Here is a 57,671-nt window from a genome sequence, read left to right on the forward strand (position 1 = left end):
TAACGACGGCGGGCCCCCACCCGGAGGTGAGGGCCCAACAGTAGGACTTCTGATCTAGTGGGCGTGGTCCCCACGGCTGTACTCGAAGACCCAGCCAACCAGTGCGATGACTACCATGCCAAGGCTGATGTAAAGAATCCAAAATCCCGCGGCCAAGCCGAGGAAACCAGTCGCCGCCGACAGGCCGAGCACGAGGGGCCACCAGCTCCAGGGACTGAAATGACCTTGTTCACCCGACCCTTCATGGATCTCGGCGTCAAGCCTGTCCTCGGGCCGCATCCCGATCCGGCGCCCGGTGAACCCCAGGTAGAACCCGATCATGCCCGCCAGGCCGCCGACCAGCAGGATGCCGAGGAACCCGACATATTCGGTCCACCCGGTGAGGTAGCCGTAGACCACTCCGACGAGTACGAAGAAAGGTGCTCCCCAGAAGAAGAGTCCGGTCTCAACCTTCATGTGCTAGGCGTCCTTCCGGTCGGCCGCGCCAAGTGCCTGTCCTACGGCAGAGCTTGGCGTGTGCTGCTGCTGCAGCTCGGGATGGTGGAGATCCAGCGCGGGACGCTCTGACCGGATCCGGGGCAGTGAGGTGAAGTTGTGGCGCGGTGGTGGGCAGGAAGTCGCCCATTCCAGCGAGGCACCGAAGCCCCAGGGGTCGTCGACCTCAACTTTTTTCCCGCTCCGCCACGTGATGTACACGTTCCAGAAGAACGGAATCAGTGAGGCGCCGAGCACGAAGGACGCAATGGTCGAGAACTGGTTCATCGCTGTGAACCCGTCCTCGGGCAGGTAATCCGCGTAACGGCGAGGCATACCGATCACACCCAGCCAGTGCTGGATCAGGAAAGTGCCGTGGAAGCCGACGAACAGCATCCAGAAGTGGATCTTGCCGAGACGTTCGTTGAGCATCTTGCCCGTGAACTTGGGCCACCAGAAATAGAATCCTGCGAACATCGCAAAGACGACGGTGCCGAAGACCACGTAGTGGAAGTGGGCCACCACGAAGTACGTGTCCGAAACGTGGAAGTCGAGCGGAGGTGACGCCAGGATGATGCCGGTGAGTCCACCGAACAGGAAGGTCACCAGGAATCCGAGGCTCCACAGCATGGGCGTCTCGAACGTGATCGAGCCACGCCACATGGTCCCTATCCAGTTGAAGAACTTCACACCCGTCGGCACCGCGATGAGCATGGTCATGAAGGCGAAGAACGGCAGCAGTACTGCCCCGGTGACGTACATGTGGTGGGCCCAGACGGTCACCGAAAGAGCAGCGATCGCGATCGTCGCGTACACAAGGCCCTTGTAGCCAAAGACCGGTTTCCGGCTGAACACGGGGAAAATCTCGGAAACGATGCCGAAGAAAGGCAACGCAATAATGTAGACCTCGGGGTGGCCGAAGAACCAGAACAGGTGCTGCCAGAGGATCGCTCCGCCGTTGTCCGGGTCGAAGATGTGCGCACCGAACCGCCGGTCCGCGCCGAGGGCGAAGAGGGCTGCAGCCAGTGGCGGGAAGGCCATCAGGACGAGGATTGCCGTGACGAGGGTGTTCCAGGTGAAGATCGGCATCCGCCACATGGTCATGCCGGGGGCACGCATGCAGATGATGGTGGTAATGAAGTTGACCGCACCCAGGATGGTACCGAAGCCCGACAACGCCAGGCCGAAGACCCACAGGTCACCACCGAGCCCCGGGGAGAAGGTGGTATTTGATAGCGGAGCATAGGCAAACCAGCCGAAGGATGCAGCACCCTGGGGGGTGATGAAGCCGGAAACGGCGATGGTGCTGCCGAAAAGGAAGAACCAGAAGGCCAGGGCGTTCAATCGTGGGAACGCGACGTCGGGGGCACCGATCTGAAGCGGCATGATGACGTTGGCGAAACCGGCGAACAGCGGGGTCGCGAACATCAGCAGCATGACGGTGCCGTGCATGGTGAAGAGCTGGTTGTACTGTTCCTTGGTCTGCAGGATCTGCATCCCCGGCTCAAAGAGCTCCGCACGGATAACCAGCGCCATGACGCCGGCAAAGCAGAAGAAGACGAAGGACGCGATCAGGTACATGTACCCGATGGTCTTGTGGTCGGTGGAGGTGATCCAACTGACCACTACCCGGCCCTTGGACCGCGGGACAACCCGGGGTGCGACAGTGGTACCGGAATCGTCAGCTGTGTATTCGTAAGTGGACATCAGCCGTTACTCCCTGCTGGTTCAAGTTCGTTGTCGGAGTACGAGTTGCGATCGTATTCTTCACCGAGCTGGCCATCCTCAAGGGTGGCCATGTGCGCATCAAACTCTTGCTGCGAAACGACTGCAACATTGAAGAGCATCTCCGAGTGGTACTCACCGCACAGTTCGGCGCACTTCCCATCGAAGGTGCCTTCCCGTGTGGGAGTGAGGGTGATGTAGTTGGTGCGACCGGGAATCATGTCACGCTTCTGCAGGAACGCTGGCACCCAGAAGGAGTGCAGCACATCGCGGGCATTGAGCTGGAGCTCGACCGTCTGGTTTACCGGCAGATAGAGGGTGGGAAGCGTCTCGGGGATACCTTCCTCACCGGTCAGGTTCGCCTGGACTCCGCTGAAGTACTTGTCTTCGTTCACGTAGTTGAAGTCCCAGGACCACTGCTTGCCACGAACGTCGACTACCAGGTCCGGGTTGTCCACGCGGGCATCGATCGCCTGCTGGTCCCGGTCCGTGAAGTAGAAGAAGACGAGGACCATGAAGAGGGGAATGGTCAGGTAGAAGACCTCGAGGGGAAGGTTGTAGCTTACCTGGCGGGGAAATCCTGTCTCATTCCGGCGCCGGCGGTACGCAACGATGCACCAGATGATGAGACCCCAGGTGATGACGCCGACTATCAGTGCCGCAATCCAGGAGTTCACCCACAGATCAATGATCCGACCGGTGTGGTTGGTGTTGTCGCGCTCGGCGGGCAACCAACCCCTTTGGACTTCAGCTGAACAGCCCGACAGAAACAACGCGCCTACCAGCATGAGGCTGGAGATCTTGGTGACCCTTGCGCGCCGGGTGCCGGTTCGGTGCTGCGAACTCACAGACGGCCCTTCCTTTTCTTACGTGTTTGCCACCCGTGGCGGCGTTACCCCGTGTGCGCGAAAGGCACACATTTAGTTTTACTACTTACTGTAGAGCTTACCCGTAACCGCCGCCATCGGATGACACCAAGACGGCCTGCCGCGGAACTTTTGGCAGGTCATCAATGGTGCTTGTTTGGGCAGCAAACACGTGCTAGTGGAACGAATCGCCGCAGGCGCACGAGCCGCCGGCGTTGGGGTTGTCGATGGTGAACCCCTGCTTGGAGATCGTGTCCTCGAAGTCGATCGAGGCGCCCGCCAGGTAAGGGACGCTCATCCGGTCGACAATGACTTCTACGCCGTCGAACTCCCGGACGGCGTCGCCGTCGAGGGTGCGCTCGTCGAAGTACAGCTGGTAGATCAGGCCTGAACAACCGCCGGGCTGCACGGCAACGCGGAGCCGCAGGTCGGTGCGGCCTTCCTGCTCCAGGAGGCTGCGTACCTTGTCGGCTGCAACATCGGAGAGCATCACCTCATGGGCGGCCAACTCGGCCTCGGTGGTTCCGGTGGTGGTTTCGCTGGTGGAAGTACTCATAACTGGTTTCTCCTCGCTGTGGACACGCGTAGCGGTTTTGTGTCCTAACCCATGGTACGTCGGCAGTCCCGTCCGCGACCAACCCCGGGACCGGCTGGTCGCGGGCGGCGTCCCCGGCCGGGTTGGTCAGAGACCCTCGGCGTTGATGCGGGAGAGCATCAACGCCTCGGCGAGCACCGCCTTCTGGAACTCCGCGAGGTGCAGCGACTCGTTGGCGCTGTGCGCGCGTGAATCGGGATCCTCCACCCCGGTGATCAGGATCTGTGCGGTTGGGTACACCTCGGTCAGGTCGGCGATAAACGGAATCGAACCTCCCATTCCTGCTTCAACGGCCGGGACGCCCCACGCTTCCTGGAGCGCCCACAGTGCGGTCTGCGCGGCTGGCGCCGCGGTATCGGAGGCGAAGGCGCTACCGGTTTCCCCCTCGGTGAACGTGACCGTTGCACCGAAAGGCGCGTGACGCACCACATGGTCCTTGACCGCCGCCATTGCCGACGCCGGATCCTGGCCAGGCGCCAGGCGCAGACTGAACTTGGCGCGGGCCCGCGGGAGGAGGGTGTTGGAGGACAGGGCGACGCTCGGAGCATCAAGGCCAATGATGGACAGTGCCGGCTTGGTCCAGAGTCGTGAGGCGATGGACCCGGTACCAGCGAGGCGGACGCCGTCGAGCACCGAGGCGTCCGCGCGGTAGTCGACCTCCGGGTAGTCGACGGTAGCGTGGTCGCCGCCGGCGAGCCCGGCAATGACGACGTCGCCGGCGTCGTCATGGAATGTGGCGATCAGCCGGGCGAGCAGTGTCGGTGCGTCCAGCACCGGTCCCCCGAACATGCCCGAGTGAACGGCATGTTCAAGGACCTGCACCTCGACGGTGCCGTCGACCAGACCGCGCAGACTCGTGGTCAGGGCGGGAACGCCGACCTTCCAGTTGCTGGAATCGGCAACCACGATCACGTCAGCCTGCAGCAGGTCCCGGTGGGTGTCGAGGAACGTCCTGAAAGTCGGCGATCCGGCCTCCTCCTCACCCTCGATGAAGAGGGTCACGCCGACGCCGAAGTCCTCCCCGAGCACCTCATCCAGCGCGCGGAGGGCGCCCAGGTGAGCCATGATGCCCGCTTTGTCGTCGGCCGCTCCCCTGCCGTATAGCCGGCCGCCGCGTTCGACGGCGGTGAACGGTTCGCTCTCCCACAGCGCGCGGTCGCCCGGCGGCTGCACATCGTGGTGGGCGTAGAGAAGCACAGTCGGCTTTCCGGGTGCGGCCGGCCGGCGGGCGACGACGGCGGGACCGCCCTGGACCCCGTCGGTGGTGACCCGGAGAATCTGGACGTCGCTCACGCCAGCGGCTCGAATCAGGCCAGCGACAGCCTCGGCGCTGCGGTCCAGCTCGGCCGGGTCGAAAGCTTCCCAGGCGATCCCGGGGATGGCGACGAGGTCAATGAGATCGGTGACCACCTCCTCGAAGCCGGTGGCGACGGCGGCGCGAAGGGCCTGAGCCGAAAAGTCGTGGGGGGACGCGTGTTGTTCGTCAGTCATGTAAGTCGACCTTACACAGTGACCGTCGAGTAGTGACGGCTGCATAGTGACCGGGCGCACGCGAGCGTTGCGGCGGGTATCCTAGGAGGGTGTTTGGACGTAAAAAAGAGGCCCCCGAGGCCCCCGTAGACCAGTTGCCCGAAGAGCGCCCTGTTGGCAAGGGAGTGCCGACGCCGCGCCGTAGCTCTCAGGAAGCCGCACGGAAGCGCCCGCTCGTCCCCGACGACCGGAAGGCTGCGAAGGCGGCCGGCAGGGATGCGCAGCGAGCCGAAAGGCTCCGGATGCGCCAGGCCCTCGATACCGGTGAAGAGCGTTACCTGCCCTTGCGTGACAAGGGCCCGGCGCGCCGCTACATCAGGGATTTTGTGGACGCCCGCTGGAATCTCGGCGAGTTCCTCATGGTCGCGGCGCTGGTGTTCGTGATCCTGAGTTTTGTTCCCAGCATGCAGGTCCAGGGAATGGTGTTGTACGCCTTCTGGATCATCATCATCGCCGTCGTGCTTGACTGCTTCCTGCTGCGCCGTAGCCTGAGGGGACGCCTGACCGCAAAGTTTGGTGAGCCCGCCCGCGGCGACCTTTGGTACGGGGTCACCCGTGGGCTGCAGCTCCGCCGCCTGCGGCTTCCGAAGCCGCTGGTGAAGCGCGGCGAATACCCGGCGTAGGACCGGTTCCCTCAGGGACACCGGGCTGCTGCCAGCAGCTAGTGACGCGCTGTGAGCAACTCTTCCAGCCGACGGTTAATCTGCCGGGCCCAGAAGGGCCCCTCGTACAGGAACCCCGTGTAACCCTGCACCAGGGTGGCGCCAGCGTCGAGGCGTTCCAGGACGTCCTCGGCAGTCTCCACCCCGCCGACCGACACGATGGCAAGCTCATCGCCTGCCGCGGCGCGGAGCCGACGCAGCACCTCGAGGGAACGCTGCTTCAGGGGGGCACCGCTCAGTCCACCCACGCCGCACTTCATCACCAGCGCGTTGTCGCTGGCCAGCCCTGAGCGCGTGATGGTGGTGTTCGTAGCGATGACCCCGTCCAGACCGAGATCGACGGCGAGGGCGGCGACGTCGTCGATGTCCTGGTCCTCCAAGTCGGGGGCTATCTTGACGAGCAGCGGCACCGGACGCCCCGCACTGTCGTTGGCTGCCTGCCGGACCGCTGTCAGGAGCGGTCGCAAGGATTCGACGTTCTGCAGGAGGCGGAGACCCGGAGTGTTCGGGGAGCTGACGTTCACCACCAGGTAGTCGGCCGTGGGCGCCAGTTCCCTCGCGCTGACCAGATAGTCCGCGACGGCGTCCCCAAGGTTGACCGCCTTGGTTTTACCGATGTTGACTCCGATGATCGGCCGGTTGGCTACGTACCGTCGTTCCAGCCTTGCGCGGGCCACCTTCAGCCGGGGGGCGACGGCCGCTGCTCCGTCGTTGTTGAATCCCATCCGGTTGATCACGGCTCGGTCTGCGACCAGGCGGAACAGACGTGGTGTCGGGTTGCCGGGCTGTGCCTGGCCGGTGATCGTGCCTACCTCCACATGACCGAATCCCAGGCTGGTCAGGGCGGTAATCCCGTGGCCCTCCTTGTCGAATCCGGCTGCCAGCCCGAACGGGGACGGGAACGTGATGCCGAACGCCGAGGTCTGCAGTCCCGGGTGTGGTTTTGTCAGCTGACGCAGCACCAAGCCGGCGGGTGTGCGTTCCGCGGCACGAATCAGCCGGAACCCGATCTGGTGGGCCCGTTCGGCGTCCATGCGGGAGAAGACCAGTCGGAAAAAGGCAGGGTAGATTCGCATGCTCTAAAACTCCCACGCACAAGCTGCCAACAACAACTCCTGCCCGCCGGCGGTGGAGCTGCTCCTGGAGACGGAGCCAGCGGTTACAGTTTTCGGATGGGGCTGATCTGGAAACCGGACTATCTGGGCGACGGGTTCACCTGCGCCGACCTGCCGCTCGGCACCGACGACGAGGGTCCGTGCGTCGCGACGCTGGTGTCCTACACTCCCCCGACACCCGAGAACCCAATGGCGACGCATCCCCCCGCAGGCAACCGGTTCCATCCCCGTGTCTGGTGGTCGCACCTCCTGGATCGCCTGCCCCAGCGACCCGAGCGAGGGAGCACCAACGAACCGGCATCCGAGGAGCCGCCAGTCACTGCAGTCCTCTACCTGCACGGCTGGAGCGACTACTTCCTCCACCGTGGCCTCGCCGAGTTCTACGCGGCGCGCGGGGTCGCCTTCTACGCGCTGGATCTTCACAAGTACGGGCGCAGCCTACGCGACGGGCAGACCCCCGGATATGTCGGGGACCTCGCCGATTATGACGACGACCTCGATGCGGCGTTGCGGGCGATGGCATCCCACATCCGTGAACGGCAGGGCGCTGAGGTGCCGGTTCACGTGCACCTGATGGCGCACTCCACGGGAGCGCTCATCGCCTCGCTATGGGTCCACCGCAATCCCGGCCGGATTGCCAGCCTGATCCTGAACAGTCCCTGGCTTGATGTGCAGGGTAGTGCGATTTTCCGGGGCGCCACCCAGGGACTGCTGGATCCCATCACCCGGTTCAAACCGAAGGCACGGCTGAAGCTCCCGGAGATCGGTTTTTACTGGCGCAGCATCAGCAATACCGGCGACGGCGACTGGGACATCAATCCCCTGTGGCGTCCCGAGTTCGGCTTCTCCATCAGGGCGGGCTGGGTGGCGGCGGTCCTGGCCGGGCACGCCCAGGTGCGCCGGGGACTGGACATCAACGTACCGGTCCTGGTCCTGGCCTCGACCCGCTCATCGGTGAGCCCGGTCTGGAGCGAGGCGATGCTCACCTCGGACAGTGTGCTGGATGTGACCCTGATGACCCAGCGGGCCCTCCAGCTCGGACCGAACGTGACCGTCTGCCGGTATGAGGGCGCGCTGCACGACGTCCTACTCTCCAAGGAACCGGTCCGCCGCGAGGTGTACCTGACCCTAGACGGGTGGCTCCGCTGTCAGGAGCTTGTCGGCCGGAGCTAGCCCGGTGCCGCAGCCGACTGGTCCACCGCGCCACCGAAGCGTCGGTCCCTGCCCGCGTACTCGCCGATCGCCCGCCACAACACCCGGCGGTCGACGTCGGGCCAGAGCACGTCCATGAACACCATCTCCGCATAGGCGGACTGCCACAGCATGAAGTTGGAGAACCTCTGCTCACCGGAGGTCCGCAGGAACAGGTCGACGTCGGGGAGATCGGGTTCGTCGAGGTACTTCTGGATGGTCTTCTCCGACACGGCCGACGCGCGCAGCTTGCCGGCCTGGACCTGCTCGGCGATGGCGCGGGCAGCGTCGGCGATCTCCGCACGGCCCCCATAGTTGACACACATGGTGAGGGTGCAGGTGGTGTTGCCGAGGGTCTGCTGTTCAGCCACCTCCAGTTCCTTCACCACCGACTGCCACAGTCGGGGACGCCGTCCGGACCAGCGGATCCGCACGCCCCAAGCGTCCAGCTGATCGCGCTGTCGACGCAGGACGTCCCGGCTGAACCCCATCAGGAACCGCACCTCGTCCGGCGAGCGTTTCCAGTTCTCGGTGGAGAACGCGTAGACCGACACGTGCTTCACCCCGATCTCGATGGCGCCGGCCATCACATCGAGCAGTGCCGCTTCCCCGGCACGGTGGCCTTCCGTCCGGGGCAGACCGCGCTGGTTGGCCCACCGGCCGTTCCCGTCCATCACGATCGCCACGTGCTTGGGCACGAACTGCGCCGGGATGGCGGGAGCCGTTTCGCCCGAGGGGTGTGGCCACGGGCGGGTAGGGCTGGTGGTTCGCCAGTCCTGATTGGCTGTCGGTCCTGACTTCACTGACGCTCCACTAGTTTGAGGGATTTGACGACGCGTTCGAGGTGCCACTGCAGATAACTAGCGACCAGCCCGGCGGCCTCCCGGCGGGACTGTGGGCCGGAGGCGTCGGCTGTGTCCCAGTTCCCGGAGAGCAGAGCGGCGAGCAGCTCCATTGACTCGGCCGACGGCGACGCGGCTCCTGGTGGACGGCAGTCGGGGCACACTCCCCCACCCAGGGGCGCCGAGAAGGCGGAGTGCGGCCCGGGCGTCCCACAGCGGGCGCAATCGGTGAAGCTCGGTGCCCAGCCGGCGGTGGCGAGGGCACGCAGCAGGTAAGAGTCGAGGATCAGCTCCGGTGCGTGCAAGCCCCTGCTCAGGGCTGACAGCGCCCCGACGATGAGGTTGTACTGGGCTCCGGAGGATTCGCCGTCGGCGTCGGTAAGCCGCTCCGCCGTTTCGGCGATCGCCGCGGCAGCCGTGTACCGGCCGTAGTCGGCGGCGATCCCGTGGCCGTAGGCGCCCTTCGTTTGCGCCTGGGTGACGACGTCGAGGCTGCGTCCGGCCACCAGCTGCAGATCCACCGTCATGTAGGGTTCCAGCCGCGAACCGAACTTGCTGCTGGTGCGGCGCACACCTTTGGCCACGGCCCTGACCTGCCCGTGATCCCTGGTGAGGAAGACGATGATCCGGTCGGCTTCACCGAGTTTGTAGGTGCGCAGCACAACGCCTTCGGCGCGGTAGGTGCGGGAGGCGAAGGACGAGGACACCGTTCCATTTTCGCACCACTTCCGCCGCACGGGGGCATCGGTGGGGGCGCGCCCCCTGACCGTTGCCCCCGTGTGGCTTGATGCCCCGCCGGTGACGCTAGCTGGCCTGCTGGTCCCTGATCGCACGGTTCACAGCTGAGATGACTGCCTTCAGCGCGGCCATCGTGGTGTTGGAGTCGATGCCGATCCCCCAGAGGACGCGTTCCCCGATAGTGCACTCGACGTAGGCTGCCGCGCGGGCGTTGCCCCCGGCGGACAGGGCATGCTCGGTGTAGTCCAGGACCCGCACGTCCACCCCGTCCTCGCCCAGGATGGAGAGCAGAGCCGCAATCGGGCCGTTGGCCTCGGCGGAACGCCGCTGTTGGACGCCGTCCACCAGCAGGGACGCGGTAAGCTTGAAGGAGTCGTCCTCCCCGGTAGCGGTGTTGACGCTGGTGAGGGCATAGTGTCCCCAGGTGCCCGCGCCACCAGCCCGGCTGGGCAGGTACTCGTCCTGGAAGACCTTCCACAACTCGGCCCCGGTAATTTCCCCGCCAGCCGTGTCGGTGCGACGCTGGATGACCCCCGAGAACTCGATCTGCGCCCGTCGCGGCAGGTCCAGGCTGTGCTCGTTCTTCAGCAGGTAGGCGACACCGCCCTTGCCGGACTGGGAGTTGACCCGGATCACTGCCTCATAGCTGCGCCCAATATCCTTCGGGTCAATCGGCAGGTAGGGCACCGCCCAGGGGATGTCCTCGACGGTCGTGCCGGCATCGGCGGCGTCGGCCTCCATCCGTTCGAAGCCCTTCTTGATGGCGTCCTGATGGGAGCCGGAGAAGGCGGTGAACACCAGGTCGCCACCGTACGGTGAACGCTCGGGGACGGGGAGTTGGTTGCAGTACTCCGCGGTCCGCCGGATGTGGTCAATGTCGGAGAAGTCGATCTCCGGGTCGATACCCTGACCGTAGAGGTTCATGCCCAGCGTCACCAGGTCAACGTTGCCGGTGCGCTCGCCGTTGCCAAAGAGGCAGCCCTCGATCCGGTCAGCGCCCGCCAGGTAACCGAGCTCGGCTGCTGCGACGCCGGTCCCGCGGTCGTTGTGCGGGTGCAGGGACAGGATGATGTTTTCCCTGTTGTCCAGATTCCGGCACATCCACTCGATCGAGTCGGCGTACACATTGGGGGTGGCCATCTCGACGGTTGCCGGCAGGTTCAGGATCATCTGGCGGTCTGCGCTGGCTTCCAGGACCACCGCGACCTCGTTGCTGATCCGCGCCGCGAATTCCAGTTCGGTGCCGGTGAAGGACTCGGGAGAGTACTCGTAGGTGACCTCGGTGTTCCGGAGGGTTTCCTCGAACTTCTTGCAGAGCCGCGCCCCGGTCAGCGCGATGTCGATGATGCCGTCCTTGTCCTGGTTGAACACCACCCGGCGCTGCAGGACCGAGGTCGAGTTGTACAGGTGGACGATGGCACGATCGGCGCCCTCAATCGACTGGTAGGTCCGCTCGATCAGGTGCTCCCGGGCCTGGGTGAGGACCTGGATGGTGACGTCGTCGGGAATCCGGTCCGTCTCGATCAGCTGACGGACGAAGTCGAAGTCGGTCTGCGACGCCGAAGGGAACCCCACCTCGATCTCCTTGTAGCCCATCTGGACGAGAAGGTCGAACATCTTGTGCTTGCGTTCGGGGCTCATCGGATCGATCAGCGCCTGGTTCCCGTCCCTCAGGTCGACCGCACACCAGCGCGGTGCCTTGGTGATGACCTTGTCGGGCCAGGTCCGGTCCGGCAGTTCAACGGTGATCTGGTCCTGGAACGGCGTGTACTTGTGGAACGGCATTCCGGACGTCTTTTGTGCGTTGCGCATGATGATTGGCCTGTTCTCTGGAGGTTCTGGGGGAAGACTCCGGGGCAGCTTCGGTACGACTCTGAGCCGGGTTCTTCAGGACTGGGCCGGGCATCACTGACTCCGCAGCGGGGAGTCGGCCTTGACTGTGTCTTGAGTGACTACCTAGTCGTTCTGGCCCCGCCGCGGCAGCTAAGGAGAAGCAGTTCTGCGCGCACAAGCCCACCCTAGCATGGAGCATAGGATGGAATCCGGATCGATTTCACTTCATCGCACCCCCGAATTCACCCCACCAGTGAGGACAACCATGACAACGGCAGGGACCACCCACACGGCAACCGGTACTGAGGAACGGGTTCAGGATGACCTGTTCCGGCACGTCAACGGTGGCTGGTTGAGCACCACCGATATTCCGGCAGACCGGCCGCTGGAAGGCGCCTTCACGCAGCTCCGGGATGCTGCCGAACTGGCCGTGCGCCAGATCATCGAGGACGCGGCGTCGACGCCTTCTCCGTCCGGCGACAATTTCAGGATCAAGGCGCTCTACGGCTCTTTCATGGACGAGGACCACATTGAGCGGGTCGGCGCGGACCCGGTAGCTCCCCTGCTGGAGAGGATTGACGCGGTCGAGTCAACGGCGGCCCTGGTCGCGCTGGACGCCGAACTCTCCCGGACCGGTATCGCCGGGCTGGCGCTGCCCTACGTGAGCAACGACGCCGGCAACCCCGAAAGGTACCTGCTGCACCTCTACCAGTCGGGGCTGGGCATGCCCGACGAGTCCTACTACCGGGAGGACAAGTTCGAAACCTCCCGGACCGAGTACCGGTCCCTCCTGGTCGCCCTGTTCAAGGAAGCGGGAGTGGACGACGCGGAGGGACGGGCCACGGCCGTCTTCGACCTGGAAACCCAACTCGCGGCTGCCCATATGGATGCGGTCACCCGGCGGGACCCGCAGGCCACCTACAACCTGCTGGGCCTGGACGCCGTCGTCGAGCTGGCACCGTTCAGCGGCCCATGGCTTCGGACCCTGACCCGCGACGCCGACGGCATCGACGAGCTGATCGTCAGCCAGCCCCAGTATCTGGCCGCAGTGGACCGGCTCCTGGCCTCGGGAGACCTCTCGGTGTGGAAAAGCTGGCTCACCGCCCGGGTGCTGCTGCACGCGGCCGGGTACCTCAGCCGCGCGTTCGTTGACGCTGCGTTCGCCTTCTACGGCACTCACCTCAGCGGCATACCGCAGATCAAAGACCGCTGGAAGCGCGGGGTTGCCCTGGTGGAGGGGGCCGTCGGAGAGGCTGTCGGACGGGAGTACGTGAACCGGCACTTCCCACCCACCCACAAGGCCATCATGCTGGGGCTGGTCGAAAACCTGCTGTCCGCTTACCGGGACAGCATCACCTCGCTCGACTGGATGACCTCAGAGACGAAAGAGCGCGCCCTCGCCAAGCTGGAACGGTTCCACACCAAGATCGGCTTCCCCGACCAGTGGATCGATTATGCGGAACTGGAAATCGTCGACGGCGACACCTACGGGAACGTCCGCCGAGCGACAGCCTTCGAACTGGATCGCCAGCTCGCCCGGCTCGGTGGACCGATCGACCGCGGCAACTGGCTGATGACACCGCAAACCGTCAATGCCTACTACATGCCCACCATGAACGAAATCGTCTTCCCGGCAGCCATTCTGCAGCCGCCGTTCTTCGACGTCGACGCCGATCCGGCGGTCAACTACGGAGCAATCGGCGCGGTGATCGGCCACGAGATCGGCCACGGATTTGACGATAAGGGTTCACAGTTCGATGGAAGTGGCCGCCTGGACAACTGGTGGACCGACCAGGACCGGGCCGCCTTCGACGCACTCACCGCGCGTCTGGTGGAGCAGTACGATGCCCTCAGCCCGGCCGAGGCTCCCGGACACACCGTCAACGGCAAGCTCACCCTCGGCGAGAACATCGGCGACCTGGGCGGGCTGTCCATCGGCTACCGCGCCTACCTGCTGAGCCTGGACGGCGCGGAACCGCCGGTCATTGATGGCTTGACCGGCGCTCAGCGGTTCTTCATCTCGTGGGCCCAGTGCTGGCGGCAGAAGATCCGCGGCGAGGAGGCCGTCCGCCGGCTGACCGTCGATCCGCACTCCCCCAACGAGTTCAGGTGCAATCAGGTGGTGCGCAACCTGGACCCGTTCCATGACGCGTTTGGCGTGACCGAGGCAGATCAGCTGTGGCTGGACCCCGACCAGCGGGTCCGGATCTGGTAGCTGCTACGAGCCGAACGACGACTGGCAGGTCACCTGGTCAGCAGTCTGGCCTGACAGCTCGGGCGGCAGGCCCTCCGTCGTGACGGTGCTGCCGCTCGTGAAGTCGGCGCCGACGCTCAGGGCGAGCCCCACGGTAGCGGGGCTGGACAACACCTGAACATCGGCGAGCCCAAACAGCTCGGCCACCGCTGTTGCGATCGCCTCGTAGCCCGGACCGACGAACAGCTGGGTTGCCGGTGTTTCGGAGTCCTCACTAACCACCGCCTGGGTGTAGCCCTCGCCCTGCAGCAGTTCCAGGATTTCCTCACCCCGGTCGGTTTCTCCGGAGGAGTCAATGACGGTGAACGGGACTGCGGCGGGATCGAAGTCGGGTTCCTCCTCAGCGGAGGGCTCTGCGCTCGGCTCCTGGGACGCCTCACCTGAGGCGGATGGGTCGGAAGAGGCCGAGGGGCCGGGAGAGTTGGAGGGGTCAGGAGCAGCTGACGGCTCGGGTTCCGCGGCGTCGATGATGCTGCGATCGTCCACGAGGGTCTCGAACAGTTCGGCGGCGCGTTCCTCGTCAGGGACCAGCCGGTTCAGGTCCGGTTCGTAGGGCAGCACGGGCATCGTCACGAAGGCCACCTTCGCCAGATCGACGTCCTTCAGGCGATCGGCCAGGCGCAGGAGGTCGGGAATCTGGCTCAGCCCGTCATCGACGGTGAGATTCCTGGTGATGGTTTCGGCGATCGCGTACATCCGGGGAAGGTTGTTGAGGGTTCCTTCCTCGGTGATCTTGCGGGCCATTGACGCCATGAACGACTGTTGGGCGCGAATCCTGCCCTCGTCGCCACCGTCAGCGAAACCGTGGCGGGTCCGCAGGAAGGCCAGCGCCTGCTCACCCTCCACCTCGGAGGTGCCAGCGGGCAGGCTGAGCCCGGAGTAGGTGTCCTCGATGGCCTGGTTCACGCAGACCTCGACGCCGCCGAGGGTCGAGGAGAGTTCCTTGACAGCCTTGAAATCGGCCATCATGAAGTGGTCGATCTTCAGGCCGGTCAGTTCGTTGATCGCGGCGACGGTGCAGCCAGGCCCACCGTTGCCGAGCGCACCGTTGAGCATCGCGAGATCCTGCGCCGGGCTGAGCGTCCCGGATTCAGGGTCGAGGCAGGCCGGCAGCGGCACCAGGAGGTCGCGGGGGAAGCTGACCATCGTGACGTTCTCCCGGTCAGCGGACAGGTGCATCATCATCATGACATCGGAGTTGCCGGTCTCAGTGGTGAACTCCTCGCCACCGTACGCGGCGTTTTCCGACCCTTCCCGGGTATCGGTCCCGAGGATCAGGATCTGCACGGGGTCCCGGTCGATATTGGCGGTGTCGTCGCCGTCCTGATCGGTGCCAAGGTTCAGGGGCTGGGTCAGCACGTTGCCCTGCAACCGCAGCAGCTGGACGGAGGCGAACCCTGCACCGGCGATGAGCACCGTGGCCAGGACACCGGCAATGATCTTCAGGGCGGTCTGAGGCGCCGACCGGCCGAGGTGGCGCCCACCCGGAGACGCCGCAGCGCCCTCGGCGGGGTGGCCGGCATCGGCGGATCGGGGACTCATTCGGTGCGGCCCTTTCGGAGAATTTCGGTCGGGTGTAGCTGGTGGACGGTGGCAAAGCGAACCAGTCCCAGCCTCTCAGTCAACGACTGCTGGAGCCGGGTAGTGCCCGGCCTAGAACCCCAGGCGCACCAGCTGCTTGGGGTCGCGCTGCCAGTCCTTGGCAATTTTCACGTGCAGGTCGAGGTAGATCCGCGTGCCCAGCAGGGCTTCGATGCTCTTGCGCGCGTTGGTGCCTACCTCCCGGAGGCGGGCACCACCCTTACCAATGATGATTGCTTTCTGGGAGGAACGCTCGACGAAAAGGTTCACCCGGACGTCGAGCAGCTGGTTGTCCGCGCTCCGGCCCTCCCGGGGAACAATCTCATCGACCACCACAGCAAGCGAGTGCGGCATTTCATCGCGGACGCCTTCGAGGGCCGCTTCCCTGACCAGTTCCGCGACCATCACGGCCTCCGGCTCATCGGTCAGCGCACCACCCGGGTACAGGGGCGGGGATTCGGGCATGTGCGACACGAACACGTCCCCCACCGTCTCCACCTGGAAGCCGTCGGCGGCAGACACCGGGACGACGTCGGCCCATCCGTCCTCACCGAGCACCTCCTCACCCAGGGCCACGACAGCCATCAGCTGCCGCGTCAGGGCGGCACGGTCCACCAGATCGGTTTTGGTCACGACGGCGATCAGCGGTTTGCGCTGCAGGCGGGACAACTGCTGGGAAATGAACTTGTCGCCCGGCCCGATCGGCTCGTTGGCGGGGATACAGAATCCGATCGCGTCCACTTCGGCGAGCGTGTCTGCCACGAGGTCGTTCAACCGCTGCCCCAGGAGAGTGCGGGGACGGTGCAGTCCCGGCGTGTCAACAAGGATCAGCTGGGAGTCCTCCCGGTGCACAATCCCCCTGATGGTGTGCCGCGTGGTCTGCGGTTTGGACGAGGTGATGGCCACCTTCTGTCCCACCAGCGCGTTGGTCAATGTCGATTTGCCGGCATTCGGGCGACCGACCAGGGATACGAACCCGGCCCGGTGCTGTTTTTCGCTCATGATATTCCGCCGTGTCCTTGAAGTTGTGCGGGATGTCGGTCCCGGCCGTCGTCGTCGTTCGCGGGTTCCCGCTTCCGCACAATGATGTGCGATACCCGGTTTCTGCGGCCTTCGACCCGTTCGGCGCGCAATCCGATGCTGCCAACGGTGACCTCGCTTCCGACGATGGGCACCCGGCCGAGTGTCTTCGCGAGCAGACCGCCCACCGTGTCCACCTCGTCGTCCTCCAGATCGACGTGGAAGATCTCCCCCAGGTCGTCGATGCCCATCCGTGAGCTGATCCGGTATTCGCCGTTGCCGAGTTGTTCCAGCTCGGGTACTTCGGAGTCGTACTCGTCCACGATCTCGCCGACAATTTCCTCGATCAGGTCCTCGAGGGTCACCAGGCCCGCGGTGCCGCCATACTCGTCGATGACGATGGCGACGTGGGTGGATTCGCGTTGCAGTTCCTGCAGGAAATCGCTCACCGGCTTTGACTCCGGGACGTAGCGCACCGCCCGGCACACGCCGTCCACCGGATCCGAGTCCCGATCATCGGGACCGTGCAGCTGGGCGACGACGTCCTTGAGGTAGAGGATGCCGATGATGTCGTCGGCGCTGTCGCCGATGACGGGAATGCGGGAATAGCCCGAGCGCAGGAACAGCGACATCGCCTGTTTCAGCGTGGACCCGGTCTCGATGGACACCATGTCGGTGCGCGGCACCATGACGGAGCGCACCTTGGTGTCGCCCAGTTCAAACACGGAGTGGATCAGTTCCGCCTCGCTGTCCTCGATCATCTCCGCGTCGTTGGCGCGCGAGAGCAGTTCGCGGAACTCCTCTTCAGTGAAGAAGGCCGCCTCGGCGCGGGCCGCTCCCGGGGTGATGGAGCTGCCCAGGGAGACGAGCCAGCGTGGCACCGGCCCGAGGACCCCGCACAGGAAACGAACCAGTCCGGCCGTGGCAGGAACCACTGTGCTGGCGTGGGTGCGACCCAGTTGACGGGGCGACACACCCACGAGGACAAACCCGACCGCGGCCATGGTGGCAGTGGCCAGCAGGCCAGCAATCCACACGTTGTCGAGGATGTCGTGGAAGAGGATGGCGACTGCCACGGCGGCGGCCATCTCGAACCAGACCCGCCAGAACCGGAGCGCGTGCATGTGGGCGATGGGCGAGGCGAGAATCCGCTCCAGCGCGCGGCCGGATTTGCCCTGCAGCAGTTCCTCGCCCTCCTGGCGGGGCAGATAGCTGAAGGCGGCCTCGGCGGCCGTGACCAGCGCTGCAACGAGGACAAACACCAACGCCATGAGTGCGAGGACCCAAATGATCAACTGACAGTCTCCTCGGGCGCTTTTCCGCCCAGATAGTCGGCCAGCAGGCGACGCTGGAGGCCGAACATTTCAGCCTCCTCGTCGGGTTCCGCATGGTCGTACCCCAGCAGATGCAGCACCCCGTGGGTGGTCAGAAGGAGCAGTTCCTCGCCGGTGGAGTGACCAGCCTTCGCGGCCTGCTCCTGCGCCACCTCGGGGCAGAGGACCACGTCGCCGAGAACACCTGCCGCGGTGAGCCGGCCGGCGGTGCCGGGACGGAGCTCGTCCATGGGGAACGACAGGACATCGGTGGGTCCCGGCTCGTCCATCCATTCGAGATGAAGTTTTTCCATCGCCACCGTGTCGACGAGGATGATCGACAGCTCTGCCTCGGGGTGGACGTACAGGCTATCCAGAAGGAACCGTCCCAGCCGGACCAGGTTCTCCTCATCGGCGTCGATCCCTGATTCGTTGTTGACCTCGATGCTCATGCCTTGCCTCCCGCGTGTGACCGCGGGCCCCGGTGGTCGCGGGCGGCCGAGGCACGCTGGTTTTCATCCCAAACGCTGTAGGCGGTCACGATGTCGCCGACCAGCCGGTGCCGGACGACGTCGGAGGCGTCCAGGGTTCGGAAGCTGACGTCGTCGACCCCCTGGAGGATTTCGCTGACCACCCGCAGGCCCGAGTTGGTGCCGCCGGGGAGGTCCACCTGGGTGATGTCGCCGGTGACCACCATCTTGGAGCCGAAGCCGAGCCGGGTGAGGAACATTTTCATCTGCTCGGGCGTGGTGTTCTGCGCCTCGTCCAGGATGATGAACGCGTCGTTGAGGGTGCGTCCGCGCATGTAGGCCAGCGGGGCCACCTCAATGGTGCCCGCAGCCATCAATCGGGGAATCGTGTCAGGGTCCATCATGTCGTGGAGGGCATCGTAGAGGGGCCTCAGGTACGGGTCGATCTTGTCGCTGAGGGTGCCGGGCAGGAACCCCAGCCGCTCGCCCGCCTCCACCGCCGGGCGGGTGAGGATGATCCGGTTGACTTCCTTGTGCTGCAGCGCCTGCACAGCCTTGGCCATTGCCAGATAGGTCTTCCCGGTACCGGCCGGGCCGATCCCGAACACCACCGTGTGCCGGTCGATCGCCTCGACATAGTCGCGCTGGTTCAGCGTCTTGGGCCTGATGGTCCTGCCGCGGGAGGACAGGATGTTCATGGTCAGCACGTCCGAGGGGCTGCTGATCGACTGATCCTTCAGCATCGAAAGGAGCTGCCGGAGAACCTGTGGATTGACTGTGGTGTTGTTCGCGGCGAGGGTGCGGATTTCGGAGATGAGCCGCTCCGTGCGTGACACGTCGACGGCGGGTCCGGTGATGGACAGCTCGTTGCCCCGCACATGCAGGTTGACCCCCACGAAGGTGCTTTCGATCAGCCGCAAGGCTTCATCGTTCGTCCCCAGCGCCTGAACCATCTGTTCCGTCGAATCGAAGTGGATCACGACCGTGTCGAGCCCCACTGCGCTAATGCCAACTGAAGAATCGGTCATATAATCGGCCTTCGCGGCCTTCCATCTCTCCTTGAATCGGTAACTGACGGCACGACCGTCCGCAGCCAATCTTACGTCACCCGACCCCCTTCCGAGGAGTTTCCACTCCTGGCGGATCCGTCGGATCGGGGGGCTGCTGCCGCACTCAGGAAGCAGTTGGTCACTACCGGGCAACGGCACGGTTTCAATACTGTCTCAGTCCAGTGACGACTTGGCTACACCCCGTCTGAGCCCGGTAGCCGTATGTAAAGCTGGAAGACGTTGCTTCAGCGAATAACGCAAGTGACGTCTTTTAAACATTGATGAGCGGGACAGGGAAAGGACAGGACGCAGATGGAGTGGTCCTTTCAGCCTGGCGATCGCGGGCGCCGACACGGTAAAACCCTGACCGCGACAGCCTTGATCTCGCTGGCTGGCCTCGGCCTGAGCGGCTGCACCCCGGTGGACGGCACCGACGCCGCGACCTCCCTTCCCGCACAGGTGAGCACCGTGACGGATCCGACATCGGTCCCCCACTCGGCAGTCCCACCGGCCACCGCCGCGGGCTCCAACCTGCTGCCCGTCTATTGGATGGGCGACAACAACGGCAGCATCCTGCTGTACCGCGAGTTCCTCAAAGGTGAGCAGGGCGGGGATCCGATCGCCGCCGCCGTGCAGGCCATGACCACCAGCGCACCACTGGACCCCGACTATTTCGGTTCGTGGTCACCGGCTGGCACCGTCAGCGCCTCAATCTCACCCGGAAACATCATTACCGTTGATATTTCCCGCGACGCGTTCGGCACGCGGATCGATGAGGGCTCCGCCTACCGGGCGGTCCAGCAGCTCGTCTATACCGCCAGCGCTGCAGCCGCCAGCTCGGGCCTCGTCTCCGGCGGCGATCCCAGCAGCGTCGTCATCCTGGTCGACGGGGAAACCGGGTTCAACGCCTTCGGTCACATCGAGCTGGGCGGGCAAATGCAGCGGGACACGGCACTGCTGGCGCCGATCTGGGTGATCGAGCCACAGCACGGCGAGGTTCGCGACCAGCCGGAGATCACCGTATCCGGCAGCGGCGTGTCCGACGATGCCGTGCTGTACTGGCGGATCGACGAAGTGGTCGGCGTCGACCTCAAACCGTACCGGAGTGGGACGGTGGGGCTGGACGAGGGCCCCGGTTCCCCGGGCCTGTTCGAATTCACCGTTGCCCTGGAGCCCGGCGACTATGAGGTCACAGTTTTTGACCGCCCCGCGGCCGACCAGGACGACCCCGAACAGAACATTAAGGAACTCAACGCCGACACCAAGCGCTTCGACCTCGGCTAGGGGGCGTCGCTACCAACGGCCGAGAAGCTGGTTCAGAACGGCCAGCGCGGCCGGGCCGGCCGTCGAGGAACGCAGCACATGATCGCCCATTCGCGCCGCATGAGCGCCCTTCGACAGGAACAGCTCCAGTTCCGCAGTGCTGATTCCGCCCTCCGGACCCACGACGACCGCGACGATGTCTGGCACCTGTTGGTCAGCTGACCCGACGAACGTTCCCAGCCCGTCGACGGCCTCCTCATGCAGAACCAACGCCAGGTCAACGCCGGCCAACCAGCCGGCGAGGGACCGGCTGTCATGGAGGCTGTGCACTTCCGGGAGCCGCGCCCGCCGCGACTGTTTGGCCGCGCCCCAGACGGTCGACTCCCACTTCTGCCGGCCCTTGACGGCCTTCTCCGCGCGCCAGCGGACAATGCTGCGGTCCGCCTGCCAAGGCACCACCGCATCCACCCCCAGCTCGGTGGCGGCCTCGACCGCCTGGAGATCACGGTCCCCCTTGGCCAGCGCCTGAACGAGGACGAGCGCTGTGGCCGGGGCTGGTTCGTCGTCGACGGTGCTGACCTCGAGCGTGACGTTCTGGCCGCTGCTCTCGGCAACGGTACCCGTCAGCCTGCGCCCACGCCCGTCGGCGACGTCGATGGCCTCGCCCACGGTGACCCGTTTCACCGTGGCAGCGTGGCGGGCCTCCGCACCGGTCAGGACGAAGCGGGATCCGGGAGCGGCGGCGGAGACGGCATCGGGGTCGCCAAAGTACAGTGCGTTGCTCACGCCTAGAGGTTACCCAGCCGCTCCCGCAGCTTCGCGAATACCCCTGAGCCGTTGCTGGCAAGTTGTCCCTCGACGAACTCCTCGCCGCGGAGTTCGGCCAGTTTACGGAGCAGTTCCTCCTGCGCCTGGTCGACGTTGCGGGGGGTTTCGACGTTCAGGTGGACCTTGAGATCACCGCGCCCGTAGCCGCGCAGGTGGGTCACTCCCAGTCCGCGCAGTGTCACGATCTCGCCCGACTGGGTGCCCGCCTTGATGCCCAGCTCCTGGTCGCCGTCGAACGAGGCGAAGTTCAGGGAGGTGCCGAGTGCGGCAGCGGTCATTGGGACGCTGAGGGTGACGTGCAGGTCGTCTCCCTCGCGCAGGAAGGTGGCGTCCGGGTTGACCCGGATTTCCACGTACAGGTCACCCTGCGGTCCGCCGGCCATGCCGGCTTCACCCTGGCCGCCGAGCTGGATCCGGGTTCCGGTGGAGACACCCGCTGGTACCTTGATGGTGAGGCTGCGGCGGCTGCGGACCCGGCCGTCGCCGTTGCACTCATGGCAGGGGTTGGGGATCACTGTGCCAAACCCTTGGCAGGTGCCACAGGTGGCGCTGGTCATGACCTGGCCCAGAATGGAGCGGACGGCCCGCTGCACCTGACCGGAGCCACCACAGATGTCGCAGGTCCGCGGCGAGGTCCCTGGCTGGCAGCAGGAGCCATCACACGTGGGGCAGACCGCGGCGGTCTCGACGTCGATCTTCTTGTTGATCCCGAACACCGCGTCGACCAGGTCGATGCGGACCGCGATGAGCGCGTCCTGACCCCGGCGCGTGCGCGACGGCGGTCCGCTGGGTCCGCCCCCACCGAAGAAGGTCTCGAAAATATCCTGGAAGGCAAAGCCCTGGCCGGCGTGCCCGCCACCGAAACCGTTGTCGGTTCCGTTCTCGTTGCCGGTGGTGTCATACACCCGGCGCTTCTGCGGGTCGGACAGCACCTCGTACGCGCGGGTGACCAACTTGAACTCCTCCGAGGCGTCGGGTCCCGTATTGACGTCCGGGTGAAGCTTCCGTGCCAGCTTGCGGTAGGCCTTCTTGATCTCCTCGCCGCTCGCATCGCGGTTCACACCGAGGACTTCATAGTGATTACTCACTCCTGCACTTCACTTCCTGTGTCACTGGTCGAGATGGGGCAATAGCGCCCCATCTTCGAAAGGTTCGATTGTTGCCGTCAAAGTTCTTACGTGCCGGGCGTCCGGTTAGTCCGTGAGGATCCGGGACAGGTAACGGGCCACCGCGCGTACCGCCGACATCGACGTGGGATAGTCCATCCGGGTTGGTCCGAGGACTCCCACCTTCGCCAACGAGTCGGGGCCGTACCCGGTGGCAATCACCGACGCTTCGGCGAGGCCGCCATGGGGGTTCTCCCGCCCAATCCGCACCGACACGCCAAACGCATCGTGTTTCATTTCGGAGAGGAGGCGGAGCATGACCACCTGTTCCTCGAGTGCTTCCAGCACCGGCCCAATGCTCAGGGGAAAGTCTACGGTGGATCGGGCCAGGTTGGCTGTACCAGCCATCACAATCCGGTCCTCGCGGTTGATACCCGCGAGTTGTTCCAGGGTTCGCGCGAGGACGGTGCCCGCCCTGCGCTGCTGAAACGGCAGTGTCGCCACGGCCAACGCAAGTTCCTGCGGGAGGAACGTCAGCTTCGTGCCCGCCACCGACCCGAGGAAATGCTGCCGGAGTTCGGCGAGGCTGTTCTCAGGGACGGGTTCCGGCAGGGGTACCACACGCTGCTGCACGGTGCCGTTCGTGGCGATCAGAACCACCAGCACCTGGTTCGGTGCAAGAAGCACGAACTCAAGGTGCCGGACGGCGGCGCTCCCCAGATGGGGGTACTGCACCACTGCCACCTGGTTGGTGAGGTGGGACAGCAGACGGACGGTGCGGTCCATGACGTCGTCGAGATCCTCGGCACCCTCCAGCAGGGCCTGGATGGCGCGTTTCTCCGGCGCGGACAACGGCTTGACCTCGGAAATCTGGTCGACGAAGAGGCGATAGCCCTTATCGGTGGGAATGCGGCCGGAACTGGTGTGGGGCGCCGTGATCAGGCCCTCTTCCTCCAGCACCGCCATGTCATTGCGGATGGTGGCGGAAGAGACACCCAGCTGATGCCGCTCCACCAGGGCCTTCGATCCGACAGGCTCCCGGGAATGCACGTAGTCCTCGACGATGGCACGCAGTACCTCCAGCCGGCGTGGTTCGCTCACTTTTCACCTCCGAACATGGTTCCTCGTCACTTCAGCGGATCTGGCACTCGACACACCCAAGTGCCAAGTCTAGTACTTTCCGATGAATTGTTAGCATTGAAAATCCCTGGCCGGACCGTCCAGCGGTGAGCCGGGAAGCGAGTAAGACGATGTCCAGTTACGAATGGGGAGCACAGGACATTTCAGCTCCCCGCAGTGTCCCACTCCCCAAGGTCCCGGTCAGCGCCGGGCTGGTGCTGGAAGACGTGCAGAGCGGCTACGTCGGTGCGGTGGTCCGGGTGGAGAAGTCCGGCGGCATGCACGTAATGGTGCTCGAAGACCGCCGGGGCAAGCTCAAGTCCTTCCCCCTGGGGTTTGGTTTCCATGTGGACGGGTCCCCGGTGGAAGTCGTGGCCCCAGCGGTAGCCCCGGCCACTCCGGCGCGCCGGGTGACGGCGTCGGGATCCGTCAGGGTCGACGGCGCCCGCGCCCGCACGGCCCGCGCCAGCCGGATCTGGGTGGAGGGCCAGCACGACGCCGAGCTGATCGAGAAAGTATGGGGTGATGACCTGCGACTGGAGGGTATTGTCGTCGAGCCGCTCCACGGGGTCGACGACCTCGCCGGGATGATCCGGGCCTTCGCCCCCGGCCCCCATCGACGGCTCGGCATCCTCGTGGACCACCTGGTCACCGGATCCAAGGAGCAGCGCATCGCACAGGAAGCCATGAACGTCCCGGGCGCCGCCGCCAACGTCCTCGTCGTCGGACACCCCTATGTGGACGTGTGGCAGGCCATCAAGCCCGGAGCCGTCGGATTGACCGCCTGGCCGGTGGTGCCGCGGGGTCAGGATTGGAAGACCGGCATCCTGGCCGGGCTCGGGTGGCCCAACTCCGACAAGGCAGCCATCGCGCACGGCTGGAAGCGGCTGCTCGGCTGTGTCACCAGCTATGCCGACCTGGAACCGTCGCTGCTGGGGCGGGTGGAGGAAGTGATTGACTTCCTCACCGATCCCGGAATTTCCGGTCGGACCGACTGATCCACGGTGCACTATCACCGGGCAAAGACGTACTCTAGTGAGGAAGGCCCCTACCCAGGTGGCCCCGCAAGCAATGAAGGATGTCCAGTTGTCTAACCCCGCCGAGAAGCCCAAGCAACACGGATCCGCGGACGGCCACGGCCAGCCCTCGTCCGCTTTCGAGGGCGTCCCGGCGAATGCGCTCCCCCTGACCGCGTCCGAGGACCGGCAGTGGGCAACCCTGTCACACTTTGGCGGAATCCTGGGGTTCATTCCCTCCCTGCTGATCCTGCTCATCTTCAAGAACCGTGGGCCGTTCACCGCGCAGGAAGCGCGGGAAGCGTTCAACTTCACCTTCCCTCCGACGCTGCTGGCGTTCGCGGCCTGGCTGCTGTCCATGCTGCCCACGGTCGGCGGACTGTTCGCCGTCGTCAACGCGCTGATCTGGGTGGCCATCGCCTTCTCGTCAGCGATTGCCGGTATCCAGGTCAACCGCGGCCGGCCATACCGCTACACCCTGAATCTCCGGCTCTTCAAGTAGGCCGGCCCAGCCCAGCCCAGCCCAGCCAGGCCGCGAGCCAGTCGGCCGGGGGCCAGCGGAATGCGAGTTGGCTGGCCGGGTTATTGGAATCCGTGTCAGTCAGGCTGGCAGTCAGACCGGCGGGCAGTCGGGCAGTCAGTCGGGCAGCAGCCGCCGGACCACGGCGTCCGCGAGGAGTCGGCCACTGGCAGTCAGGGTGATAGTGCCCGCGAACGCTGCGGCCGGGTCCACCAGCGAGTCCGCGATCAGCCCAGCGACCGCCTGGCGGCCCTCCGGGCGCAGCGCACTGGTGGGCAGGCCCTCCCGGAGGCGGGCGCGGAGCATCACGTCCTCAACGTACCGGGTGTCGGCGTCGAGAATCTCCCGGCCCGCTGCCGGCGATACGCCCGAGGACAGCCGATGCGCGTAGGCGGTGGGGTGCTTCACGTTCCACCACCGCACACCGCCAACGTGCGAGTGGGCGCCGGGACCGGCGCCCCACCAGTCGTCACCCCGCCAGTACGCCAGGTTGTGCCGGCATTCGTCCTCGGGGGTGCGCGCCCAGTTGCTGACCTCGTACCACCCCAGCCCGGCCGCGGCCATGGCCTGCTCGGCCAGCGCGTACTTTTCAGCGTGGTCATCGTCGTCGATGTCGGGCACCTGTCCTCGGCGGATCCGCGCGGCAAGCTTGGTGCCCTCCTCAATGATCAGCGCGTAGGCGGAGACGTGGTCCGGGCCGTAGGACAAGGCGGCATCGAGGGACCGCTGCCAGTCGGCGGCGCTCTCCCCCGGCGTGCCGTAGATGAGGTCTAGGCTGACGCGCAGCCCGGCTTCCCGAGCCCACTGGACGGCCAACGGCACCCGCTCAGGCGAGTGGGTGCGGTCCAGCACTTCCAGGACGTGGGGCACCGCTGACTGCATCCCGAACGACACCCTCGTAAAACCTGCCCCGGCCAGCACGGCAAGCGACTCCGGGGTGACCGAGTCGGGGTTCGCCTCGGTGGTCACCTCGGCGCCGGGGGCGAGCCCCCAGTGCCCGACTGCTGTCCGCAGCACGGTCGCGAGGTCCTCGGCGGGGAGCAGGGTGGGAGTGCCGCCTCCAAAGAAGACGGTGGATAGGGGCCGCGGAGCGGTTCCCGACTCGGTCAGGACACGGCTGGCAAGGTCCAGTTCGGCACTGACCGTCGCCGCGTACCGGTCCTGGGATGCACCGCCGCCCAGCTCGGTCGCAGTGTAGGTATTGAAGTCGCAGTACCCGCACCGCACCGCGCAGAACGGAATGTGCACGTACAGCCCCAGCTTGCGGTCGGCGCTCCCGACCGCCGCCTGTTCCGGCAGCAGACCGTTCTCCGGCGAGGGCAGGCCAAGAGGCAGAGCACTCGGCATTGCTACTTCTTGACCTTGTCCTTGGATTCGTCGGTGGTCAGGGCGGCGATGAAGGCTTCCTGGGGAACCTCCACCCGTCCCACCATCTTCATCCGCTTCTTGCCTTCCTTCTGCTTCTCGAGCAGTTTGCGCTTACGGGTGATGTCACCGCCGTAGCACTTCGCGAGGACGTCCTTGCGGATGGCCCTGATGCTTTCGCGGGCAATGATCCGTGAGCCAATCGCGGCCTGGATGGGTACCTCGAACTGCTGGCGGGGAATGAGTTCGCGCAGCTTGCCGGTCATCATCACGCCGTAGGCGTAGGCCTTGTCGCGGTGGGTGATCGCCGAGAAAGCGTCGACCTGTTCGCCCTGCAACATGATGTCCACCTTGACCAGGTCGGCGGCCTGGTCGCCGTCGGCCTTCCAGTCCAGCGAACCATAACCGCGGGTCCGGGACTTGAGGATGTCGAAGAAGTCGAAGACGATCTCGGCCAGCGGCAGCCGGTACCGGATCTCCACCCGGTCTTCCGAGAGGTAGTCCATGCCACCCATCACCCCGCGCCGGCTCTGGCACAGTTCCATGATGGCGCCCACAAACTCGGTGGGTGCCAGGATGGTCGCCGAGACCATTGGCTCGCGAACCTCTGCGATCTTCCCGGTGGGGTACTCGCTGGGGTTGGTGACGTGAATGAGCTTCTTGTCTTCTAGCGTCACCTGGTATTCCACGTTGGGTGCCGTGGAGATCAGGTTCAGGTTGTGTTCGCGTTCGAGCCGTTCGCGGGTGATCTCCAGATGCAGGAGGCCGAGGAAGCCTACCCGGAATCCGAAACCGAGCGCGGCGGAGGTCTCCGGCTCGTACACGAGCGCAGCGTCGTTGAGCATGAGCTTCTCGAGCGCGTCCCGGAGCACCGGATAGTCGGTGCCGTCCAGCGGGTAGAGGCCGGAGAAGACCATGGGCTTCGCGTCCGCGTAGCCGGGAAGTGACGCCGTGGCGGGCTTGGCCAGATTGGTGACGGTGTCACCGACCTTGGACAGGCGGACGTCCTTCACCCCGGTGATGAGGTAGCCCACCTCGCCGACGCCGAGCCCCTTGGAGGGGGTGGGCTCCGGTGAGCTGACGCCAATCTCGAGCAGCTCGTGGCTTGCGCGGGTGGACATCATCTGGATCCGCTCGCGGGGGTGCAGCATGCCGTCAACCACCCGGACGTAGGTGACGACGCCACGGTACGTGTCGTAGACGGAGTCGAAGATCATGGCGCGGGCCGGTGCATCCGGGTTGCCCACGGGTGGCGGAAGATCCCGGACAATCTGGTCCAGGAGGGCCTCGACGCCCATGCCGGTCTTGCCGGATACCCGTAGGACGTCCTCCGGCTCGCCGCCGATCAGGCTGGCCAGCTCGGCGGCGTACTTCTCAGGCTGCGCCGCCGGGAGGTCGATCTTGTTCAGCACCGGGATGATGGTGAGGTTGTTTTCCATCGCCAGATAGAGGTTGGCGAGGGTCTGGGCCTCGATGCCCTGCGCCGCGTCAACGAGGAGGATTGCGCCTTCGCAGGCAGCCAGCGACCGGGAAACCTCGTACGTGAAGTCGACGTGGCCAGGGGTGTCGATCATGTTCAGCGCGTAGCTGACGCCGTCGAGCTCCCAGGGCAACCGGACGGCCTGGGACTTGATGGTGATGCCGCGTTCGCGCTCAATGTCCATGCGGTCCAGGTACTGGGCCTTCATGTCACGCTGCTCAACGACTCCGGTGAGCTGCAGCATCCGGTCCGCCAAGGTGGACTTCCCATGATCGATGTGCGCGATGATGCAGAAGTTCCTGATGATCGCCGGATCAGTGGCGGCGGGCACTGGGGAAGTGCGGGCCTTGGGTGACACTGGACATTCCTTACTGTTGCGAAGGCTGCTGCGCGGCAGCCGTTATAACGACAACGGCCGGGTTCGCCAGCTAAGTGAACTTCGCTGGTACGCGGGTTTTCTTGCACCAGCTGAGTTAACAGTCTCCCACGAGCTGGCGAATGCTCTGGAATCCGGGCGATCACCTGAACTGTATTCTGGACCGCATGCCCTTTGACGCCAGTTCACTGCTGCGGTTCGCCCGTCGCGCTGTCAGGGCACTGCAGGCCCCGCCGCGACAGACGAAGCCCCACCGCACCCCGTCCTCCTACGCCGGGGACTTCACGGGCACCCCGACGATCAGCTACGCGCCACGCCCCGACAACCGGCCCGACGCCGGCGAGATTGTTTGGGCGTGGGTCCCCTATCAGGAGGACCACCGCCAGGGCAAGGACCGGCCGGTCCTCCTGATCGGGAAACACGGCAAGAAGCTGCTCGGCCTGATGCTGACCAGTCGCGACCGGAACAGCGCGCACGGCTCCGACCCTGCCTACGTCGACATCGGAGCGGGCCCTTGGGACCGCAAGGGTAGGCCCAGCGAGGTACGCACCGACCGCATCATCCAGCTGGCGCCGGACGATGTGCGCCGGATCGGAGCCGTCTTGCCCCCGGCGGCATTCGATCGGGTTGTTGCACGGCTTCACTGACCCCGTGTGGTGCCGCCGGCTAAGTCAGATTTGACCTGACCGGGCCGGCAAGAGTGTCTGTCGATGGAGACGGCACGCGCGAGGGGTGGCTGCCGGGACTATTCCCCGTATCTCTGGTAATCTAGACAGCTGTGTGTCCGAGCAGGTCGACGGGCACTTTAGTCCAATCGTCCACGGTATCCCCACGCCGCTCAGTCATTGGTTGAACTGAATTACCCTCACGACCAGTCCGCAATACAAAGAGAGTTTTAAATACGTGGCAAATATCAAGTCCCAGAAAAAGCGCATTCTCACCAACGAGAAGGCGCGCCAGCGCAACAACTCGGTTAAGTCCGAGCTGAAGACGGCCATCCGCGCCGTCAACACTGCGATCGGTACCGCTGACAAGGAGGCTGCTACCAGCCTCATGGAGTCGGCTAGCCGCAAGCTGGACAAGGCTGTCAGCAAGGGTGTCGTGCACAAGAACAACGCAGCGAACCACAAGTCTGCGATCTCGAAGAAGGTCAACGCTCTCTAACCAGAGCCGGACCGTTCGACGATTTCCAGATGGCTGGCCTTCGGGCCGGCCATCTGTCGTCTAACGCGCTGGCCACTTCCGATTCCATTCTCACCCCTGATTACACCCCTCCTCCCTAGCCCTCCCCCGCCGAGACATTGGATCTGGTGGGCTGGACGCCTCGTGAGTCGCCCTACCTCACCACTCGAAGGGTGATCCTGGGAGTTCTGGGGCTCTGTGGGTTCTGTGGGTAAGTCAGCCGCGGCCGGCGAGGGCGATGGTCGTGACGGCGTGTTCGACGGCGTATACCGGGTCCCGGGAGGCGCCCTTGACCTGCGCGTCCGCCTCAGCGAGCACCTGGATGCACTGCACCAGCCCCTCGGAGCTGAATCGCTGGGCGTCGCGCCGGGCCTGGTCCACCTGCCACGGTGCCATGCCTAGCTCCTTCGCCAGTTGCGCAGAGCTGCCCCGCACCTGGTGCACCTTCGCCACCGCACGTACCTTCATGGCCAGCGCGGCGGTCAGCAGGACCGGGTCGGCTCCGGTGGCCAGGGCATGGCGCAGCATCGACAGGGCCTGTCCTCCCCTGCCGGCCAACGCTGCATCGGCAACCTTGAAGCCGGTGACCTCCACGCGTCCGCCGTAGTACTTCTCGACGGTTTCCTCGGTGATCTCACCCGTTGTGTCGGAGATCAGCTGGTGGCAGGCTGCGGCCAGTTCGGCCAGCTGGGATCCAACCGCTGCGACCAGGGCCCGGAGCGCACCACCGCCGATCCGGCGCCCCGCGGCCCGGAACTCTTCGACCACAAAGTCGGTCTTGTCCGAGTCCTTTTTCAGCGGCTGGCAATCAACCACCGTGGCGCCCGAAGCCTTGATGGCGTCCAGTAGCTTCTTGCCGCGGTTTCCGCCACTGTGATGCATCACCAGGACGACGTCGGGCGCCGGGTCGCTGAGGTAGCCAAGGCCGTCCTGCAGGAAGTCGTCGTTCATCTGCGCGAGTCCGGTGACTTCGATGAGCTTCGCTTCCCCGAAGAGGGAGGGACTGCCGTGGAGAATGAGTTCTCCCACCTCGTACTTGCCGGCGTCCAATTGCACCACTTCCAGATCCGGGCGGGCGTCCTTGAGGCTTCGCCGGATCCGCTCAACTGCCTGGCCCGCGGCATACGTTTCCGGTCCGCTGAGAAGGACCACCGGCGCGGGGGCCACGGCACGCCAGTGCACCCCGGACGTCCCGGGAGTGTCCCTGCGGGCTGCGGCGGGTCTGGAATTCACGTGGTGGGCTCCTGCTTTGATTCAGTGACTGGACCGGTGTCCACGGTCAACTGTGCCACGGGCTGCACCTGCCGCAAAGCGGGACGGCGCGGTGTCGTCGGACGCGCAACGAGTTGTCCTGGATGGAGACCAGAAACGTGCCCAGCTCGTCCGTTCGGGCCACGGCAATCCCTGCCGTGGACAGTCCATCGGTGATGCTGGGGTGGGGGTGACCATAGTCATTGTCACGGCCGGCAGAGATCAGTGCCAACCGTGGACGGACGGCGCGTGCGAGTTCCAGCCCACCATTCTGCGCGCCGTGGTGGGCAACCTTGAGGATCTGCACTCCCCGTTCGGCGAGGTCCGGGTTCTCGCGCAGCAGGGCCGCCGCGGCATCTTCCTCAAGGTCACCGGTCAAGAGGACCGACAGCACGCCGTCCATGGGTGTGTCGATGATGACCTCGAGCACCGCGCTCGAGTTGTTTTCCGAGCCGAGCCGTGTCCCCGGCTCCGGCCAGAGCACCGTCCAGCTGACTCGCCCGTGTCCGTCGTCGCCGTGCGACCCGCTCATTCCTGCCCGCAGTTTCTCGGGTGTCACGCTGGTAGCGACGGCGTCACGATCGTCCGGGGCATTGCTGATCACTGTGGCCGTCACCTCAACCGGAAGGACCGGCTCCGACGTCGAGTACAGAACCCGCTCGACGGTCCGGTCCCTGAAGACTCCCTCGATGCCGCCGTAGTGGTCGGCATGCAGATGAGTGAGGACCAGTAGTTCCACGGTGGTCACCGCTAGCCGGTCCAGGCAGGCGTCGACGTCGTCTGGCTCAGGGCCGGTGTCGACCAGGATTACCTTGTGCTCCCCGGTTCGCACGGCGAAGGCGTCGCCCTGGCCCACGTCGCACGCCGCCAACTGCCACCGGTCCCCGCCATCACGGTGGAACGGCCACAGGAAGACCGCTGCAAGGCCGACCGCGACGCCTACCGCCAACCAGGCCGGCCCCGCGACCCTGGGCCGACGAGTATCTCTGGGCCGTCGAACATCCCTGGGCGCGGCGGCTGGGGTCGGTTTTACTTGCCCCTGTCGTGCCCGGCTCCGGAGGGCTGACCACCCTCGCGGACCCCACACCACCGCCAGAATGACGGCAAGCGAGAGCACACCGGTCAGGATCGCGCCAGCTGCGCCGCCCACCCAGGGCACCGCAGCACCGGGAGCGGCGCTGAAGAACCGTGCCACCGAGCCCACCCAGTCAGCGCCCCACCCCGCCACTACTACCAGTGGTACGGCGAGCGGTTCGGCGATGGCTAGGAGGGCTACCGCCAGCATTCCGACAATGGTGACCACGGGGACCACCGGGGTGGCCGCGATGTTGGCGGGAACTGAGTACAGCGGGAGCGTTGGCTGCAGGAGGGTGAGGATCGGGGCGCAGCACAGCTGCGCGGCGATCGGGACGGAGAGCAGTTGGGCAGCAGCAAGCGGCATGAACGTGCTCAGCCTGGTCGCCAGAACAGGGCCAAACAGGATCAGTCCGGCCGCTGCGGCGACCGACAGCATGAAGGCGTAGGAGTTGTTCAGCCACGGGTCGGCGGTGAGCAGGACGACGACGGCGAGCAGCAGGAGCGCGAAGGGCACTCTGCCTCGGCCCGTCAGTACCGCGACCACACCGAGGCCGCCCATCACCGCAGCACGCAACACACTCGGTTCGGGCCGGACCAGGATCACGAAGCCGATCAGGGCAATGATTCCCAGTCCGGCCGCCACCAGGCGGGGTGCCCTGAGTGCGCGGGAACCGAGAAACACGAAGGCCAGCAGGTAGGTGCAGTTGGCGCCGCTCACCGCGGTCAGGTGGGTGAGCCCGGTGGTCTGCATGTCCTGTTCGAGGGACGGGTCGAGACCGCTGCGGTCGCCGATCACCATCCCGGGCAGCAGCCCATCCTGCCCCGCGACCTGCGTCGCAAGGTCCACGAAACTGGTTCTGAGCTGTGCCGGGTAGCTGGCCAGTCCTTTCTGCGGGCTGACCCGAGGGCCGGTTTGCGCGATCAGCAGGGCCACGGCCCTGTCGCCAGGCCCGGTAGGCAGCAGGCGACCCGCCGCACGGATGGTGTCGGAAGCGGCAACCTGCTGCCACGAGGCCGGGCCGATGACCACCACCGGCGTGTTGGCGGTGAACGACTCGCCGCGAACGACACCTGCGCTGAGCACCGCCTCGACCAGGAACCGGTCCTTTCCCGAGTAGCGGTCCGGGCTGATCAGCACCGCGTCGGAGGTGGCGTTCAGGACTGCCGTGATCGACGCCTGCTGCTGCACGGCGCCTGAGACTGGGCCAGCGGTGCGCACCGCGATGCTGGCGGATGCGGGCAGGCTGACCAACGCGGCGACAGCGAGGGGCAGGACGGCCAGCCTGGCACTCCGCCTCAGCCAGCCTGACGTCAGACAGCCGAGGCCGCAACCGACGGCCAGTCCGGCGAGGGCCAGCGCACAAAGGAGCGCGGCGGAGGAGTTGAGTCGGATCACCGCGGCGGCAGTGACCCAGGCTGCCGCGGTGGCCGGCAGGAGTCGGTAGTCTCTGGGCCGGGACTCCGCCCCGGGTGCCCGGGAGTCCCGGCCCGGAGCACCCGTCCGTGTGGTCATCCGGTGAACCAGGTCAAGGGGCCGCCGCCAGCCGCCTGCACGCTTCAAGGGTGGATTCGGCGTCAGGACACCGCCGGGGGCCGTCCGTGCATCGGGGGTGGTCTGCTCACGCTGGCCAGTCCGTGCGGCAGGCTCGGTGGCCGCCTGCACGTATCTGGTCCAGGGACGGTGCGACGTCATCGTCCTCCCCTCGGCCGGGTGCGGCTCACACCGTCACCAGCGGGACCAGGGCGGCGAGCATCGCTTCGCCGATCCCGGGTACCGCGTCCAGATCCTCGGGGCTGCTGAAGCCGCCGTGATCGGTTCGCCATGCGATGATGCGTTCGGCGAGGACCGGACCGATCCGCGGGAGTGTTTCGAGTTCAGCGGTGTCGGCCGTGTTGATGTTGACGATTCCCGGCGTACCCGGAGGACCCGTCGCCGTCGGATCGGGACTCCCGGGGCCCGGCAGAGGAGGATCGGCAACCACCGGGGGAAGGGTTTCGCCCCGCACGGGCACACGGATCTGCAGGCCGTCCTGCACTGGTGAGGCCAGGTTGATGGCTGCGAGATCAGCATCGGGCAAAGCTCCCCCGGCCTGCTCCAGTGCCTCGAAGACGCGGGAGCCAGCATCAAGTTCGACGATCCCCGGGCGGCTGACCGCACCGGCAACATGCACGATGAGCCGCTGGGAACCAGGGCCAGGCTCCGACCCCGCCCCAGCCGACCCCGTCCCGGCCGATCCAGCACCAGACCCTGCAGAGCCCGGCGCCACCGTGGACCCATCAGACCCCACCAGCTCCCCCGGCGGCGGATCACTGGGCCAGGAATCGTCGGGCCAGGAATCACCGGGCCGGGAATCTTCCTGCCGGGATTCGCTGGCCTCGGCGGTGCCGGACTGTGCGGCATCCGACAGTCCAGCCGCTGCCCCGCCTCCCTGCTGTCCGGAGGTCGGGTGGTCCAACGCGATTGAGGCCACCTCCGAGGGAGCACCGCCGCGCAGAAGGAACAGGCCCACGGCCAGGGACAGGGCCAGCCCCAGGGCTACGAGCGCCGCACCACGGCCCACCGCCCACTGGCGTCCGCGCCTGGCAGGGTCCTGCACCCCCGCCGCCGCCCCCGCCCCCGCGTGCGGAGCTGCGTCGTCGGAGGGTTCAAGGGTGTCAAAGGTGACGGGCTCTGCCGGCTGACCCTCACGGTCCTGCGGGAAACTGAACCCGCCCCTCGATGGAGCGCTGGTGGCCCAGCGGTGTCTGGCCATGCGAAGAGCCTAGGATTCGCCGTCGGGCGGAGGCCTGGAGGCGGCGCCCTATGTGTGCGGGGACAGGAAAAGTCAGGAGGTTGTGGAGGAGGAGTCGGCGTCGTCAATCTCCCCCGCGACGGCGATTGCGATCACCCCGAGCCCGGTGTGGGCGGCCAGGACTGCCGGTAGTTGCGCCAGGACGGTGCGGATTCCGGGGTGGCGCTGCTGGAGGCTCGTCGTCAGCTCCTGCACCTGGGCCTGGTTGCCGAAGTAGTGCAGCGCCACCACCGCGTCGGGCCGGCCGGCAATGTCCGTCTCCACCAGGTCGAGCAGCCGGGCAGTGGCCTTGGGGGTGGACCTGACCTTTTCAAGCGGCAGGATGCGCCCGTCCTGAACGCTCAGGATCGGTTTGACGTTCAGCAGGGTTCCCAGCATGCTCGCTGCTGCACCGATGCGCCCGCCCTTGCGCAGCTGTTCCAGACTGGGCACCAGAAACCGGAGCGTCGAGGAGTCGCAGACGGCCTGGGCTACCGCCGCTGCACCGGCGAGGTCGAGCCCGCCGCGCGCGCCAGCCTGGGCGGCCGCCACCCCGAATCCCATTGCCATCCCGACCGTGCGGCAGTCAAGAACCTCCACCGGGATGGAGACGGCTGCAGCTGCCCACCGCGCGGCGTCCGTGGTACCGGAGAGGTCACCCGAAAGGTGCACCGAGAGAATTCCCGTCACACCTTCGGCCTCAAGCCTCCGGTAAACGCTCTCGAACTGCCCCGGCGACGGCCGGGAGGTGCGCACCTCCGCGCCCTCCGCCAGTGCCACCGACAGTGGTCCGGTGAGGTCGTCGGTGCCTTCGCCGAAGATCCTTCCGGCGATCATCACCGGCATGGGAACCACGACGACACCTCGAGCGGCGCCGCCGGCGGCCAGCCACTCCGGAGGAAGCGCCGCCGCCGAATCGGTAACGACGGCGATCCGTGGCCCGGCGCTGGCCTCCGCCGCCGAGCGCGATCCGGACGGACGGACCCAGAGGCGTTCGAGCCACCGCATCGAGTACCACGCCCCCGCAGTGGCCTTCGGCTGCGCGGAAACCTCCCGTACCGCCTCAAGCTGGGCTGGGTCGGCCCGCACCGCTTGAGGCTGTACTACGGGAGGCTGCGCTGCTTTGTCGGCCCGCATGGGTTACTCCGGAACGATATTGACCAGCTTGGGAGCCCGCACGATGACGGTCCGGATTCCCCTGCCATCGAGGGTCTTCTGGATCTGGTCGCTGGCCAGGGCCAGCTCTCGCAGCGCATCCTCGGTGATATCCGGCGATACTTCGAGCCGGTCACGGACCTTACCCTGCACCTGCACGACGGCGACCACCGTGTCCTGCACCAGCAGTGCCTCGTCAACGGCGGGCCAGCCAGCCGTGGCGACGGAGGCGGGGTGGCCCAGCCGGTTCCACAGGTCTTCGGCCGTGTAGGGCGCGAACAGGCTCAGGATGATCGCGACCGCCTCGGTGGCTTCGCGGACAGCCGGATCGGCGCCGCCGACGCCCGAGTCGATCGCCTTGCGGGTGGCGTTGACCAGTTCCATCACGCGGGCAATGACCACATTGAATTTGTTGCCTTGCAGCAGCGCGGCACTGTCCGCGACGGTCCGGTGGGTGATCGACCGCAACGCGCGGTCCCCACTGGCCGGGTCGCCGTCGGGCGCGCTCGTCACGTCCAGGCCCAGCCGCCAGGCGCGGGCCAGGAACTTCGACGAGCCCGACGGCGACACGTCAGCCCAGTCGACGTCGTCCTCTGGAGGGGAGGCGAACACCATGGTGAGCCGGATCGCGTCCACGCCAAACTTGTCCAGCTGCTGGCTCAGGTCCACACCGTTGCCGAGGGACTTGCTCATGGCCTTGCCGCCGTTGAGGACCTGTCCCTGGTTCAGCAGTGCCGAGAATGGCTCGGTGAAACCGATCAGGCCCAGGTCATACAGCACCTTGGTGAAGAACCGGCTGTACAGCAGGTGCAGGATCGCGTGCTCCACGCCGCCCACGTACTGGCCGACCGGCAGCCAGCGGTTCACGGCGTCGGTGTCGAACGGCGCATCGGTGGTGTCCGGCGACGCGAACCGCAGGAAGTACCAGGAGGAGTCGACGAAGGTGTCCATGGTGTCGGTATCCCGCTTCGCGGGACCGGCGCACTGCGGGCAGGGCACATTCACCCAGTCCTCGACGGCGGCCAGTGGGGACGTGCCCTTCGGCGACAGATCCCCGCCGCGCAGGTCCTCCGGCAATGTGACGGGCAGCTGGTCGTCGGGGACGGGCACCTCGCCGCACGTGGCGCAGTGGATGATCGGGATGGGGGTACCCCAGAACCGCTGCCGGGACAGCAGCCAGTCGCGCAGCCGATAGTTAACCGTGTGCTCGCCGGTGCCGTGTTCGGCGACCAGGTCGATCGCGCGGGCGATCGCCTCATCCTTGCCCAACCCGTCCAGCTCGCCGGAGTTCACCAGCGTGCCATCGCCGGTGGTCGCGATGCCGGACACCGCAGGGTCCTCGGCGCCGGTGTCCACGACCATCCTGACCGGCAGGTCGAAGGCCTTCGCGAAGTCCAGGTCGCGCTGATCGTGCGCAGGTACCGCCATGATGGCGCCCGTGCCGTAGTCGGCCAGCACATAGTCGGCAGCCCAGACGGGCAGCTTCTCGCCGTTCAGCGGGTTGACGGCCCAGCGGCCGGTAAACACGCCGGTTTTTTCGCGCTCGGTGGACTGGCGTTCAATCTCCGACAGGGACTTGATGGCCTCCCGGTACTGCACCAGCTCGGCACGGTGGGACTCGGTGACCAGGTCCAGGGCCAGCGGCGCGTCAGCTGCCACCACAAAGAACGTGGCGCCGTGCAGCGTGTCCGGCCGGGTGGTGAACACCGGGACGCTCTGGGCAGACTGCCCGTCGGCCTCCTCGATCACGAAGTCGACGTGCGCGCCCTCGGAGCGGCCAATCCAGTTGCGCTGCATGGCCAGGACCCGCTCGGGCCAGTGGCCCCGCAGCTGATCCATGTCGTCCAGCAGGCGGTCAGCGTAATCGGTGATCTTGAAGTACCACTGGTTCAGGCTCTTCTTGGTGACCGGGGTGCCACAGCGCTCGCAGGCACCGTTGACGACCTGCTCGTTGGCCAGCACCGTCTGGTCCTTGGGGCACCAGTTGACCGGCGAGTCCTTGCGGTAGGCCAGCCCCTTCTCGAAGAACCGCAGGAACAGCCACTGCGTCCACTGGTAGTAGCCGGGATCGGACGTGTGCAGCCGGCGTGACCAGTCGACACTGATCGCGTAACGCCGGAAGGAATTCGCCTGCGTTTCAATGTTCGTGTAGGTCCACTCCGACGGGTGGGCGTTGCGCTGGATAGCGGCGTTCTCCGCGGGCAGCCCGAATGAGTCCCAGCCGATCGGGTGAAGCACGTCGAACCCCTGCTGACGGTAGTAGCGCGCGACGACGTCGCCCATCGCAAACGCCTCGGCGTGACCCATGTGCAGGTCGCCCGACGGGTACGGGAACATGTCCAGCACGTACCTGCGTTCCCGGGATCCGTCGTCGGCGGGCTTGAACGGCTGGAGCCGGTCCCACTCCGCGGGCCACCGGGCTTCAATGTCGGCGAAACTGTAGGTGTTCTCGTCCGGTTGCCCGGCGTCGGCTTGCGTGCTCACGTGTTGTTGCCCTGTCCTCTTGATCAATTGCCCCTAGACACACAAAAGCCCCTCGTCCAAGGAGGGGCAGGCCGCACGGTCGGACGTGCGGCTAGCTAAGAAGTTGTACTACAGACATGAATCTACCCTAGCGCAGATTGGCGTCCGTGACCCCGCCGCGCAGGTTACGATTATTCTGGTACGCGCGCCCGCAGGACGCGCTGCCATGCCGAGGCGGAATGCGCCCCCGGCCTGATCGGCCACCGGCCCCGCAAGGGGAATACCCACCTGAGTCAGGATCCGATAACGGTGGCCCGTCGCATTGTGAGGCACGATCGCATGACACAGCTCTTTTCCACTGTTGATCCCCTTCCCGCAACCCTGGGCGACGACGCCGTCGCCCTCGTCCGGCGCTGGCTCCACCTGGATGAATCCCGTCGCCCCGAACCGGCAGCTACCCGCGGATCGCGATCGGCGCAGCTGCTCGCCGAGGTCCTCAAGGACGACGCCGGACTCCAGTTCACGCTCGGTTTCGTGGACCGGGTGATCCGGCCCGAGGACAACGCCGTCGCCGCACGCAACCTGTCGAAGCTGGCACGGCAGACTCCGTCGTTCCTCCCCTGGTACATGCGGGGTGCCGTGCGGCTCGGTGGCGCACTCGCACCGACCCTGCCCGGCATTGTGGTGCCCGTAGCCCAGCGGGTGCTGCGGGAGATGGTGGGACACCTCATTGTTGACGCGCGGCCACACAAACTGGGTAAGGCGATCGCCGGGCTGCGGGGCGAATCGGTCCGGCTGAACATCAACCTGCTGGGTGAGGCAGTCCTCGGCAACGAGGAAGCCGACGCCCGGCTGGCCGGTACCACCAAACTTCTGGCGCGCGACGACGTCGACTATGTCTCGATCAAGGTCTCCTCAGTGGTCAGCACCATGAACCTGTGGGACTTCCACGAGACCGTGGAGCGGGTCGCGGAGCGCCTGCTCCCCCTCTACCGACTTGCGGCGTCCTCCCCCGCTCCCAAGTTCATCAACCTGGACATGGAGGAGTACCACGACCTCGATCTGACGGTCGCCGTGTTCAAGCGGATCCTCGACACCGAGGACCTGTTGCACCTCGAAGCAGGGATCGTGCTGCAGGCCTACCTGCCCGACGCCCTTGGCGCACTGCAGGACATCACCGGGTGGGCCACCGCGCGCCGCAGTCGGGGCGGCTCGGCCGTCAAGGTCCGGCTCGTGAAGGGCGCCAACCTGGCCATGGAGCTGGTCGACGCGAAGGTGCACGGCTGGGAACCAGCCACCCTGCCGTCCAAGGAAGCCACCGACACCAACTACAAGCGCTGCCTCGACTGGGCGCTGCGTCCCGAGAACGCCGAGGCGGTCAGGATCGGCGTGGCAGGGCACAACCTGTTCGACATCGCTTTTGCGCGGCTGCTGGCGCTTGCCCGCGGGGTCGAGGACCGGATCGAATTCGAGATGCTTCTGGGCATGGCCGAGGAGCAGGCGGAGGAGATCAAGAAGGACGTGGGCTCGCTTCTGCTGTACACGCCGGTGGTCCACCCTGCGCAGTTCGACGTCGCCATCAGCTACCTGATCCGCCGGCTGGAGGAAAACGCAAGCCAGGAAAACTTCATGTCGGCTGTCTTCGAACTGAACAAGAACCCTCAGCTGTTCGAGCGGGAGAAGAAGCGCTTCCTCGCTTCGTTGGCGGCCGTGGACAACACCGTCCCCGTCGCGAACCGTTTCCAGGCCACCGACCGCTTCGTCTCGGCAGCGCCAGGCGAGTTCGCCAATCAGTCCGACTCGGATGCGTCCCTGCCCGGTATCAGGGACTGGGCGACCGCAATATTGGAACGTGTTCCTGGGTCAACGCTCGGGGTCGACCTGGTGAAGGCCTCCTGGCTCGCGACGAACGACGACGTCGACCGTACGGTCGATGCGGCGCTCGCCGGCCAAACCGAGTGGTCCGCGCGCTCGGGCGCCGAACGGGCTGTAGTGCTCCGCAGCGCTGCCGCCCGTCTCGCCACGATCCGCGGTGACCTGGTGGAAGTAGCAGCCAGCGAGACGGGCAAGACGGTTGCAGAGTCGGACCCCGAAATCTCTGAAGCGATCGACTTCGCCAATTACTATGCGCTGCTCGCCGAGGAGCTGGACCAGGTGGAGGGCGCCGAGTTCGTACCGGCACGGCTGACGGTTGTCACACCGCCGTGGAACTTCCCGGTGGCTATTGCCGCCGGCTCGGCACTTGCCCCATTGGCGGCTGGCAGCGCCGTCGTCGTGAAGCCTGCGCCGCAGGCCAAGCGGTGCGCCGCGGTGCTGGTGGAGGCACTCTGGGAAGCCGGTGTGCCCCGGGAAGTCCTGCATTTCGCTGACGTTGAGGAGGGTCCCGTGGGGCAGCACCTCATCTCGCACCCCTCGGTGGACCGGGTCATCCTGACCGGCGCCCACGACACGGCGAAGCTGTTCCGCAGCTGGCGGCATGACCTGCCCTTGCTTGCCGAGACCAGCGGCAAGAACGCCCTGATCGTGACCCCCAGCTCCGACCTCGACCTGGCTGCTGCCGACGTCGTGAAGTCAGCGTTTGGGCATGCCGGGCAAAAGTGTTCGGCTGCCTCACTGGTGATTCTGGTGGGGTCGGCCGGGAAGTCGGCGCGGTTCCGTAACCAGATGGTCGACGCCGTCGCCTCCCTGAAGGTGGGGTACCCCGAAGATTCGGCCACCGAGATGGGCCCGGTCATCGAGCCTGCCGAGGGGAAACTGCACGACGCGTTAACGACGCTGGGCGAGGGCGAAACCTGGCTGGTGAAGCCTCAACAGCTGGACGACACCGGACGGCTCTGGAGCCCAGGCGTCCGGGCGGGCGTGAAGCCGGGCAGCTACTTCCACCTCACCGAGTTCTTTGGACCGGTCCTGGGTGTCATGCACGCCGACTCCCTGGAGCAGGCCATCGAGTGGCAGAACGCCAGCCCATACGGTTTGACGGCGGGCATCCACACCATGGACGGCGACGAGTTGGCGCTGTGGCTGGATTCCGTCCAGGCCGGCAATTTGTATGTGAACCGCGGCATCACTGGGGCAATTGTGCAGCGTCAGCCGTTCGGTGGCTGGAAGCGTTCGGCTGTGGGGCCAGGAGCCAAGGCCGGAGGACCCAACTACCTGATGCACCTCGGCAGCTGGAAGCCGGTCGAGCTGCACCCCGGGAATGTTCACGCTCCGCTGAGCGGACCGGTCCGTGATCTGCTGCATGCAGCCGACATTCCCGCCGTCGACCAGGGGTCCCTGGCCCGGGCGACCGCCGACGACCAGCGTCACTGGGTCAAGTCGTTCGGGGCCAACCGCGACGTGTCGGGCCTCGGGGTGGAACGCAACGAGTTCCGTTATGTTCCGGGTCCGGTCACGGTGCGGCTCAACGAGGACGGCACGCTCGCTGGTCTGGTCAGGGTGCTTGCTGCAGGGCTACGGGCCGGAGCGACGCTGCGGGTTTCGTCGGCTCACCCACTGCCGCCTGCGCTGACGGCTGTCCTGTCGGCTCATAATGTTGAGCACGGCGTGGACGACGACGCCGCGTGGCTGGAGCACGCGCCTGCGGCCTCGCTGGGTCGGGTCCGGCTGATTGGCGGCGGCTATTCGGAACTGTGTGCAGCCACCGACGGCGATCCTGATGTGGCCATCTACGCTGGTCCGGTCACCGAGTCGGGTCGGATCGAGATGCTCCCGTTCCTGCACGAGCAGGCGGTGTCCATTACGGCTCACCGGTTCGGCAACCCGGACAGCGTCTCGCACACGGTGCTCCACTAGGCGCGTTTGCTGGGGCGGTTGGATTTGCCCCTTCCGTTGATCCCCTCCGCCGAGCGGTGAGATCTGACGGGTTCGGACGATCCGGACCCGCCTTTTCTCACCGCTCGGCGGATGTTCAGGGTGCTAGAGCGCGGGGATCGATTGTTCCTGCCACTGGGCATAACTCAGCCCGGTGGCGGAAACAATCCAGCTTATTCGGCCATTGGTTGGTCGGCCGGTCACGACGGCGGCAGCAGCGCTCGGGCTCTTGAACGCATAAGGCCGAGCAAACCGACGGAGAACGCCGAAGTCTTCAAACGTTCCGTCCACGCGGAGTCGTTCGTAGAGCTTCTGGTATCCGGTGTGCCCGCTTACCCACTTGCTTCGCACTGCGGATCCTTCGTAGACAATGAACTCACCATCGATTTCCTGACCACGGGCGGTTCCTCCGTCTCCCGGAACGCCTAGTTCGAATACCGGTGACGAGGCTTTCGGCCCGTCCGGATCCGTCGCCTCCGACTCGTTGCGTGGCACTTCTCTGAACGCATCGATGCCAAGCAGCGGAAGCACGATCCGTGCCTGGCTGATGAAGTACTCCATGTCTGAGATATCGGCCTCTGGCAACGGCAAAGTGGGTGGCGCGGTCTTGTTGACGATGGTTGTCCGGTCGGTCGACTTGCCCAATTGGATGAACCGGCTTTCCAGATACCGGACGTGAGCTTTCGTGAGGTTCGCGTCCTTGCTGGTGAGCAGTAGTGCCCTGGTCCAGAAGTCTTTACCTCCCTCCAATTCACCGCGGTTGTGCATCTTCAGGCGGGTGCCGACGTCGTCGCCTTCACCGATGTATAGCATCTGGTCATCGGGGTCGCCCTCGTTCACTCCGGTCAGGAAGTACACCCCGGTCTTCCCTGCCTCTGGCCGGGCGAGAAGCGACGCGAGGTCCGACCGGGACCCGGCAACAATCTGTCCAGTCCAGTTCATGATTTCGGCCGTCAGGAGTCCGCCCGGCATGCCGTCGGTCAGGAAAAGTCGGACCTGTCTACCTGGAACCATGTCTAGCCTCGCTATCAGACGTCAGTGGGAATGTGTATTAGGCATCGCGGCTTAGCCGCGTGCTTCCGCGTAGCGCGGTGCCATGGATTCCATCTGCTCCATCACCAACTTGATGGCCGCAGGCTGCTTGTCGGGTGGATAACCGTTCTTCACGAGCAGACGTTTGATCGAGGAGCGTAGTTTCGCGCGGACGTCGTCGCGTACCGTCCAGTCCGTCCGGACGTCGCGCTGCATCACTGCCACGAGGTCGCGGGCAATCTGGGCCAGGATCCCCTCACCCTGCACCTCGACCGCCGATTCGTTCTGTGCCACGGCGTCGTAGAACGCCAGTTCGTCCTCATTCAATGGCGGTGAGAACTTTGCGCCACGGGCCGCCTCCGCCGCAACTTCCTTGGCCAGCGCGACCAGTTCCGCGATGACCTCGGCTGAGGTGAGCTGCTGATTCGTGTACCGGTTCATCAGCTCGGTAATGCGGTCCGAGAAGGCCCGTTCACGGATCACGTTGTTGCGGGTGGTCTTCGCCGACTCCTCTGCCACAAGCTTTCGCAGCGCCTCGATGGCAAGCTGCGGATTCCGGGCCTGCTGCGTCCTAGCGATGAACTCAGGGGTCAGGTCACCCAACGATGGCTTGGGCATCCCTGCGGCTTCATAGATGTCGAGGATCTCCCCAGTCGACGTCGACGTCGCGATCAGGTTACCAAGCAGCCGCGCAATGTCCTCGGGTACTGGCTCACCACGGGATTGCCGGTCGTCGGCGTCGAACTTCGCCATGTAGACGCGGATCTCCTCGTACACCTGGATCTCGGGGCGGAGCTCAGCAAGGTTCTGGGCCCCTGAACACAGGGCCCACGCCCGCGACAGCTGACTCGAGGCCTTCCGGTACCGTTCCGCGAGGGTCTCAACGCCGTCATCGGGCTGGTTGCCCGGCGTCAACGCGCTCCGCAGGTAGTTGACCGAGCCGGTGACCGCATTCTTGAAGGCCTTGGGGGTACCAGCACGGTAAACGGCTTGCCAGTCGAAGCCGGCGAGCATCTCGCGCAACATCTCCACCAGTGATCTGGTGAGCTCGACCGCCTCGTCAATATTCCTGCCGATGGGTTTGTTCTGCTGGTCGGTCTGGGAATACTCAGCCAGCGCCTTAGCCAGATTGTCGGCCAGCGGCGCATACGCCACCAGCAACCCATCCTGCTTGCCGCGGAACGTCCGGTTTACCCGCGCCAGCGTCTGCATCAGCAGCGCTCCCTTCAGCGGCCGGTCCAGGTACAGGGTGTGAAGCGGCGGCGAATCGTACCCGGTGAGCATCATGTCCTTGACGATCACTATCTCGAGTTCGTCGTCGACATTCCTCAGGCGTTCCTTGATGGTCGCGTTCAACGAGTCCCGGCGCACATGGTCAACCACCGGTGGAACGTCCGACGGCGTCCCGGAGTACACCACCTTGATCTTGCCTTTGTCGAGGTCATCCGAGTGCCAGTCGGGACGCAGCGCGATGATGGCTGTATACAGGTTGGCGCAGATCTCCCGGGTGCCGCCCACAATCATGGCCTTGCCGGGCGACTCGATGAACTGGCGCATTTTGCCTGAACGATTTTCCCAGTGCGTGACCAGGTCCTCCGCGAGGGCCGCGATGCGCTGCGGTGCCCCGTAGACGGCGTTCACGACGGCGACGCTCGCCTCGATCCGTGCCCGCTCCGTGTCGTCGAGACTCCGGGTGATGTCGTCGGCCGCCTGGTCGAGGGTTTCCTCGGTGACGTCCTTGGCCAGCGCCACCTTGATTAGCCGTGGTTCGAAATACACGGGGACGGTGGCGCCGTCGTCGACCGCACGGCTGAGGTCGTAGATATCGATGTACTCGCCGAACACGTCACGCGTGTTGCGGTCGTCAAAGGAAATGGGGGTCCCGGTGAACGCAATCAGGGTGGCCCGCGGCAGCGCGTCGCGCAGGTGGCGGGCGTAGCCGTCGAGGTCGTCGTAGTGGCTGCGGTGCGCTTCGTCGACGATCACGATGATGTTCCGCCGGTCGGAGAGCAACGGGTGGTCCACGCCAGCGTCCTTCTCCTTCTGGCTGCGGCCGAACTTCTGAAGGGTGGTGAAGTAGATGCCGCCGGTGGTTCGACTAGCGAGTTCCTCACGCAGTTCGGCCCGGCGGCGGATCTGCCGTGGTTTCTCCGGGAGCAGGAGGCTTTGCGCGAAGGTTTCGTACAGTTGGCCGTCGAGTTCATTGCGATCGGTGATCACCACGATGGTGGGATTGAGGAGTTTCGGGTGCCGGGAGACCTGGTTGGTGTAGAGCTCCATTTCCATGGACTTGCCTGAGCCCTGGGTGTGCCAGACGACGCCGGCCTTGCCGTTGCTCGCAACCGCAGTAACGGTGCTGCCTACGGCCTTGGAGACGGCGAAGTATTGGTGGGGCTTGGCGATTCGTTTGGCCAGCCCGTCCGAACCTTCGTCGAAGGCGGTGAAGTTGCGGGTCAGCTGGACAAACCGTTCAAGGCTGTAGAGGCCGTCGAGGGCGAGATCCAATTCGGTGACCGGCTCGCCGTCGACCAGGGCATCGCGCGCAACCGGATTACCGTCGTCGTCGACGTTCCAGGGCGAAAAGTGGTTCAGCGGGGTGAACGGCGTGCCGTATTTGGCGAGGATCCCGTCCGAGGCGAGGTTGAAGACGCAGAAGCGGAAGGCGAGCGGGAACTCGCGCAGGTAGGTCTGCAGCTGCGCGTGCGCCGCGGGGACGTCGGCCGAGCGGCTCCCCGCCCTCTTGAGCTCGATCACGCTGACCGGCATGCCGTTGCAGTAGAGCACGACGTCGAAGCGTCGTTTGTAGTCGCCCTGGCGGAGGGTGACCTGGTTGACGGCGAGCCAGTCGTTGTCGTCGGCGTCGGCGCTGAGGAGGCGGAGAGTGGGATTGTGCTCGGTGCCGTCGGTGTCAATGTAGCTGATCCCGCGGAAGCCGTCGGTCAAATAGGTGTGGATGCGGTGGTTTTCGGTGATGGCGTCGGTCGACTTGGGGGCCGTGATTTCGGCGACGGCCTGCTGCAGGTACTGCTGCGGCACAGTGGGGTTGAACTTCCTCAGCGCTGCGAGCAACCGTGGCCGAATGAGCAGGTCGTCCCAGGTCTCGCGCTCCCCCGATCCGGGGGCGATGGACTCGCCGGTACCCGGCCGCCAGCCGAGTTCGGCCAGCTGTTCCATGGCGAGGCCTTCCCAGAGCGCTTCGCTGAGACCTGTCACTGCTGTCATACTATTTCCCCCAGTGTGTTGCCGATCACTGGCTCCAGTCTAGGTTCCGTCGGTCACACCTTGTGACCGAGGCGGCCTCACCCGCACTGGTGGGATTCCGACTTCATGTACTTCCAATGAAGTTGCGATAGCTCGATAAGACTGCCGCGGGCATCATCCCGGAAGTGGCATCATGACCAACCTCATCGACATCTACTACCGTCATCCGCGCGGCGGGTTCACCGTGTATATGCCTCGGCAACGCGAAGTCAGACCTCACACGATCACCGCGTGCCGCCACACCTGGAAAATGCTCCTGCGCTACGTCGCTGAGATCCGCGGGGGTCCCACTTGAGCAGGTGACGTTCTCGATCATTGGGTACCGAGATGCACGGGGTCAGGCGTCACGTCGGTGCAGCGCGACGGCCGCGGCTGCGAGAGGGACGATAGCGTAGGCGGCCATCACAATCAGGCTCGCCTGTGTGGAGAGGTAGGCACCCTGCGTCTCGGGTGCTCCGGTGGTGAGCAACGCTGCGGACGCCGGCAGCGGTAGGTAGCTGACGATGGTCTCTACCCAGTCCAGGCGGATGAAGCTGAGGGTGCCGGGCAGTAGCAGCAGGACGGTCAGGGCTACGGTCACGCTGGCGGCGGTGGAGCGCAGGAGCGTGCCGATGCCGAGGGAGAACAGGGCGGCGGCGATAAGGGAGTAGAGGGTGCCGCCGAGGACGCGCCAGGTGCCCGGGTCGTCCAGCGCTGGGACGAGGTCGTACTGCGAGAGCTGGAGCATGGTGACGAAGTAGGAGAGGGTCGCGCTGACGAGGGTCACGGCGGCCGTCAGCACAATCAGGACGAGGGCTTTGGCGCCAAGGACGGGGATCCGGCTCGGAACAGCCGCGAAAGTGGAGCGGATCGTGCCGGTGGCGTATTCCCCGGTGATGAGCAGGGCGCCCAGGACGGCGATGGTGAGCATGCCGAAATGGAAGCCGCCTGCGATGATCTCGGCACCATGCATCTGCTCGACGCCTTGGGCCAGGGCGGGATCGTCGGTCGTGGCGCTGAAGGACATGGCGGAGGCCAGGGCCACCAGCGTGATCACTGCGGCGGTGGAGGCCAGCGCCCACCACGTCGAGCGCAGGGACAGCAGCTTGATCCATTCCCCACGCAAAACCCCCACGAAGGTGGGATACACCTGCGCAGCGGCGAGCGGGTTGGCGGCGGGTGAGGTCATCGGGGGGTCATCGGTCAGTGTGCTCATCGGTCTTGGCCCTTCTGGTCTGTGGTGCTGTGGGCGGTGGTGGGCTCGGATCGGTACTCGACCGCGTCCTGGGTCAGGAACATGTACGCCTCCTCGAGGCTGGCCCGGCGTGGGGACAACTCGTAGAGCGGCAGCCCGTTTCGGAAGGCGACCTCACCGACGTGTTCCGCGGTGGTCCCGCTGACCTCGAGCATCCCGGTCTCGGGAGAGGTGATGGTCACGCTGCCGGTGGCCAGAGCGGCGGCGAGCTCACAGGAGCGCGGGGATCGCACCCGCACAGCGCCGCTGGCGACGGAATCGATGACCTGTTGGACCGAGCCGGTGGCGATGATGTGACCGCGGCCGATCACCAGGAGCTGATCGGCGGTCTGGGACATCTCGCTCATCAGGTGCGAGGACAGGAACACAGTCCGTCCCTCGGCGGCCAGATCGCGCACCAGTTGGCGAACCCACTGCACGCCCTCAGGGTCGAGCCCGTTGACCGGCTCGTCGAGAATGAGCGTCCGGGGGTCACCCAGGAGTGCGGCGGCGATGCCCAGGCGTTGGCTCATGCCGAGGGAGAACCCGCCGACGCGCTTGGTCGCGGCCCCGGCCAGGCCGGTCATCTCGATGACCTCGCTGACGCGGGAGGTCTTGATGTGGTGGGTGGCGGCCATCGTACGCAGGTGCGAGCGGGCGCTGCGGCCGGGGTGCACGGCCTTGGCGTCGAGCAGGGCGCCGACCTCCCGCAGCGGGGAACGGTGCTGCCCGTAGGGCTTGCCATTGACCGTGACGGTGCCCGACGTCGGCCGGTCCAGTCCCATGATCAAGCGCATCGTCGTGGACTTGCCGGCACCGTTCGGGCCGAGGAACCCGGTCACGGTGCCGGGCGCGATGGTGAAGCTGAGGGTATCCACAGCGGTCTTATCGCCGTAGCGCTTGGTGAGCTCGTGTGCCTCGATCATGACCGGGACCTTCCTGGGTGTTGGTGGGACTGGCGGATCTGATCCGGTGGCTCGGCGTGCCCGTCACCTGCCGGTAGGGGCATTGGATGGCCCCTACCGGACGGGGGTGCTCCTGGGTTCACGCTTGCTGCTGGGCGCGAACGGCTTCACGGTCCGGGCTGGTCGGCATGGTCACCGACTGTGCGGTGCGGGGCCAGGTCCAGGCGGAGCGCAGGATGAAGGCCAGGATCAGCAGCTCGACTCCAATGGTGAGGCCGTAGTAAAAGGCCCAGTCCCAGGTCGCCCCTGCCGCGTTGAAAACGGAGAGAGGGATGAACAGCAGGGCAACGACCAGGTTCATGGCCCGGTTCGCCCGGGGAGGCAGCGCCATCGAGAGCAGCACCATCAAGCTCGGGATCGCTATGATCACGAAGAAAATGGAAACCAATGTCCCGGTGATGTCGAAGACAAAGATCTCGCCACCCCGGATTACATCAATTTCGCCGGGCTGGTAAAGGTGGAAGTAATCGATGTAAATGACGAGGAACATGAAGCTGGTCCAGGCGGCCGCGAGCTTGGCCTGCACCGGGATCCGCGGATTGTCGAGCAGGGTCGGGGTTTTCGTTTGGAGGGTCATCGGTTTTACTTTCGATTAGAGCGGTCCGTCCGCCGGAGTGGCGGCAGGTCTGGGCGTGCTTTCATGCGGGTTGGGTCGTTCTCGTCGGTCCTATCGGTCCGGTCGTCAGACGGTGATCACGACCTTCCCTCGGGTGTGGCCGGCCCCGACGTAGCGGAGGGCGTCGGCCGCTTCGTCCAGGGGGTAAGTGCGGTCGATGACGGGCGTGACCTGCCCGGCTGTCAGCAGCTCAGCCAGGGTGAGCAGGTCCTGGCGCTTCCCGAGCGACATGAAGGGCTTCAGCTGCTGACGGGTGAACCCGGACAGCACACGCGCTTTGACGATCCGACCGAGGGGGCCGAACCAGCGGCCCCCTCGTCCGCTGTTGGGGATCAGGGTGCCGGTGGGCGTCAGCGCTCGCCGGGCAGCCGCCAGGGGCTGGGCTTCGACGTTGTCGAGGATGACCTCGTAGCCTTTCTCGCTGCGGGTGAAGTCGGTCCTCGTGTAGTCAATGACGTGGTCGGCACCGAGTGACCGGACCAGGTCGACGTTGCGGGTGCTGCACACACCCGTCACCTCGGCACCAAACGCCTTTGCGATTTGCACGGCGAAGGAGCCTACGCCGCCTGACGCGCCCGTGATCAGCACCGTCTGGCTCGGTTGAACGTTCGCGATCTTGCGCAATGCCTGCAACGCCGTCATGGCCGAGGTGGGCACCGCTGCCGCGTCCACGACCGACAGGTTGGCAGGCACGGGCACGAGGTTGTCCGCCGGGACGCATGCGTACTCCGCGAGTGCTCCAGCGGTGCTCCAGCCGAACACCTTGTCGCCGGGGCGGAGAGTGGTGACATCCTTGCCTACCGCTGCCACCACGCCGGCAAGGTCCATGCCAGGGATACCGTGGCGCGGCCGGCGGAACCCGTACACCAGGCGCACCATGTACGGCTCGCCGGTCATGACGAAGTAGTCGCCGGGGTGTACCGAGGCCGCGCCTACCTGGACGAGCACCTCCCCTCGACCGGGTAGCGGTACCCCGATCTTGGACAACTCGAGCACTGAGGGCGGGCCGTAGCGGTGCTGGACAGCGGCCCGCATCGTCGCCGCCCCGCCCAGACTCGCCCCCGGCACCAGGGGTGCTCCGGCATTCGATCGCTGTTCGTTTCCCACAGAAACCTCCTTGCATCCACGCAACGACTTTCGCTGCCCGTACACCGTACGACGTACGTTGTACGATAGAGTGTGATCGTACGCTGTACTAATGTCAAGCATTGTGAGAAAGCGAGGAATTTGTGTCCGCTAGGGAACAACGCCAGGTCGCGTCAGACGCGGGGCTGACCAAGCACCGGGTGGTGGTGGAGGCGATCCGGCTTGCCGACCGCGAGGGGGTCGAAGGGTTGAGCATGCGCCGGCTGGCTCGCGAGCTTGGCGCGGGCGCGATGTCGCTCTACCACTACGTGGCGAGCAAGGAGCAGTTGCTGGACGCGATGATCGACGTCGTGTTCGAGGAGATTGAGCTCCCGCCCGAGGAGACCGACTGGCAGTCGGCGATGCGACGGCGTTCGGTATCGGCCCGACAGGTTCTCGCGCGCCACCCGTGGGCGATTGGCCTGATGGACTCGCGGACATCGCCGGGGTCCGCGCACCTCCGCCATCGCGAGGCTGTCACCGCCTGCCTGCGGAGGGCGGGTTTCTCAGCCTTGATGGCGACCCACGCCAACTGGCTGCTCGACAGCCTTGTCTACGGTTACGCCCTGCAGGAAGCCAACCTGCCGTTCGATACGGCCGATGAGTTCGCGGCCATGGCCGAGGACGTCTACCTGCCCCAGCTTCCTCCAGACGAGTTCCCCTACCTCAACGAGTCCGCCGCGGCACTCGTCGCTGCCGACTACGACCCGGCGGAGGAGTTCAACTTCGGCCTCGACCTCGCCCTGGCCGCCCTCGAACCCTTGAGAGCCTCCGCATAGCGACGCTCACGGACCATCGCGCGGCTCCCAAACGCGGGTGGCTACTGGAGTTGGTCGGAACGAAGCTCCCTCATCGGCGGAGTCCATCCCAGACCGGTCATTTTAGGTTGCCCCTTGCCGCCTTTCACTGGATAGGTCGACGTCGTTTCGGACCTATCCAGCGGCACCGGTTGTGTCAGACGAGTTCCTCGACCAGCATTTCGGCTGCTTTGACCCGCAGTTTCCCGGACATGAGTTGTGGCAGAAGAGCATCGCGGGTGGTGGCCAAGCGGGAAGACTCCTCACCCAGGTCCTGCATCATCAGGAAAAGGTTCGATGCCACTTCGTTGAAGGCATTCAGATCGGCGCCGCTAGGTAACGCCACAGCCTTCAACGAACAAAACTCCGAGAACGCCAAGTTCTTTATACCGGTGGATCCATTCTCATACTGAAAAAACTCTCCCCGTTCCCAACAATTTCGCAGTAGAGCGTACACGAAGTAGGCGTTCACTTTATCTTCCAGCTTTACGATCCTGCAGAAATTAGAACTTGAAATTGGTAAATGGAGGCGTCGAAGTAGGCCATCGGTTATAAGAACAGCCCGTCCAGTCGACTGCGTCGGACTACCACCAGACATCTCAACGACAAGGTCTAAGGAAGCGAGCTGACGGCGTCTCAAGCTCGGAGGTTTGAGGAATCGTCGCGGCATCTTCCCTGTTCCGGATCCTTGCAAGTCTGTGATATCGGCACCGCGTATACAGTGAACTTCTTCGGTATTTGGACCTGAAACTCGGTCCGTACCCCAATCACCTCCAACAACTTCATCAACCAATGTCGAAAGGGTTACACCACGCGCTGAATCACCCATTGAAAGCGCCATCCACTGGGCCATGAAGAATTCGTCGATAGTTCTGGTAAGTCTTTTGTTGGCAGCGATCTTGTCGTCGAGCGCCCCCAACACCTCCGCAATCGCCCGCTGCTCGGCTAGCACCGGAAGTTGAACCGTGAGTGCACGTAATTGACCTAGATTGAACCCCGGAATAGTGCTTCCAATGGCACGCGATTGAACTTCAAAAATCATCTTCGGTTGACTCAGATTGTAGTAAAGGAAGAGCGGGTCGATCTGTGCAAGATCCGGACTCAACTTCATCTGCTTATTCGATACGACGTATTTCGGATACCTCGCTGCACTGTCTATTAGTCCGATTTGACCGATTGAACCCCAGCAGGTGAAGACAAGATCCCCCACCCGCGCTGTGCTCCGCTGGAATCCAGCAGCAAGCTCGGGATCCAGGAACACTAGCTGCTCCTCATCCAGCCTCTTTCCTACGTCTTCGCTTAGGTTGCTTCCACGCAGCATCGGAACACCCTCTGCGCGGAAATTTTTCGAAGCGACAGCTGAACCGAACGGACCGGTCGAGAGCGCGGATCGTTCTTTCGATGCGAGGGACTCGATCGTCGCTGCGCGCCACTCGCTCATGAAACCCGCCCCAACTGCTCCCGCACGACTACGGCCAACCGTTCAGATTCAGCGAACTGCTCAAACAGCTCAGCCGACAAACGAGCAATCTTCTCTTCAATCGGCTCGCCGTCGTCCTCAACGTCAGCAGCTCCGACATACCTGCCGGGCGTCAGCGCGTAGTCGGCTGCCTTGATCTCTGCCAGTGGCACCGACTTGCAGAACCCCGCGACGTCGTCGTACTCGATGCCCGACCCCTGAGCCGACGCTGACCCGCGCCACGCGTGATATGTCTCTGCAATCTTTGCGATGTCCTCGTCCGCGAGGGCGCGCTCGGCACGATCCACCATGTAGCCCAGGTTCCGCGCGTCGATGAAGAGCACCTCACCCGACCGGTCAACCGCTCCAGAGGACTTGTCCTTGGCAAAGAACCACAAGCAGACAGGGATGCCGGTGCTGCGGAACAGCTGAGTGGGCAGGGCGACCATGCAGGAAACCAGGTCGGCCTCCACCAGCTGCGCACGGATGTCACCCTCGCCGCCGGAGTTCGACGACATCGAACCGTTGGCCATCACCACACCGGCGCTGCCGCCCGGGGTGAGCTTGGAGATGATGTGCTGGATCCATGCGTAGTTGGCGTTGCCTACGGGCGGAACGCCATACTTCCAACGGGGGTCACTTTCGGACCGGGCCCAGTCCTTGATGTTGAAGGGCGGGTTGGCCATGATGAAGTCGGCTTCCAACTCCGGGTGCTGGTCACGCGCGAACGTGTCGCCCCAGCGGCTGGCCAGGTTGCCGTTCAGCCCATGGATGGCAAGGTTCATCTTCGCCATCCGCCAGGTGCGCTCGTTCAACTCCTGCCCATAGACGGAGATGCTCGACCCCTCCTTGTTGTGCGACTCCAGGAACTTCTCCGTCTGCACAAACATGCCGCCCGACCCACAGCACGGGTCATAGACGCGCCCGTGATCGGGTTCCAGCACCTCGACGAGCACGCGGACGACGTCGGCCGGCGTGTAGAACTCACCGCCCCGCTTGCCCTCGGCTTTGGCGAACTTCTCCAGAAAGTACTCGTACACCTCGCCGAGCAGGTCGCGGGCTTTCTTAGCGCCCTGCCCGGTGAACCGCGCGGAGTTGAAGAGGTCCAGAAGTTCACCGAGACGGCGCTGGTCGATGTTGTCCCGGTTGAAGATCCGCGGCAGCGTTGCCTCGAGCGACGGGTTGGCGCCCATGACGGCGTCCATCGCGTCATCGATCAGCTCACCAATGGTCTTGGCCGCTTCACCGGCTGCTGCCTGCGTGCCCTTTGCGTTCTGTGCGAGGTAGGTCCAGCGTGCCTGCGTCGGCACCCAGAACACCCCCCCGCCCGGTGTACTCGTCGACGTCGTCGATCATTTGGGTGATCTGATCCTCGCCGAACCCGTCAGCGGCAAGTTCAACCCGGATCTGCTCCCGGCGTTCGTCGAACGCGTCCGATACGTACTTCAGGAACACCAGGCCCAGGATCACATCCTTGTACTGGGACGCGTCCATGGAGCCGCGCAGCTTGTCCGCGGCCTTCCACAGGGTGTCTTTGAGTTCCTTCATGGTGGACGGCAGGGCATCCACCTTCACTTTCGGGGGCACTAGGGTGTTCCTTCCATCGGGGCGGCGGGGGTGTGTTCGCCGAGGGTCACGGTGTTGCTCGCTACGCCGTCCATGATCAGCGTAGCGAGTTGAGTGAGTTGGTTGACGCGTTCCAGCGCGGCGAGCCGCTCCTGCTCGACGGCGTCGAGAGTGCGGCTGAGAAGATCTCGCTGGTCGACGTCGACCGCGCGCACTGTCCACGACCTCCACCGCCGCGCTGTCGACGCCTGGCTGTTGATGTCTTCAGCGAGCAGTCTGGCTACCAGTCCCGGCTGACCTCGACCGGGTTGTCCCCCGTCAACAATCCGGAGGATGCGGGCTGGATATGCAACAGCGGCCGCGCCCTCACAGTCGACGATTGCCCACGGCTTCGGTCCGGTGCAGAAGACGACGTCGCCCGGCTCGGTGAGTCGGCCCGCCGGGTATTGTGTAGCGAACCTGAACCGATCCATTGTCGCTAGCGGACCGGCGTCGAGCAGAGACCCTACGGTGAACACCCTGATGGTGCCGGGCGCGGCGGGTTCTCTCTCCAAAAGGTCAGCTACTTCGATCCGGTTTCCGGGGAGGTAGGCCACCACTCCGGCGGCGGCCAGATCTCCGAGAACCCTCTCGACCGGGCTTTCCGGGTTCGGCGTTGGACTCACCGACACATCCAGACTCCGAGCGGTCTCCGGAAGTTCGAGTGATGACAGGAGTTGCTCGATGGCTAGCACCGCGTCCGCTGGCTGAGCGATCCTGTTGCGTGGAAGTGGCCGAGCCCTGACCAGCGAACCGCGTGCCGCGAGCATCGACGACGTCTTCACGAGTCGCGCAAACCGAAACGCATGGCTCTCCACCGATCGCCGATTCCCCATGGCAGCGGCAAGATCGCTGACCAGATCATCGATATCAGTCGTGGACAGTCTCGATCCGGAGAGGTCGGACACCATCGTCCACCGATCAGCCAAGGCCACCTCGGCGTGCGCGGGCCCGAGTACCCACAGAGCCATTGCCCGGCGCGGTTTCGACTTCAGCAAACCTTGAGGCAAGCGGACGACGGCGCGCAACCGACCCGTACGCAAAATGGCTGACCGGATAGCGTCCCCCTCCCCCGCCGGCCCGTCCACACTCAACGGATCACAGAGCGCACTCGCGGGACCGAACACAATGGCGCGTTCATCATTGGTGAGCTGCAGACAGATCGTATCGATGGTATTCAGGACCGCGACGTCGTCCGGGTCCTGGTGCTCCGCGTGAGGGAACTGCGCCAGATGAAGTCCCGAAGTTTGCACGCCAAACAGGCCGTCGGCGTCGTCCGTTGTCTCAAGCACGAGGCCGTGAGTGTACAGACGACGCAAACCACGCCGAGATGCTGCTGAGTCGCTTCCCTTCCAGGCGAGGGCACACCGAACGGGTCCGTCGCCTTCATTCAGCCGCAGCAGAATGTCGCTGTTTCCCGGGGAGTGATCCACGACCAACCTTGGACCGTCTCGCGGGCTGAGCAGCGCGGCTACCGCGGCAGAAACCAGGCTGACGGCATCTTGGTGAATTTCCTCACTTTGCAGTCCGAGCCGCCGCTCGGACGTGAGCAGCAGGTCGAATGCTGCCGCCGGGCTGTAGGCAGCGTCCGCCAGTGCCTCGGCCGTCGCCGCGAGGAAGGCAAGCTGGTCGCCTGCCGCTTCCATTTCGCGATAGAGGCTTTGGTTGTGCGGATCGTGGTCGTCAGCCAGATCCAGCAGCTCGACGTTGGACAGTCCGTTGAGTCGCTCACCGCTGAGAACCATCAGGCACAAGAGGGCCGTCAACGCGTCAGTCTCTGACTGGTCGGCTGATATGCCCGAGCGAAATGCGTCGGCGTCGAGATGAGCGGAGGGGTTGTTGCCACGACCCGTGTCGTGGAGCCATCGGCCAATCTCCGAGGCGTCGAATGCCGGTTGGCTTGATGAGCTGTTGGTCGGCGCTGGAAAAGGGAGATCGGCGTCTCGATAGCGGCGGCGCCACATGGAGACCACCGGACGCGCAACCTGGGCCAGCCGGGCTACGTCGGCAAGGGACATATCGGCTGTGGTCATACTCGGCATGCCTCCTCTTCAATCCGGGGTCCTAGGACCTGACCCTACCTGCTTACTCAACGCAGGCCCGTCAGCACTTGATAAAGGGGGTTATCGCTTGAAACACAGAGAAAACGTTGTTGCGGACCCTAGCGTTCATTCGACGAGCTCTACAACCACCGATCAAAGGATCATCATGAAGTACATACGCCAGATTCACCTTGATAGCCCGGGGACACGGAGCGAACATATCTCCCGCGTGAATCATTCGGATACCCCTACCGGTCCATTGTCCGAATCATCCAGAGCAAAGATCGTGCAGCAAATCGCGTCCGGTACGGAGACCTTTTGCAGCCGTAACACCAACGGCGCCGAGGCGCCGGTGGTGGTGAGGACCAGCGGACTCGGAATCAAGTACATCGCCACTGTCAGCGACGGACGGGAGACCAACAATCTGCTGAGTCTTCCCACGTACTGAGCAAACCCACAGTCTGCGGTTGGAAGCGGCATGGGGGCCGCTTCCAACCGCTTCCTACCCAACAGCACTCTCTTCAGAAGGATCTTGCAATGAAAATTAACTTGGCAATCTACGCAGTCGGACTACTTGCGCTCACCGGCTGTTCGACCGCGGAGTCCGATACAGCAGAGACGCCGGAGACAGCAGATGTAAGCTCGACCGCTCCGGTCGATTCGACTCCGCCATCGGAGCTTGTGGCGACACCGTCCGCGACATCATCGCTCGCGCCTTCTGTGACATCGACGCCTGCGGAGGCCGAGGAGGCCGAGGAGGCCGAGGAGGCCGAGACAAGCGTCCGCGGGAACCTGGTCAAAGACATTGGTGAACCTGCAGGCATCTCCAATACGGAGGACCGCAGCATCAACGTCATCGACTTCACCGTGACTTCAATCGCTCCAACAGAATGTACCGAGGAGTACGCTCAACCCCCGGTCAACGGACACTACCTGGCTGTTCAAATGGACGTCGTTACCCAACCTGAGCTGAAAGATGAGTTCAGTGGCAGCTTCTACGCCGATGCGGGTACCTGGAAGCTCATTCAGGCAGACGGGACCACGTTCAACGGCATGTTGTACGGAAACTCATACGGGTGCCTACCTGAAACAGCCATCCTGCCGCAGTCTATTGGACCCGGAGAGACAGCTTCCGGAACGGTTCTCCTCGATGTGCCCGCCCTCGAGGGAACGCTGGTGTTGTCTTATCTCGGCGAAGACGCGTGGGAATGGGTCATCCCCGAGTCCTAGGCTGGGTTCAGCCGACTTTGGATCGCGTTGAGGTTTCTCAGGACAGTTCTCGAGCTTTCGGACATCAGCAATCTCGGCTTTTGTCAGGCCCCGAAAATTAGTTGAAAAAGTTTCTGGAGCACCCCTGATTTCCCCCTTATTTTGTCAGTGCTGGGTGATGGAATTGAGGTATGGAAAGCAGTGAAGCTTCTTCTACCGGACCGGGATCATCCCCCGATTCCGGTGCGGATTCCGCTTCCGATAGCGGGACTGCGGATACTTCCACGGAGACATCTGGGGAGAC

General features: G+C 65.1%; 45 protein-coding genes and 1 pseudogene. 13 read left to right on the forward strand and 33 right to left on the reverse strand.

The window, feature by feature from the left end; all coding sequences use genetic code 11:
• Positions 1-54 precede the first annotated feature (54 nt).
• From IWX64_RS05375 to IWX64_RS05395, 5 genes are all read right to left on the reverse strand, one after another.
• Entirely contained in the window at positions 55-456 is a 402-nt protein-coding gene (locus IWX64_RS05375) for a cytochrome c oxidase subunit 4 (protein WP_196866133.1), read from the reverse strand.
• A gap of 3 nt (positions 457-459) precedes the next feature.
• Entirely contained in the window at positions 460-2,181 is a 1,722-nt protein-coding gene (ctaD, locus tag IWX64_RS05380) for an aa3-type cytochrome oxidase subunit I (RefSeq protein ID WP_196866134.1), read from the reverse strand.
• Positions 2,181-3,047, reverse strand: a complete 867-nt coding sequence (gene ctaC / locus IWX64_RS05385) for an aa3-type cytochrome oxidase subunit II (protein WP_196866135.1) — start codon at positions 3,045-3,047, stop codon at positions 2,181-2,183. The genes ctaD and ctaC overlap by 1 nt, the downstream gene beginning before the upstream one ends.
• Positions 3,048-3,240: 193 nt before the next feature.
• Complete coding sequence (locus tag IWX64_RS05390) at positions 3,241-3,621, reverse strand: HesB/IscA family protein (RefSeq protein WP_171585239.1); 381 nt, start codon at positions 3,619-3,621, stop codon at positions 3,241-3,243.
• A gap of 126 nt (positions 3,622-3,747) precedes the next feature.
• On the reverse strand, positions 3,748-5,151 hold the full coding sequence (locus IWX64_RS05395; RefSeq protein ID WP_196866136.1) for a dipeptidase: 1,404 nt from the start codon (positions 5,149-5,151) through the stop codon (positions 3,748-3,750).
• An 89-nt stretch (positions 5,152-5,240) separates the two neighbouring features.
• Here IWX64_RS05395 and IWX64_RS05400 point away from each other — a divergent pair, with 89 nt between their 5' ends.
• Complete coding sequence (locus tag IWX64_RS05400) at positions 5,241-5,813, forward strand: DUF3043 domain-containing protein (RefSeq protein WP_196866137.1); 573 nt, start codon at positions 5,241-5,243, stop codon at positions 5,811-5,813.
• A 38-nt stretch (positions 5,814-5,851) separates the two neighbouring features.
• On the opposite strand, the gene IWX64_RS05405 is transcribed toward IWX64_RS05400, so the two are convergent.
• Entirely contained in the window at positions 5,852-6,928 is a 1,077-nt protein-coding gene (locus IWX64_RS05405) for a quinone-dependent dihydroorotate dehydrogenase (RefSeq protein WP_196866138.1), read from the reverse strand.
• A gap of 96 nt (positions 6,929-7,024) precedes the next feature.
• On the opposite strand from IWX64_RS05405, the gene IWX64_RS05410 reads away from it, so the two are divergent.
• Positions 7,025-8,140, forward strand: a complete 1,116-nt coding sequence (locus IWX64_RS05410; protein ID WP_196866139.1) for an alpha/beta hydrolase — start codon at positions 7,025-7,027, stop codon at positions 8,138-8,140.
• On the opposite strand, the gene IWX64_RS05415 is transcribed toward IWX64_RS05410, so the two are convergent.
• The 3 genes from IWX64_RS05415 to leuA all read right to left on the reverse strand — a co-directional run bounded on the left by IWX64_RS05415 (position 8,137) and on the right by leuA (position 11,550).
• Positions 8,137-8,961 carry an isoprenyl transferase gene (locus IWX64_RS05415; RefSeq protein ID WP_196866140.1) on the reverse strand — a complete coding sequence of 275 codons (825 nt, stop codon included), beginning with the start codon at positions 8,959-8,961 and terminating at the stop codon, positions 8,137-8,139. The genes IWX64_RS05410 and IWX64_RS05415 overlap by 4 nt on opposite strands.
• A complete protein-coding gene (recO, locus tag IWX64_RS05420) occupies positions 8,958-9,707 on the reverse strand; it encodes a DNA repair protein RecO (protein ID WP_196866141.1) in 750 nt (249 codons plus the stop codon). Before recO ends, IWX64_RS05415 begins: the two co-directional genes overlap by 4 nt.
• Positions 9,708-9,804: 97 nt before the next feature.
• Positions 9,805-11,550, reverse strand: coding sequence for a 2-isopropylmalate synthase (gene leuA / locus IWX64_RS05425; protein ID WP_196866142.1), 1,746 nt, complete (start codon positions 11,548-11,550; stop codon positions 9,805-9,807).
• A gap of 286 nt (positions 11,551-11,836) precedes the next feature.
• On the opposite strand from leuA, the gene IWX64_RS05430 reads away from it, so the two are divergent.
• Positions 11,837-13,786 (forward strand): M13 family metallopeptidase, encoded by a 1,950-nt coding sequence (locus tag IWX64_RS05430; protein ID WP_196866143.1) that lies wholly within the window; start codon positions 11,837-11,839, stop codon positions 13,784-13,786.
• Between the two features lie 3 nt (positions 13,787-13,789).
• On the opposite strand, the gene IWX64_RS05435 is transcribed toward IWX64_RS05430, so the two are convergent.
• The 5 genes from IWX64_RS05435 to IWX64_RS05455 all read right to left on the reverse strand — a co-directional run bounded on the left by IWX64_RS05435 (position 13,790) and on the right by IWX64_RS05455 (position 19,237).
• A complete protein-coding gene (locus tag IWX64_RS05435; protein WP_196866144.1) occupies positions 13,790-15,367 on the reverse strand; it encodes an LCP family glycopolymer transferase in 1,578 nt (525 codons plus the stop codon).
• A 111-nt stretch (positions 15,368-15,478) separates the two neighbouring features.
• Positions 15,479-16,408: a GTPase Era gene (gene era, locus IWX64_RS05440; protein ID WP_196866145.1), complete on the reverse strand. Its 930-nt coding sequence runs from the start codon at positions 16,406-16,408 to the stop codon at positions 15,479-15,481.
• Entirely contained in the window at positions 16,405-17,697 is a 1,293-nt protein-coding gene (locus IWX64_RS05445) for a hemolysin family protein (protein WP_442859033.1), read from the reverse strand. Before IWX64_RS05445 ends, era begins: the two co-directional genes overlap by 4 nt.
• Positions 17,698-17,717: 20 nt before the next feature.
• Entirely contained in the window at positions 17,718-18,191 is a 474-nt protein-coding gene (gene ybeY / locus IWX64_RS05450) for an rRNA maturation RNase YbeY (protein WP_196866147.1), read from the reverse strand.
• On the reverse strand, positions 18,188-19,237 hold the full coding sequence (locus IWX64_RS05455) for a PhoH family protein (protein WP_196866148.1): 1,050 nt from the start codon (positions 19,235-19,237) through the stop codon (positions 18,188-18,190). Before IWX64_RS05455 ends, ybeY begins: the two co-directional genes overlap by 4 nt.
• A gap of 333 nt (positions 19,238-19,570) precedes the next feature.
• Between IWX64_RS05455 and IWX64_RS05460 the strand changes: the two genes are divergently transcribed.
• Positions 19,571-20,542, forward strand: a complete 972-nt coding sequence (locus IWX64_RS05460; RefSeq protein WP_196866149.1) for a GerMN domain-containing protein — start codon at positions 19,571-19,573, stop codon at positions 20,540-20,542.
• Positions 20,543-20,551: 9 nt separating this feature from the next.
• Here IWX64_RS05460 and IWX64_RS05465 read toward each other — a convergent pair whose 3' ends face one another.
• The 3 genes from IWX64_RS05465 to hrcA form a co-directional block, all read right to left on the reverse strand.
• Positions 20,552-21,307: a 16S rRNA (uracil(1498)-N(3))-methyltransferase gene (locus IWX64_RS05465; RefSeq protein ID WP_196866150.1), complete on the reverse strand. Its 756-nt coding sequence runs from the start codon at positions 21,305-21,307 to the stop codon at positions 20,552-20,554.
• Between the two features lie 2 nt (positions 21,308-21,309).
• Positions 21,310-22,437, reverse strand: coding sequence for a molecular chaperone DnaJ (dnaJ, locus tag IWX64_RS05470; RefSeq protein ID WP_196866151.1), 1,128 nt, complete (start codon positions 22,435-22,437; stop codon positions 21,310-21,312).
• A gap of 105 nt (positions 22,438-22,542) precedes the next feature.
• Positions 22,543-23,556, reverse strand: coding sequence for a heat-inducible transcriptional repressor HrcA (hrcA, locus tag IWX64_RS05475; RefSeq protein WP_196866152.1), 1,014 nt, complete (start codon positions 23,554-23,556; stop codon positions 22,543-22,545).
• Between the two features lie 149 nt (positions 23,557-23,705).
• Between hrcA and IWX64_RS05480 the strand changes: the two genes are divergently transcribed.
• Both IWX64_RS05480 and IWX64_RS05485 read left to right on the forward strand, forming a co-directional pair.
• Positions 23,706-24,572: a DUF3097 family protein gene (locus tag IWX64_RS05480; protein ID WP_196866153.1), complete on the forward strand. Its 867-nt coding sequence runs from the start codon at positions 23,706-23,708 to the stop codon at positions 24,570-24,572.
• Between the two features lie 73 nt (positions 24,573-24,645).
• Entirely contained in the window at positions 24,646-25,092 is a 447-nt protein-coding gene (locus tag IWX64_RS05485; protein WP_196866221.1) for a DUF4870 domain-containing protein, read from the forward strand.
• Between the two features lie 135 nt (positions 25,093-25,227).
• On the opposite strand, the gene hemW is transcribed toward IWX64_RS05485, so the two are convergent.
• Both hemW and lepA read right to left on the reverse strand, forming a co-directional pair.
• Complete coding sequence (hemW, locus tag IWX64_RS05490) at positions 25,228-26,457, reverse strand: radical SAM family heme chaperone HemW (RefSeq protein WP_196866154.1); 1,230 nt, start codon at positions 26,455-26,457, stop codon at positions 25,228-25,230.
• A 2-nt stretch (positions 26,458-26,459) separates the two neighbouring features.
• Positions 26,460-28,313: a translation elongation factor 4 gene (lepA, locus tag IWX64_RS05495; protein WP_196866155.1), complete on the reverse strand. Its 1,854-nt coding sequence runs from the start codon at positions 28,311-28,313 to the stop codon at positions 26,460-26,462.
• 185 nt (positions 28,314-28,498) lie between these two features.
• Here lepA and IWX64_RS05500 point away from each other — a divergent pair, with 185 nt between their 5' ends.
• Together IWX64_RS05500 and rpsT are read left to right on the forward strand one after the other, a co-directional pair.
• Entirely contained in the window at positions 28,499-28,978 is a 480-nt protein-coding gene (locus IWX64_RS05500; protein ID WP_196866156.1) for a type II toxin-antitoxin system PemK/MazF family toxin, read from the forward strand.
• Between the two features lie 256 nt (positions 28,979-29,234).
• Positions 29,235-29,495, forward strand: a complete 261-nt coding sequence (rpsT, locus tag IWX64_RS05505; RefSeq protein WP_196866157.1) for a 30S ribosomal protein S20 — start codon at positions 29,235-29,237, stop codon at positions 29,493-29,495.
• A gap of 234 nt (positions 29,496-29,729) precedes the next feature.
• Here rpsT and holA read toward each other — a convergent pair whose 3' ends face one another.
• From holA to leuS, 5 genes are all read right to left on the reverse strand, one after another.
• Positions 29,730-30,746: a DNA polymerase III subunit delta gene (gene holA, locus IWX64_RS05510; protein WP_312883983.1), complete on the reverse strand. Its 1,017-nt coding sequence runs from the start codon at positions 30,744-30,746 to the stop codon at positions 29,730-29,732.
• Positions 30,747-30,792: 46 nt separating this feature from the next.
• Positions 30,793-33,534 (reverse strand): ComEC/Rec2 family competence protein, encoded by a 2,742-nt coding sequence (locus IWX64_RS05515; protein WP_196866158.1) that lies wholly within the window; start codon positions 33,532-33,534, stop codon positions 30,793-30,795.
• A 25-nt stretch (positions 33,535-33,559) separates the two neighbouring features.
• Entirely contained in the window at positions 33,560-34,594 is a 1,035-nt protein-coding gene (locus IWX64_RS05520) for a helix-hairpin-helix domain-containing protein (RefSeq protein ID WP_196866159.1), read from the reverse strand.
• A gap of 72 nt (positions 34,595-34,666) precedes the next feature.
• Positions 34,667-35,701, reverse strand: coding sequence for a DegV family protein (locus IWX64_RS05525; RefSeq protein WP_334683170.1), 1,035 nt, complete (start codon positions 35,699-35,701; stop codon positions 34,667-34,669).
• 51 nt (positions 35,702-35,752) lie between these two features.
• Positions 35,753-38,251: a leucine--tRNA ligase gene (gene leuS / locus IWX64_RS05530; protein ID WP_334683171.1), complete on the reverse strand. Its 2,499-nt coding sequence runs from the start codon at positions 38,249-38,251 to the stop codon at positions 35,753-35,755.
• 318 nt (positions 38,252-38,569) lie between these two features.
• On the opposite strand from leuS, the gene IWX64_RS05535 reads away from it, so the two are divergent.
• Positions 38,570-42,025, forward strand: coding sequence for a bifunctional proline dehydrogenase/L-glutamate gamma-semialdehyde dehydrogenase (locus tag IWX64_RS05535; protein ID WP_196866161.1), 3,456 nt, complete (start codon positions 38,570-38,572; stop codon positions 42,023-42,025).
• Positions 42,026-42,148: 123 nt separating this feature from the next.
• Here IWX64_RS05535 and IWX64_RS05540 read toward each other — a convergent pair whose 3' ends face one another.
• A complete protein-coding gene (locus IWX64_RS05540) occupies positions 42,149-43,057 on the reverse strand; it encodes a GIY-YIG nuclease family protein (protein WP_196866162.1) in 909 nt (302 codons plus the stop codon).
• Positions 43,058-43,108: 51 nt separating this feature from the next.
• The gene (locus IWX64_RS05545; protein WP_196866163.1) at positions 43,109-46,297 is read right to left on the reverse strand and encodes a type I restriction endonuclease subunit R; all 3,189 of its coding nucleotides are present in this window, start codon (positions 46,295-46,297) and stop codon (positions 43,109-43,111) included.
• A 172-nt stretch (positions 46,298-46,469) separates the two neighbouring features.
• Here IWX64_RS05545 and IWX64_RS05550 point away from each other — a divergent pair, with 172 nt between their 5' ends.
• Positions 46,470-46,631, forward strand: coding sequence for a hypothetical protein (locus tag IWX64_RS05550; protein ID WP_196866164.1), 162 nt, complete (start codon positions 46,470-46,472; stop codon positions 46,629-46,631).
• A 42-nt stretch (positions 46,632-46,673) separates the two neighbouring features.
• Here the strand turns inward: IWX64_RS05550 and IWX64_RS05555 are convergent, their stop codons facing one another.
• From IWX64_RS05555 to IWX64_RS05570, 4 genes are all read right to left on the reverse strand, one after another.
• On the reverse strand, positions 46,674-47,531 hold the full coding sequence (locus tag IWX64_RS05555; RefSeq protein WP_196866165.1) for an ABC transporter permease subunit: 858 nt from the start codon (positions 47,529-47,531) through the stop codon (positions 46,674-46,676).
• Positions 47,528-48,475 (reverse strand): ABC transporter ATP-binding protein, encoded by a 948-nt coding sequence (locus tag IWX64_RS05560; RefSeq protein ID WP_196866166.1) that lies wholly within the window; start codon positions 48,473-48,475, stop codon positions 47,528-47,530. The genes IWX64_RS05555 and IWX64_RS05560 overlap by 4 nt, the downstream gene beginning before the upstream one ends.
• Before the next feature lie 118 nt (positions 48,476-48,593).
• Positions 48,594-49,091 (reverse strand): DUF6326 family protein, encoded by a 498-nt coding sequence (locus IWX64_RS05565; protein ID WP_196866167.1) that lies wholly within the window; start codon positions 49,089-49,091, stop codon positions 48,594-48,596.
• 105 nt (positions 49,092-49,196) lie between these two features.
• Positions 49,197-50,237: an NAD(P)-dependent alcohol dehydrogenase gene (locus IWX64_RS05570; protein ID WP_196866168.1), complete on the reverse strand. Its 1,041-nt coding sequence runs from the start codon at positions 50,235-50,237 to the stop codon at positions 49,197-49,199.
• Between the two features lie 122 nt (positions 50,238-50,359).
• Here IWX64_RS05570 and IWX64_RS05575 point away from each other — a divergent pair, with 122 nt between their 5' ends.
• Complete coding sequence (locus IWX64_RS05575; RefSeq protein WP_196866169.1) at positions 50,360-51,034, forward strand: TetR/AcrR family transcriptional regulator; 675 nt, start codon at positions 50,360-50,362, stop codon at positions 51,032-51,034.
• A 175-nt stretch (positions 51,035-51,209) separates the two neighbouring features.
• Here the strand turns inward: IWX64_RS05575 and IWX64_RS05580 are convergent, their stop codons facing one another.
• From IWX64_RS05580 to IWX64_RS05590, 3 genes and pseudogenes are all read right to left on the reverse strand, one after another.
• Positions 51,210-52,493: a restriction endonuclease subunit S gene (locus tag IWX64_RS05580; protein ID WP_196866170.1), complete on the reverse strand. Its 1,284-nt coding sequence runs from the start codon at positions 52,491-52,493 to the stop codon at positions 51,210-51,212.
• Positions 52,490-54,098: pseudogene (locus IWX64_RS05585) on the reverse strand (type I restriction-modification system subunit M). Before IWX64_RS05585 ends, IWX64_RS05580 begins: the two are co-directional and overlap by 4 nt.
• A complete protein-coding gene (locus tag IWX64_RS05590) occupies positions 54,098-56,149 on the reverse strand; it encodes a hypothetical protein (RefSeq protein WP_196866171.1) in 2,052 nt (683 codons plus the stop codon). Before IWX64_RS05590 ends, IWX64_RS05585 begins: the two are co-directional and overlap by 1 nt.
• A 175-nt stretch (positions 56,150-56,324) precedes the next feature.
• On the opposite strand from IWX64_RS05590, the gene IWX64_RS05595 reads away from it, so the two are divergent.
• Together IWX64_RS05595 and IWX64_RS05600 are read left to right on the forward strand one after the other, a co-directional pair.
• Positions 56,325-56,606: a DUF3892 domain-containing protein gene (locus IWX64_RS05595; protein WP_196866172.1), complete on the forward strand. Its 282-nt coding sequence runs from the start codon at positions 56,325-56,327 to the stop codon at positions 56,604-56,606.
• 89 nt (positions 56,607-56,695) lie between these two features.
• Entirely contained in the window at positions 56,696-57,388 is a 693-nt protein-coding gene (locus IWX64_RS05600) for a hypothetical protein (RefSeq protein WP_196866173.1), read from the forward strand.
• Positions 57,389-57,671: the final 283 nt, after the last annotated feature.

It is taken from the genome of Arthrobacter sp. CAN_A212 (assembly GCF_015752345.1).
GTDB lineage: Bacteria > Actinomycetota > Actinomycetes > Actinomycetales > Micrococcaceae > Arthrobacter_D.

Excerpts from the sequence above, each read along its gene's own strand:
- IWX64_RS05375 (WP_196866133.1), bottom strand. The coding sequence starts at position 456 with ATGAAGGTTGAGACCGGACTCTTCTTCTGGGGAGCACCTTTCTTCGTA.
- ctaD (WP_196866134.1), bottom strand. The coding sequence starts at position 2,181 with ATGTCCACTTACGAATACACAGCTGACGATTCCGGTACCACTGTCGCA.
- IWX64_RS05390 (WP_171585239.1), bottom strand. The coding sequence starts at position 3,621 with ATGAGTACTTCCACCAGCGAAACCACCACCGGAACCACCGAGGCCGAG.
- IWX64_RS05395 (WP_196866136.1), bottom strand. The coding sequence starts at position 5,151 with ATGACTGACGAACAACACGCGTCCCCCCACGACTTTTCGGCTCAGGCC.
- IWX64_RS05405 (WP_196866138.1), bottom strand. The coding sequence starts at position 6,928 with ATGCGAATCTACCCTGCCTTTTTCCGACTGGTCTTCTCCCGCATGGAC.
- IWX64_RS05410 (WP_196866139.1), top strand. The coding sequence starts at position 7,025 with ATGGGGCTGATCTGGAAACCGGACTATCTGGGCGACGGGTTCACCTGC.
- leuA (WP_196866142.1), bottom strand. The coding sequence starts at position 11,550 with ATGCGCAACGCACAAAAGACGTCCGGAATGCCGTTCCACAAGTACACG.
- IWX64_RS05430 (WP_196866143.1), top strand. The coding sequence starts at position 11,837 with ATGACAACGGCAGGGACCACCCACACGGCAACCGGTACTGAGGAACGG.
- IWX64_RS05435 (WP_196866144.1), bottom strand. The coding sequence starts at position 15,367 with ATGAGTCCCCGATCCGCCGATGCCGGCCACCCCGCCGAGGGCGCTGCG.
- era (WP_196866145.1), bottom strand. The coding sequence starts at position 16,408 with ATGAGCGAAAAACAGCACCGGGCCGGGTTCGTATCCCTGGTCGGTCGC.
- IWX64_RS05445 (WP_442859033.1), bottom strand. The coding sequence starts at position 17,697 with ATGGCGTTGGTGTTTGTCCTCGTTGCAGCGCTGGTCACGGCCGCCGAG.
- ybeY (WP_196866147.1), bottom strand. The coding sequence starts at position 18,191 with ATGAGCATCGAGGTCAACAACGAATCAGGGATCGACGCCGATGAGGAG.
- IWX64_RS05455 (WP_196866148.1), bottom strand. The coding sequence starts at position 19,237 with ATGACCGATTCTTCAGTTGGCATTAGCGCAGTGGGGCTCGACACGGTC.
- IWX64_RS05460 (WP_196866149.1), top strand. The coding sequence starts at position 19,571 with ATGGAGTGGTCCTTTCAGCCTGGCGATCGCGGGCGCCGACACGGTAAA.
- IWX64_RS05480 (WP_196866153.1), top strand. The coding sequence starts at position 23,706 with ATGTCCAGTTACGAATGGGGAGCACAGGACATTTCAGCTCCCCGCAGT.
- IWX64_RS05485 (WP_196866221.1), top strand. The coding sequence starts at position 24,646 with ATGAAGGATGTCCAGTTGTCTAACCCCGCCGAGAAGCCCAAGCAACAC.
- hemW (WP_196866154.1), bottom strand. The coding sequence starts at position 26,457 with ATGCCGAGTGCTCTGCCTCTTGGCCTGCCCTCGCCGGAGAACGGTCTG.
- IWX64_RS05500 (WP_196866156.1), top strand. The coding sequence starts at position 28,499 with ATGCCCTTTGACGCCAGTTCACTGCTGCGGTTCGCCCGTCGCGCTGTC.
- IWX64_RS05515 (WP_196866158.1), bottom strand. The coding sequence starts at position 33,534 with ATGACGTCGCACCGTCCCTGGACCAGATACGTGCAGGCGGCCACCGAG.
- IWX64_RS05520 (WP_196866159.1), bottom strand. The coding sequence starts at position 34,594 with ATGGCCAGACACCGCTGGGCCACCAGCGCTCCATCGAGGGGCGGGTTC.
- IWX64_RS05535 (WP_196866161.1), top strand. The coding sequence starts at position 38,570 with ATGACACAGCTCTTTTCCACTGTTGATCCCCTTCCCGCAACCCTGGGC.
- IWX64_RS05540 (WP_196866162.1), bottom strand. The coding sequence starts at position 43,057 with ATGGTTCCAGGTAGACAGGTCCGACTTTTCCTGACCGACGGCATGCCG.
- IWX64_RS05545 (WP_196866163.1), bottom strand. The coding sequence starts at position 46,297 with ATGACAGCAGTGACAGGTCTCAGCGAAGCGCTCTGGGAAGGCCTCGCC.
- IWX64_RS05550 (WP_196866164.1), top strand. The coding sequence starts at position 46,470 with ATGACCAACCTCATCGACATCTACTACCGTCATCCGCGCGGCGGGTTC.
- IWX64_RS05555 (WP_196866165.1), bottom strand. The coding sequence starts at position 47,531 with ATGAGCACACTGACCGATGACCCCCCGATGACCTCACCCGCCGCCAAC.
- IWX64_RS05560 (WP_196866166.1), bottom strand. The coding sequence starts at position 48,475 with ATGATCGAGGCACACGAGCTCACCAAGCGCTACGGCGATAAGACCGCT.
- IWX64_RS05565 (WP_196866167.1), bottom strand. The coding sequence starts at position 49,091 with ATGACCCTCCAAACGAAAACCCCGACCCTGCTCGACAATCCGCGGATC.
- IWX64_RS05580 (WP_196866170.1), bottom strand. The coding sequence starts at position 52,493 with ATGAGCGAGTGGCGCGCAGCGACGATCGAGTCCCTCGCATCGAAAGAA.
- IWX64_RS05590 (WP_196866171.1), bottom strand. The coding sequence starts at position 56,149 with ATGACCACAGCCGATATGTCCCTTGCCGACGTAGCCCGGCTGGCCCAG.
- IWX64_RS05595 (WP_196866172.1), top strand. The coding sequence starts at position 56,325 with ATGAAGTACATACGCCAGATTCACCTTGATAGCCCGGGGACACGGAGC.
- IWX64_RS05600 (WP_196866173.1), top strand. The coding sequence starts at position 56,696 with ATGAAAATTAACTTGGCAATCTACGCAGTCGGACTACTTGCGCTCACC.